Annotated in this window: 43 protein-coding genes (1 of these 43 running past the window's edge); 17 read left to right on the forward strand and 26 right to left on the reverse strand. The window is 44.8% G+C overall.

Features of this window, described 5'->3' with window-relative positions; translation table 11 throughout:
* Positions 1 to 577 precede the first annotated feature (577 nt).
* The 6 genes from J2T16_RS24885 to J2T16_RS24910 form a co-directional block, all read right to left on the reverse strand.
* On the reverse strand, positions 578 to 745 hold the full coding sequence (locus tag J2T16_RS24885) for a DUF3934 family protein (protein ID WP_154891696.1): 168 nt from the start codon (positions 743 to 745) through the stop codon (positions 578 to 580).
* Between the two features lie 140 nt (positions 746 to 885).
* Entirely contained in the window at positions 886 to 2,106 is a 1,221-nt protein-coding gene (locus J2T16_RS24890) for an MFS transporter (protein WP_499019448.1), read from the reverse strand.
* A 21-nt stretch (positions 2,107 to 2,127) separates the two neighbouring features.
* Positions 2,128 to 2,733: a TetR/AcrR family transcriptional regulator gene (locus J2T16_RS24895; protein WP_154985244.1), complete on the reverse strand. Its 606-nt coding sequence runs from the start codon at positions 2,731 to 2,733 to the stop codon at positions 2,128 to 2,130.
* A 129-nt stretch (positions 2,734 to 2,862) separates the two neighbouring features.
* Positions 2,863 to 4,014 (reverse strand): S1C family serine protease, encoded by a 1,152-nt coding sequence (locus J2T16_RS24900; protein WP_221788491.1) that lies wholly within the window; start codon positions 4,012 to 4,014, stop codon positions 2,863 to 2,865.
* Between the two features lie 12 nt (positions 4,015 to 4,026).
* Complete coding sequence (locus J2T16_RS24905; protein WP_499019449.1) at positions 4,027 to 5,166, reverse strand: hypothetical protein; 1,140 nt, start codon at positions 5,164 to 5,166, stop codon at positions 4,027 to 4,029.
* Positions 5,167 to 5,583: 417 nt separating this feature from the next.
* A complete protein-coding gene (locus tag J2T16_RS24910; protein WP_145414606.1) occupies positions 5,584 to 6,009 on the reverse strand; it encodes a VOC family protein in 426 nt (141 codons plus the stop codon).
* Between the two features lie 275 nt (positions 6,010 to 6,284).
* Between J2T16_RS24910 and J2T16_RS24915 the strand changes: the two genes are divergently transcribed.
* On the forward strand, positions 6,285 to 7,040 hold the full coding sequence (locus J2T16_RS24915) for a class I SAM-dependent methyltransferase (RefSeq protein ID WP_221788487.1): 756 nt from the start codon (positions 6,285 to 6,287) through the stop codon (positions 7,038 to 7,040).
* Positions 7,041 to 7,162: 122 nt separating this feature from the next.
* Here the strand turns inward: J2T16_RS24915 and J2T16_RS24920 are convergent, their stop codons facing one another.
* Positions 7,163 to 9,328 carry a penicillin-binding transpeptidase domain-containing protein gene (locus tag J2T16_RS24920; RefSeq protein WP_221788485.1) on the reverse strand — a complete coding sequence of 722 codons (2,166 nt, stop codon included), beginning with the start codon at positions 9,326 to 9,328 and terminating at the stop codon, positions 7,163 to 7,165.
* A gap of 175 nt (positions 9,329 to 9,503) precedes the next feature.
* On the opposite strand from J2T16_RS24920, the gene J2T16_RS24925 reads away from it, so the two are divergent.
* The 5 genes from J2T16_RS24925 (at position 9,504) to J2T16_RS24945 (ending at position 16,501) form a co-directional block, all read left to right on the forward strand.
* Positions 9,504 to 9,908 (forward strand): CBS domain-containing protein, encoded by a 405-nt coding sequence (locus J2T16_RS24925; RefSeq protein ID WP_090923108.1) that lies wholly within the window; start codon positions 9,504 to 9,506, stop codon positions 9,906 to 9,908.
* Positions 9,909 to 10,293: 385 nt separating this feature from the next.
* On the forward strand, positions 10,294 to 12,570 hold the full coding sequence (locus J2T16_RS24930; RefSeq protein WP_154891690.1) for a glycosyltransferase: 2,277 nt from the start codon (positions 10,294 to 10,296) through the stop codon (positions 12,568 to 12,570).
* 18 nt (positions 12,571 to 12,588) lie between these two features.
* The gene (locus tag J2T16_RS24935; RefSeq protein WP_221788484.1) at positions 12,589 to 13,785 is read left to right on the forward strand and encodes a carbohydrate binding domain-containing protein; all 1,197 of its coding nucleotides are present in this window, start codon (positions 12,589 to 12,591) and stop codon (positions 13,783 to 13,785) included.
* A gap of 41 nt (positions 13,786 to 13,826) precedes the next feature.
* A complete protein-coding gene (locus J2T16_RS24940; RefSeq protein ID WP_221788482.1) occupies positions 13,827 to 15,248 on the forward strand; it encodes an MBOAT family O-acyltransferase in 1,422 nt (473 codons plus the stop codon).
* A gap of 14 nt (positions 15,249 to 15,262) precedes the next feature.
* Complete coding sequence (locus J2T16_RS24945; protein ID WP_336121093.1) at positions 15,263 to 16,501, forward strand: alginate O-acetyltransferase AlgX-related protein; 1,239 nt, start codon at positions 15,263 to 15,265, stop codon at positions 16,499 to 16,501.
* A gap of 76 nt (positions 16,502 to 16,577) precedes the next feature.
* Here the strand turns inward: J2T16_RS24945 and J2T16_RS24950 are convergent, their stop codons facing one another.
* Positions 16,578 to 17,027: a hypothetical protein gene (locus J2T16_RS24950; RefSeq protein WP_154891686.1), complete on the reverse strand. Its 450-nt coding sequence runs from the start codon at positions 17,025 to 17,027 to the stop codon at positions 16,578 to 16,580.
* Positions 17,028 to 17,227: 200 nt separating this feature from the next.
* Between J2T16_RS24950 and J2T16_RS24955 the strand changes: the two genes are divergently transcribed.
* The 3 genes from J2T16_RS24955 to J2T16_RS24965 all read left to right on the forward strand — a co-directional run bounded on the left by J2T16_RS24955 (position 17,228) and on the right by J2T16_RS24965 (position 22,008).
* Entirely contained in the window at positions 17,228 to 17,830 is a 603-nt protein-coding gene (locus J2T16_RS24955) for a hypothetical protein (RefSeq protein ID WP_499019450.1), read from the forward strand.
* Between the two features lie 214 nt (positions 17,831 to 18,044).
* The gene (locus tag J2T16_RS24960) at positions 18,045 to 20,276 is read left to right on the forward strand and encodes an S-layer homology domain-containing protein (protein WP_221788476.1); all 2,232 of its coding nucleotides are present in this window, start codon (positions 18,045 to 18,047) and stop codon (positions 20,274 to 20,276) included.
* Positions 20,277 to 20,556: 280 nt separating this feature from the next.
* Positions 20,557 to 22,008 carry a CAP domain-containing protein gene (locus J2T16_RS24965; RefSeq protein ID WP_221788474.1) on the forward strand — a complete coding sequence of 484 codons (1,452 nt, stop codon included), beginning with the start codon at positions 20,557 to 20,559 and terminating at the stop codon, positions 22,006 to 22,008.
* 111 nt (positions 22,009 to 22,119) lie between these two features.
* Here J2T16_RS24965 and J2T16_RS24970 read toward each other — a convergent pair whose 3' ends face one another.
* The 3 genes from J2T16_RS24970 to J2T16_RS24980 all read right to left on the reverse strand — a co-directional run bounded on the left by J2T16_RS24970 (position 22,120) and on the right by J2T16_RS24980 (position 24,249).
* On the reverse strand, positions 22,120 to 22,665 hold the full coding sequence (locus J2T16_RS24970; RefSeq protein WP_221788472.1) for a cysteine hydrolase family protein: 546 nt from the start codon (positions 22,663 to 22,665) through the stop codon (positions 22,120 to 22,122).
* Positions 22,662 to 23,033: an iron chaperone gene (locus tag J2T16_RS24975; RefSeq protein WP_221788470.1), complete on the reverse strand. Its 372-nt coding sequence runs from the start codon at positions 23,031 to 23,033 to the stop codon at positions 22,662 to 22,664. The genes J2T16_RS24970 and J2T16_RS24975 overlap by 4 nt, the downstream gene beginning before the upstream one ends.
* A gap of 556 nt (positions 23,034 to 23,589) precedes the next feature.
* The gene (locus J2T16_RS24980) at positions 23,590 to 24,249 is read right to left on the reverse strand and encodes a M48 family metallopeptidase (RefSeq protein WP_418792769.1); all 660 of its coding nucleotides are present in this window, start codon (positions 24,247 to 24,249) and stop codon (positions 23,590 to 23,592) included.
* Positions 24,250 to 24,412: 163 nt separating this feature from the next.
* Between J2T16_RS24980 and J2T16_RS24985 the strand changes: the two genes are divergently transcribed.
* Positions 24,413 to 25,171 (forward strand): GNAT family N-acetyltransferase, encoded by a 759-nt coding sequence (locus tag J2T16_RS24985; RefSeq protein ID WP_221788468.1) that lies wholly within the window; start codon positions 24,413 to 24,415, stop codon positions 25,169 to 25,171.
* Between the two features lie 320 nt (positions 25,172 to 25,491).
* Entirely contained in the window at positions 25,492 to 27,906 is a 2,415-nt protein-coding gene (locus tag J2T16_RS24990; protein WP_499019451.1) for a transglutaminase domain-containing protein, read from the forward strand.
* 181 nt (positions 27,907 to 28,087) lie between these two features.
* On the opposite strand, the gene J2T16_RS24995 is transcribed toward J2T16_RS24990, so the two are convergent.
* Together J2T16_RS24995 and J2T16_RS25000 are read right to left on the reverse strand one after the other, a co-directional pair.
* Positions 28,088 to 28,990: an SDR family oxidoreductase gene (locus J2T16_RS24995; protein WP_221788464.1), complete on the reverse strand. Its 903-nt coding sequence runs from the start codon at positions 28,988 to 28,990 to the stop codon at positions 28,088 to 28,090.
* 179 nt (positions 28,991 to 29,169) lie between these two features.
* Complete coding sequence (locus tag J2T16_RS25000; RefSeq protein WP_221788462.1) at positions 29,170 to 30,546, reverse strand: amino acid permease; 1,377 nt, start codon at positions 30,544 to 30,546, stop codon at positions 29,170 to 29,172.
* A gap of 303 nt (positions 30,547 to 30,849) precedes the next feature.
* Between J2T16_RS25000 and J2T16_RS25005 the strand changes: the two genes are divergently transcribed.
* Positions 30,850 to 31,218 (forward strand): DUF6713 family protein, encoded by a 369-nt coding sequence (locus J2T16_RS25005; RefSeq protein WP_154891677.1) that lies wholly within the window; start codon positions 30,850 to 30,852, stop codon positions 31,216 to 31,218.
* Between the two features lie 28 nt (positions 31,219 to 31,246).
* Positions 31,247 to 32,239: a DUF4003 family protein gene (locus J2T16_RS25010; RefSeq protein ID WP_499019452.1), complete on the forward strand. Its 993-nt coding sequence runs from the start codon at positions 31,247 to 31,249 to the stop codon at positions 32,237 to 32,239.
* 144 nt (positions 32,240 to 32,383) lie between these two features.
* Here J2T16_RS25010 and J2T16_RS25015 read toward each other — a convergent pair whose 3' ends face one another.
* The 3 genes from J2T16_RS25015 to J2T16_RS25025 form a co-directional block, all read right to left on the reverse strand.
* Positions 32,384 to 33,424 (reverse strand): phosphotransferase, encoded by a 1,041-nt coding sequence (locus J2T16_RS25015; RefSeq protein ID WP_499019516.1) that lies wholly within the window; start codon positions 33,422 to 33,424, stop codon positions 32,384 to 32,386.
* A gap of 75 nt (positions 33,425 to 33,499) precedes the next feature.
* Positions 33,500 to 35,272, reverse strand: coding sequence for a SulP family inorganic anion transporter (locus J2T16_RS25020; protein WP_499019453.1), 1,773 nt, complete (start codon positions 35,270 to 35,272; stop codon positions 33,500 to 33,502).
* Positions 35,273 to 35,456: 184 nt separating this feature from the next.
* The gene (locus J2T16_RS25025; protein WP_154891673.1) at positions 35,457 to 35,786 is read right to left on the reverse strand and encodes an ArsR/SmtB family transcription factor; all 330 of its coding nucleotides are present in this window, start codon (positions 35,784 to 35,786) and stop codon (positions 35,457 to 35,459) included.
* A gap of 132 nt (positions 35,787 to 35,918) precedes the next feature.
* Here J2T16_RS25025 and J2T16_RS25030 point away from each other — a divergent pair, with 132 nt between their 5' ends.
* Positions 35,919 to 36,647 carry a suppressor of fused domain protein gene (locus J2T16_RS25030; protein WP_499019454.1) on the forward strand — a complete coding sequence of 243 codons (729 nt, stop codon included), beginning with the start codon at positions 35,919 to 35,921 and terminating at the stop codon, positions 36,645 to 36,647.
* A gap of 103 nt (positions 36,648 to 36,750) precedes the next feature.
* Here the strand turns inward: J2T16_RS25030 and J2T16_RS25035 are convergent, their stop codons facing one another.
* The 6 genes from J2T16_RS25035 to J2T16_RS25060 form a co-directional block, all read right to left on the reverse strand.
* Entirely contained in the window at positions 36,751 to 38,328 is a 1,578-nt protein-coding gene (locus tag J2T16_RS25035; protein ID WP_499019455.1) for a glycoside hydrolase family 43 protein, read from the reverse strand.
* Entirely contained in the window at positions 38,325 to 39,224 is a 900-nt protein-coding gene (locus J2T16_RS25040; RefSeq protein ID WP_186375587.1) for a carbohydrate ABC transporter permease, read from the reverse strand. The genes J2T16_RS25035 and J2T16_RS25040 overlap by 4 nt, the downstream gene beginning before the upstream one ends.
* A 15-nt stretch (positions 39,225 to 39,239) precedes the next feature.
* Entirely contained in the window at positions 39,240 to 40,214 is a 975-nt protein-coding gene (locus J2T16_RS25045; RefSeq protein WP_186811797.1) for an ABC transporter permease, read from the reverse strand.
* Positions 40,215 to 40,535: 321 nt separating this feature from the next.
* On the reverse strand, positions 40,536 to 42,206 hold the full coding sequence (locus J2T16_RS25050) for an extracellular solute-binding protein (protein ID WP_499019456.1): 1,671 nt from the start codon (positions 42,204 to 42,206) through the stop codon (positions 40,536 to 40,538).
* Positions 42,207 to 42,361: 155 nt separating this feature from the next.
* Positions 42,362 to 43,966, reverse strand: coding sequence for a response regulator transcription factor (locus tag J2T16_RS25055; protein ID WP_499019457.1), 1,605 nt, complete (start codon positions 43,964 to 43,966; stop codon positions 42,362 to 42,364).
* Positions 43,967 to 43,977: 11 nt separating this feature from the next.
* The gene (locus J2T16_RS25060; RefSeq protein WP_221788454.1) at positions 43,978 to 45,780 is read right to left on the reverse strand and encodes a sensor histidine kinase; all 1,803 of its coding nucleotides are present in this window, start codon (positions 45,778 to 45,780) and stop codon (positions 43,978 to 43,980) included.
* A gap of 638 nt (positions 45,781 to 46,418) precedes the next feature.
* Between J2T16_RS25060 and J2T16_RS25065 the strand changes: the two genes are divergently transcribed.
* On the forward strand, positions 46,419 to 47,063 hold the full coding sequence (locus J2T16_RS25065; RefSeq protein ID WP_221788452.1) for a hypothetical protein: 645 nt from the start codon (positions 46,419 to 46,421) through the stop codon (positions 47,061 to 47,063).
* 548 nt (positions 47,064 to 47,611) lie between these two features.
* On the opposite strand, the gene J2T16_RS25070 is transcribed toward J2T16_RS25065, so the two are convergent.
* The 3 genes from J2T16_RS25070 to J2T16_RS25080 all read right to left on the reverse strand — a co-directional run bounded on the left by J2T16_RS25070 (position 47,612) and on the right by J2T16_RS25080 (position 51,734).
* Positions 47,612 to 48,319 carry a DNA alkylation repair protein gene (locus J2T16_RS25070; RefSeq protein ID WP_221788451.1) on the reverse strand — a complete coding sequence of 236 codons (708 nt, stop codon included), beginning with the start codon at positions 48,317 to 48,319 and terminating at the stop codon, positions 47,612 to 47,614.
* 206 nt (positions 48,320 to 48,525) lie between these two features.
* Positions 48,526 to 50,703 carry a 1,3-beta-galactosyl-N-acetylhexosamine phosphorylase gene (gene gnpA / locus J2T16_RS25075; RefSeq protein ID WP_260510832.1) on the reverse strand — a complete coding sequence of 726 codons (2,178 nt, stop codon included), beginning with the start codon at positions 50,701 to 50,703 and terminating at the stop codon, positions 48,526 to 48,528.
* Between the two features lie 2 nt (positions 50,704 to 50,705).
* A complete protein-coding gene (locus tag J2T16_RS25080) occupies positions 50,706 to 51,734 on the reverse strand; it encodes a glycoside hydrolase family 88/105 protein (RefSeq protein ID WP_221788450.1) in 1,029 nt (342 codons plus the stop codon).
* A gap of 177 nt (positions 51,735 to 51,911) precedes the next feature.
* On the opposite strand from J2T16_RS25080, the gene J2T16_RS25085 reads away from it, so the two are divergent.
* A complete protein-coding gene (locus J2T16_RS25085) occupies positions 51,912 to 52,886 on the forward strand; it encodes an AraC family transcriptional regulator (RefSeq protein ID WP_090923168.1) in 975 nt (324 codons plus the stop codon).
* 101 nt (positions 52,887 to 52,987) lie between these two features.
* On the opposite strand, the gene J2T16_RS25090 is transcribed toward J2T16_RS25085, so the two are convergent.
* Positions 52,988 to 56,869 (reverse strand): S-layer homology domain-containing protein, encoded by a 3,882-nt coding sequence (locus J2T16_RS25090; RefSeq protein WP_221788449.1) that lies wholly within the window; start codon positions 56,867 to 56,869, stop codon positions 52,988 to 52,990.
* A 405-nt stretch (positions 56,870 to 57,274) separates the two neighbouring features.
* Here J2T16_RS25090 and J2T16_RS25095 point away from each other — a divergent pair, with 405 nt between their 5' ends.
* On the forward strand, positions 57,275 to 57,671 hold the beginning of the coding sequence (locus J2T16_RS25095; RefSeq protein WP_499019458.1) for an ATP-binding protein. The gene runs 2,741 nt beyond the window's last position; only the first 397 of its 3,138 coding nucleotides appear in the window; the start codon lies at positions 57,275 to 57,277; its stop codon lies beyond the right edge, outside the window.

Below are 57,671 nucleotides of genomic sequence, written 5' to 3' on the forward strand. Positions count from 1 at the left end.
CCAAAAACCTTCACGTCATTCTGCAAGCAGAATGTTTACTCACTCGTTGTTCAGTTTTCAAAGATCAAACTTGTTCTCGCTACCGAAACCAGTTCATTTCAGCAACTCTTATATAATATCATGTCCGAACCAACTTTGCAAGTTCTTTTTTTAAGTTTCTTTCGAAGCTTGTTTTCAATGGCTTGCCGCACCGTGTAAGCTGTGTTTTCTTGGCCGGAATAAGAATATACCATGTATCGATCCCTCTTGTAAAGTGTTATTTATGAATTTATTAATTCCATATTACGAAATTACTTTTTGATGGTGGATATACTCCATATAAATACACTATGTCTTAAAGTCACATTGTCTTATGATACCTGCCGCTTACCTTAAGACCTAAACGAAATAGTGTACCTTTATATTCACATCTCTCTATATAGTAGAAACTTCTTAAATGTCTGATCCTATAAATGCCCCTTCCCCTATGCCTGCATAAAAAAACAACAGTTCTTCAGATATGAATACCACATCCAAAAACTGCTGTTTCTCTGAAAAACTACACACTTGATTCCACTCCGCCTCTTCCCCTGTCCATTTAGTTGGACTTATCCGTAGCAGACTCAGCGTTTTCCTTATTCTTGGTTCCCTTGCTTTTATAAGGCTTAGGAGCACTCTTCGCTCGGTTGGCACTGGCTTGCCAGCGATTCCAGCCTTTCTTGCCTGTTCCGCGGCCTGTGCCGCCCTTACCTTTTGCTTTGCTCATGTTATCACTCCATTAATCCTGTCTATGTCTAAAAATGATCTTCCTCGGTAATGTTCCAATGTAACTCAGCCCATGTGGTTCACTTCCAGCATTTCTTATTATACCAAACTTGAAGTGTTCACGTTTTATATTTAGAAGAATTACACTTGAACCTTAGGTTCTTGCACCGATTTAACACTTCTTAGCACACGTAAGGATAATAAGAAACAGATGCCAAGTACCGCCGCAGCCGATACATACGGATAGTTAATATTCACATCAAACAACGCTCCAGCTACGATGGGTCCAGCGATGTTGCCCAGACTTGTATACGCAGAATTCAGCCCAGCCACAAACCCCTGTTGTTCTTCAGCTAGCTTGGACATCTGCGTACTGATTGCAGGGCGTAAAATATCCATTCCCAAGAAGACGATAAACGTTACAACAACAATCAACCAATACGTGTGAACGAACAAGGTTAGTAGTACAAATACGGATACAAACAGCAAACATACCGTGATAACCTTCTTTTCCCCAAATGTGTTCAGCAACCAGCCAATCAGGGATACTTGCACAACTGCTCCAGCAATGGAACCAAATGTAATGATAAACGCGATATCTTTGGTCGTGAAACCAAACTTGTGATCCACAAACAGGGAGAATACCGTCTCGTAGTTAGCCAAACCAAAAGCCATAACAAATACGATGATTAGACTGAAAAAGTAAGGTTCCCGGTAAGAGTTGATAAGCTGAGATACCATACCTGGTGCTTTTACTTTTGCCCCGCTAGTTTCAGGTGTAGTCTGCTCACTCGCGCTACGCTCGGATTCAGGCAAGATAATCAGTGTAATGATTGCAGCGAGCAAACCCGCAACCCCTGCCGCATAAAAAGGAACCCGTATGCCAAACTCGGCAATATAACCGCCAATTCCTGGCCCGATGATAAAACCTGTTGTAATGGCCGCATTAATAAGCCCCATGCCTTTACCGCGTTCTTCTTCCGTTGTGATATCAGCCGTATAAGCCATAACCGCAGGAAAGATCAACGCCGCGCCAATACCGCCCAGCATTCGGGCTGCGAAGAGCAGATAAGGCGTATTCACCGCACCGAACATAAATTCTGATACCGCAAAGATCAGCATCCCGAATACGATAATCTTTTTGCGTCCCCACTGGTCTGACCAACGACCTGCTGCTGGAGAGAACAAAAACTGTGTGAAAGAGAACGCCGCGAACAGAAGTCCCATCGTAAAGCCCGTAATATGAAGCAAGTTCATGTAAGCAGGCATGATCGGCACAACCAGACCAATACCCATAAATACGAGAAAAATATTCAACATCAACAGCAGCAACGCGCCCCTGTTACGTGTCAGTAAAGCCATGATTCCATCCTCCATCGTTGTCTAATTATGCTGTTTATCCTTGGCAATCCCGTGCAGAAATACACTGGCGGCCTGACGATACAACGCAAGAGCCTCGCCCGGTTCCAGCTTACGCGACATTTGACTAAGCCCTATAATGGTACTTTCCAAAATCAACGCAAGATGCTCTACATTCTGATCATTGAACTCCCCGCTGTCTATTCCTTCTTGAATCAGCTGCTTATTGAATTGGATGTGCCGCTCAAACAATACTGCGATTCGTTCTTCAATATCATTCTCTTTTTTCTCTCCAGTGAAGAACTCATCAGCCGCTTTTGTTAAAGGATGGTTGATATCATCCATAATGAGCTGTTCCGCCAGGCCATAGATTTTCTCGGTGGAAGTGTGATACAGATGCACTTTTGACTTCCAGCTCGCTTCCCACTCCCGATCCCATTCATCAATGAGATAGAGGAAGAGCCCTTCTTTGCTTTTGAAATGATAATATATATTTCCCTTGCTACTTCCAGTCGCCGCGACGATGTCCTCAATAGACGTTGCTTTATATCCTTTTTGTACAAAAAGGGCTTTGGATGCATCCGCAAGTTTTTTCTTGGTCTGCTCGGACTGGAGCTGCTTTTTATTCAAACTCACTCACTTCACTCCATTCTTATATACTGAACATTCGTTCTGTATTCTAGCAAATATATGTCTAATCCGCAATATAAAAAGGAGAACCCACCATGTGGCAAGCCCTCCTTTTATTCACGAATCCATTTATTTCTTCTTTTTACCCTGTCCATGTAATATCTTTAATTGGCCATTCTCGTATCCGACCTGATATGTCACGTTATATTGAGTCGTTACGTATTCCCCATCCTTGCGCTCCTCGGCAGCGATCACACCGCTCACTTCCATCTCTTCCTTACTCGTAGTCGCAGACGAAATTTTCTCCACACTAACATAGCTCGTATACGTATAGCCTTCACGAAATTTAGCGTAACTTGTGCCCTTCTGCCAATCACTTCCGAGCAACGCATAGGCAGATACATAATCACTCATGTTCAGGTAGTTGTAAAAATCAGCAACCAGTGCTTCCGCTTCAGATAAAGCAGCGGACGACGTCTGCGAAGATGAGTCCCTTACCGTTTGTGCCCCTTTGGTATCAGGTGAGCGCTCTGACCATTGTTGCACCTGCTTCAACACACTGATGATAGGAATGCTGAACCCCAGTCCACCTTCCTGTTTAACCACCGTCGAATTAATCCCCAGCACTTCTCCCGTTTCGGCGTTGATCAGCGGACCGCCGCTGTTACCATTAGTAATCGGAGCAGATATCTGATACAAGTTGGTATAAATATAAGGCGGGATTTCAAAACTGCGGTCAAGTCCGCTAATAATACCGGTAGTCACCGTATTCTCAAAACCAAGCGGACTACCGAGTGCCAGAATTTCATCACCAACCTCCGCTTTGGCTGACGCAATAGGCAGAGGTTCCATTTTCACAAGATCAGGGACTCTGACAACAGCAACATCCGTCTCTTCGCCAAAACCAATCACTGTACCCCGATATTCCTGATGATCCAAGGTGCGAATCGTCACTTCTTTGGAACCCTCGACGACATGCGCATTAGTGATGACATCGCCCTTGTTATTATATAAGAAGCCTGAGCCCAGACCATCGCTACTTTCAATCGTAACTACTTTTCGCTGACTATCTTCAATAATCTGTTTACGCGTTTTCTTTTCTGTGGTTTTAGATGTTGTTTTTGCTTTGGGTTGATCCGCCTGTTTCGAGGAAGCCACAGCCAGTTTGGGAGCTAGCGCCATCTCAACTGCTGTATGCTGGTGAATCCAGAATACGCCTCCAGCACCAGCACCAATAATTATTGCACTGGAAATGATCGTTCCCCATACACGTTTGCTCATTTTGTCGTCCTCCTACTCCACATACCATGATGCATTCGTAACTGTCACATTCGCGGCTTCATATACCCCATAATAGTAGGTTTCAAAATATCCTTCTTCGCCTACATCCAATATAGCTGGGTATACATAAACATCTGTCTCACCGATGTAATCGCCGTTGGAGGCATTGATGCTAACGATAAGCGCCACGGATGATATAGGGCGTGTTCCCTGATTAAACACCGCCCCGCTGATATACAAGTCTCCATACTCATCCAGCTTAGCAGACAGATCCGTTACGTATACAGCCCCTGTACGATTGCGAAGTTCCTCTTCAGCTGCTTGCTGTTCTGCAAGTCGAATACGTTCTTCCTCCGCTTTCTCAAACGCTTTTTTCTCACGCAATACTTCATCCCGGTATTTCGTCAGCTTCTGATCCTCGGGCGCATAAGATAATCCGTTGTCCACGGTTTGCAGCGCTGCTGTAAAATCATGCTTCTTCACCTGCTGCTCGGCCTGCTTGTAACTGATACCTGCCAGCTTATCCGTAATCTGTTTCTTCACAACTTCGGCTTCCTTACCGTTCAGCTTGGAGATCGTTTTGAGTTTTTCAGCGAGTGCCTCGACGGTTGTTAACTGATCAATTTCCTTTTTCACTTTCAAAACAGCCAGGGTTACCTTCCGATTGTTCAAGGCTGACCTTACCTTATCAAACACCGGCTCTTGGCGTTCGTTTAATGTTTTAGTCGCGGTTTGAATCATTTTGTCCGCTTCCGACAGCTTACCTGTTTTGAGCAGATTCGCGGCTTCGTCCATTTGTTTTAGTAAATTATTTGCTTGCTCTGTAATTTTACGATCCTGAACGAGTGCTCCTACATTAGGTCTTTGAGCGAGGGCTTTGTCCAGCAAATCCAGAGCTTCTGAATATTTCCCGTCCAGTGCAGCCTTCTCTGCCTCAAGATGCAGTGTCTTCACATGAGCGTTAATCAGATTCTCCTGATTATAATAATACGCTAACAACGCCCCCATAATTGCTGCAAGTAGCAGTGGGATAATCCATACAAATGGACTGCTCTTGCGCTTGCTCACCGTTCCGGTTGCAGATGCATTACGTGGCTCCAGTCCTGACGGCTCCGACCAGATTTGCTTCTCTGTGGAGCTATCTTGTTTCAATCGGGTTCCACACTTCTGACAGTGGTCCTCCCCAGAACTATTTTTCGTGCCGCATATGTGACAATACATCCTGATCCCTCCAGCCTAAACGTATGTAAATTTAGATATATGTTATCTTTTGTTTTTTCTGTTGTCGTTCTGTTACTTGATATCACTCCAGAATATGTGTTGCCTAATCTCGGGGTGAATCGACATTTATCATATAGCAAAAAGGTAAAATGCACCATATATTCTGAAGGAAAAATAAGATATGTAGTAAGGATTCATGCTGATCACTCATTTTGTAGCCTAAAAAAAGACCTTCCTGTTTTCAAGGAAGGCCTTCATGTATATTCCGCAAATCCATCTGATGCCGATCTATTTAGTTTCATTCATTTATCCATTCAGCGATAGTTAGAGGGCACAATTCATGCTGATCTATTCGGGCTGGTTCGAAGGGAACGCGCTCAAATTGATATAAGAGACTTCCCATAGATGGTTGTCCAGGTCTTGAAAACTCCGTCCATACATGAATCCATGATCTTGAGGTTCGTTATATTGCTTCGCTCCAGCATCAAGGGCAGCTTGTACAATCGCATCCACTTCTTCACGGGAAGCAACAGATAAAGCGACGATCACTTCTGTTGTCTCAGCCGCGTTCGCGATTTTTTTCGTGATAAAGGATTGAAAACGTTCCTCCACCAGAAGCATGGCAAAGATATTTTCTCCGACAATCATACAGGTAGCCTTATCGTCCGTAAACTGGGCATTGAATTCAAACCCCACTTTCGTAAAGAAATCAACCGATCTCTTCAAATCCTGAACTGGCAAGTTAACAAAAATCTGATTAGCACGAACAGCCACCATTGATCACCTCGGATTCCTGGAATAGATTCCACCCCAAAATATCACCTCGCGTATGCGCTGTCAATTATGTATAATGGGGCTATTCCAACATGTGAGGTGAAAGGGATGTTGTTTCCAATCGTTCGAAGTAATTAAATGTCGGGCTGGATCAAAACGCGTACCAGCTACCAAGGGGTAGGTCTGTCCTTTTGAGCCTGTTCGATGTGTAGATGAACGATGGTTGAAAACAACAAATCCTAAATAACACATCACATACTGGAGGAAGAATTAATATGACAAAACAGTGGGATTACAACACATTTTATGAACGTGTCGGTCAACAAAATGGATGGGATTTCAGCACGATGAAGGTGATCTCTGAACCCACCGACTGGGAATTCTATGATGAGGTGACTCGTTGCACCCAAACATCAGATCTGCTGCTGGACATCGGCACAGGTGGAGGCGAAGCCGTGCTCTCCATTGCTGAACATGCTCATCTGCTTGTCGGCATCGATTTGGCTCATGGAATGATCGAGACAGCTCAGCGAAATTTAAAGCGAACTAAAAAATGCTCCAATGTGCGATTCACTCAGATGGATGCGGACAACTTACAGTTTCCAAAGTCATTCTTCAATATTGTTTCTTGCAGACATTCCGCATTCTCCGCGTCAGAAGTGTACAACGTTCTCGCAGAGGATGGTGTATTCCTGACCCAGCAGGTCAGCGAGCACGATAAATTGAATGTAAAGCAAGCATTTGGACGTGGACAACATCTCGGCATAGAGCCCGGAACACTCTTGGAAAAATACAAACAAGAGCTGCAACATGCAGGTTTCCGGCACATCGAGGTCCGTGAATATAATGTAACCGAGTATTACGCTACACCTGAGGATCTCTTGTTCCTGCTGACACACACGCCTATCGTTCCTCAATTCGGAGAACTCGCGTCCGACCTGGATATCTTTGAACAATTTGTTCAAGATCACCGCGACGAGCAAGGGATTCGCACCAACTCGGCGCGGTTCATGATTACAGCCAGAAAATGATCTGAAATCCATTATGAAATTTTAGTATATAAAGTAAAATGAAAAACGCGTCTTGGCGACCATTATGGTTCAAGCCAAGAACGCGTTTTTTGGTTATTTCTTATCGTTGCCAGATTTCATAGTCACGGCTCAAGCTGAAGTTTCTCCAAGAATGGCTTCAAGCGATCCACCACATAATGGCTGCCACCCCGCCCGTTCACCTCTTCGATTACGGCTGCCAACAGGAACGACGGCGATTCGGTATCAAAGGTAACGAAAAATCCGTTCTCCTGACCTTGCTCACCCTTCTTCGCTTTCAGTTCGGCCGTTCCTGTCTTGCCTGCAAGACCGCCAGCAATCGAGCTGAGGGCATGTGCCGTTCCGCCTTGACGAGACACCACCTGTTTCAGTGCGTCAGTAACGGTATTGGCTACATCCGGTGTGATAATCACCTCAGGATCGGGGGTCTCTTTTCCAACAATCAATACAGGCTTCACCAGCTTGCCTTCGTTCACAAACGGCGTAAACGCAGTAGCAAGATGAATCGGCGACATTAACATCTCACCTTGACCATACGAAGTGTCGGCTAGCAGTACCTCGGAAGAAAGATCCCTGTGCGCCTCATTTGCATACTGACTAGGTTTCAAATAGAGTTCATCCAGCCCGAAATTGTCACCAAACCCGAACTTTTGAATGCCCTCGATAAACTTGGCGCTCCCCATCTCAGTCGCTTCCATTGCAAAATAAATATTGTCGGAGTATACGAGGGCATCCACCATATTTACAGGACTCAGGCTTTTCACCCGCTTGACGTAATATCCACCCCAGCTATCATTCTTCCGCCATTGCAAACCAGAAATTTCATGGGTTTTGTCCGGTGTGGTCACCTTCTCCATCAACCCCGCAGCCGCAGTAATCGCCTTGAAGGTTGAGCCGGGAGCATATCGTGTCGTTACTCGGTTGATAAAAGGAAGCTTCTCGTTCGCCGAATAGGCATCCCACTCGGCCTGCGTCAGACCGGTAACCATTTTATTCGGATTGTAGGAAGGCGCACTCACCATAGCAAGCATATTTCCGTCCTTCGGATTCATCATCACCATCGCTCCGGCATCGCCGCCACCCGCCAGCGTCTGATACAATCTTTGTTGCTGTGCGGAGCTGATGGATAGTTGCACATCCTTACCGTCGACTGCATCTTTGCGGATCAATTCGGAACGCGTGTTGCCCGCTTCATCCGTAATTTCAATTAAACCGCCACGCTCTCCGCGTAGCTGCTTCTCCATAGACTGTTCCAGTCCGGCTTTGCCGATCCAATCTTCCGCACGGTAATACCCTTTGGTATCTTTGTCCAAGTCTTCCTTCGTGGCCTTACGCACATATCCGATCAGATGTGCCGCTGCTTCACCAAGCGGGTAATACCGAATTTCCTTACTTTGCAGAGCAACTCCGCTAAGAGAAGAAGGTACATCAAATTCCTCTGTCGAGCCCATTGGCACAAAAAATTCCGGTTTCACCCATGTCTGACCAAGTGTCTTCTGAATGGCTTCTACGGACACCTTGTAATGTTCCGCGATGCGTGCAATCATCTGATCCGAGTTCTCTCCGAGCTTCTCGGGTACGATGCCCCACTCATTCATTGTGCCCTGGGTCGCAAGCGGCAACCCGTCACGATCTACAATATCCCCTCGATTCGGGAATAACGTCTTCACCCGAACTTTGCTACCTTTCACCATGTCACTGAGGATCAGGGACGGCTTCCAGTTAATCTGCCAGACTTTGCTCCCGTCCTCCAGCTCCTGTCGAACTAAATTAAGCGTATGTGTCTCGTTGACTTCGCCTAAAAACGTGGTCAGTTGTATATCATAATCGGTTTGATAAAGATCAGGATTACTAGCCCCTTGTTCTGCCTGATTCGTTCCCTCTTTGTCCGTTGTTGCTTGTGATTCAACTTTAGTCTCGGTTCCACTTTCAGTCCCTGTTGTTTGAGCGCCAGAGTCAGCTTCCGTTCCTGTCGTATTCGCTGCTGTCAGCTCAGCTTTAACAGCAGAGACCTGCATACCCGAGTAGATTGCATTGTATTTCTCAATAAACTGTTCCTTAGACATGCCTGCCTCTGTCAACGAAGCAGGTGACATCAACGAATACAGCTGGCCGAACTCTTTCTTTTGTAAATGCTCTATGTACTGATTCACAGTTGTCTGCGGTTTCGGTTCCTCCGGTTTGCTATTCTGCATATAAAGATACATTCCAATACCGCCTGCAAATAGAATCGGCAAGAGTCCATATAATAATTTACGTTTCGATTTCATGTCACATCACCTCTACTCTATACTATAAATTTCCTGCGCCGATTAAACAATGTGACAAATCTGATGAATTTGTCATTAAAAATAGCCTTAAGCTCACATAATATGTTTAAATAAGAATAGTGAATTACATACTAAAGCTTTTTTGCGATGCAAAAGGCTGAAAAGGAGCCCGATGATGGAAATCAGCTATTTTTTACTCCCAAAAGCCGAAGTGGCCTATATCGAGTCTACCGCTTCCATGAAAGATGCTATTGAGCAGTTGGAATCGCACCACTACACCGCCATTCCCGTAATTGATCCGGATGGAAAATATGTTGCTACTCTGTCCGAAGGTGATCTGTTATGGAAAATGCGTAATACGCCTGGATTAACATTTGATAATATGGACCAAGTGCAGGTCGATGAGATTAGCCATCGTGTCTATAATGAGTGCGTGTACATCGAAGCAGAGATGGAGGATATGCTGACTCTTGCGGCAGACCAAAACTTTGTGCCCGTGGTGGATATAGATCGGGTCTTTCTTGGAATCATTCGTCGTAAGGATATCATTGAATATTACACCCGCAACATATCCGATTAATAAATCTCGGGTAGCATGGAAGTGCTACAGTGAGATTACGGTATCTGCAAAAGATCAACCAAAAAAGGCGAGCCCATAGGCTCGTCTTTTTATATGTAATCATTCCACCAACGCAATATTTTCCATATTATGGACTTAAAATAAAAATGTTGCTAATTTCGCATGAAATAAATACAGTAATCTTCATGATTCGACATATTTCGTCATTAAAAGACTGTATTTAAACACCAAAACATGTCGTTCCCATCACATATAATGGATCAATTCACATTCTCATTTATTTCTTTTGTTCAGAATTCGTTCAGAATGCTATTGTACGATAGACATATGGTTAGACTTGATGAACGTTGATTACTTTCACCAATTATAGAGAGAGGTATGCACCTTGAATCGTTTAAGCACACGCAAAAAAATGCTGGTTACCGCAACGGTGATCATGTCTTGTATTTACGTCATATGGCGTACCTTCTTCACCATTCCTTTCGGCCATGGCCCGCTTGCCGTGACCGCCGGTCTTGCCCTCCTGATTGTCGAACTCATTGGTATGTTTGAACTCGCTGTGCATTTTTATAACATGACCCGGCTTGAATATCCTGAACTTCCTGTCGTTGATGAGTCATTGTATCCTGACGTTGATGTTTTTATAGCTACATATAACGAACCTGCATCCTTGCTTTTCAAAACGATTAACGGCTGTCTCAATATGGATTATCCGGACCGCTCCAAAGTACATATCTACCTGTGTGACGACTCCAATCGTCCCGAGATGCGAAAACTGGCTGATCATATGGGGATTAACTATCTGACCCGGACAGAGCACATCCACGCCAAAGCTGGAAACTTGAACAACGCCATGAAACATACTTCCTCCCCTCTAATCGCCACGTTTGATGCCGATATGATTCCGAAGCATGATTTTCTGACGTCCTGCGTGCCTTATTTTCTGACAGGAGAAAAGATTGGCTTCGTGCAAACTCCGCAAAGCTTCTATAATCCCGATCAGTTTCAATATAATCTGTATTCCGAAGCTCGAATTCCGAATGAACAGGACTACTTCTATCGCGATGTGCAGGTCGGGCGGAACAAGTCCAACTCCGTTATATACGGCGGAACCAACACGGTACTTTCGAGGCAGGCACTCGAAGATGTGGGTGGTTTCTATACTGGTTCCATTACAGAGGATTTTGCCACTGGCATTGAAATGCAGAGCAAAGGGTATCGCTGTTTTGCCACCAATAAAGTACTTGCTTCCGGACTTGCTCCCGGTGATCTGAAAAGCCTGATCAAACAGCGCCAACGCTGGGCACGCGGATGTATTCAAACGGGCAGAAAAATGAATATCTTGTTCAAGCGCGGACTTACGTTTGCCCAAAGACTGAATTATATCTCTTCTATAACCTATTGGTATTCCGGTCTTAAACGAGTGCTGTATATCATGTCACCCATTCTGTTTGCTGTGTTCGGTGTGCTCGTGGTGAAGTGTACCATTTTGGAAATTCTCGTGTTCTGGCTGCCGATGTATCTATTAACGAATATGTGTCTGCGCATGTTGTCAGGTAATATTCGAACTACGAAATGGACGAATGTATACGAAACTATTCTTTTTCCTTCACTGCTACCTGCGGTCATTCTGGAAACACTGGGCATCACCATGAATAAATTTGCAGTGACTCGTAAAGACGGTGCTCATAACGATCGTAGCTACCAGCTCAAACAGATCATTCCGCATCTGATCTTGGCTGTGCTCTCTATAATCGGCATCGTCAACTGCATTCACTGGACATTTAGTCAGGGCACCATTGGATTTCTCGTTGTTCTATACTGGCTGTTGATTAATTTCTACAACATTATGATGTCGATCTTTTTCCTCAGCGGACGTAAAGTGTTCCGCAACTATGAGCGTATTCTGGCTGCTGTGGACTGTACACTAACGACTGAAGGTGAAACGCTGTCCACGGTTACGCATGATATTTCGGAAGGCGGGATCGCCATCGTACTGGATACACCGAGATACATCCCGAGCGAAGCCGAATTTGCTGTACGTCTGGTAACGGATCATTATTCAAGCGAGTTTACAGCCAAGGTAACTCACGTAACTTCATTCGGTAATAAGTGGAAGTATGCATTTAAAGTGCACGAGATTACAGAACAGGATAAGCGTCAGTTGTTACATATTGTGTATGACCGCGAGCCTACGCTTCCGCAGAAGCTGGATAAAGATATCAGTACATTTGAGGACATCCGTCTGAATTTTGTAAAACGCGGACAAGTAGGCCTCATGTCCAACCGCAAGCTGGCACGCATTCCGCTGAACCATGAACTGGACACACCCGAATATGGAACCGTTATGCTGATGGACTTTAACTATGAATTTTTGCTTTTGAACATATCAAGGCAGGAATTGGTCTATGAGCTTCGTTTGCCGCTTGCCGAGGGACTCGTTCTTGACTGTATGTGGGTAAAGTCGATGCGAAGCAAACATGGCATTCTGTACCGGATCAGAAATATTCAGGACATTGCCCGAAATGGACAAATGCCTGAACTGGAAGCTCTTTTGAAACAATGGAATGTGGCGTATACCGAGGCAGACAAACCGAAACGCCCAGTACAGAATAAAAGCTTCATCTCGAGTGATGAACTCGACGAGATGGCCTATTTATAACATGGAGGCACAGAACGCATGAGTACGAAATGGCAGCAATGGCTGCTTGTCGCAATCCTCACAGGTTTATCAGGTTTATCAAGCTTATACCTCATCACTTCTACTGCTTTGGCTCAGCCGGATCAGTTGCAGTGGAGCGAGAGTTCTATAAAGGTATGGAATAATGGAGCCAAAGTGCAGTCCAAGCTGAATCGTAACGGCAGCTTACAGATTAACACCTCGACAGAGGAACTACAAAAGGGCTATTACTCCGCCTATGTGTATGAGCTGCAGAACAGGGACTGGTCAGGCTACAGCGAATTAAGGTTCTCGATTCGCAGTGATTCCGATCAGACGCTGCCACTAAACGTTGTCATTACACGAACGGATCAATCGGCACTAACAGTAGCGGATCAACGCAATGTCATCCTCATTCCCAAAGCAACCAAAGAACCGAAGCTGGTTCATCCCGTAGATGGGTTGATAAGACTGGAGCCCGGGTTTGAGGGGGAGGTTCGTGTTCCCTTTTCCAGCCTCATGGTTCGAAATCATGCAGCTACGGTTGGCCGTGTCACACCAGAGAAAATGCTGAGCTGGGGCATCACAATGACCACGACTGAGAACGCACAGCTGAATTACCGCGTTGGAAATATCAAACTGGTACCTAGGAAAGAAGCTGTTGCAGAAAACCAATTATCTTCTGTAATGATCAAAGGTGATGAACGAGTCGTGAAACCGGTGGCCGGTGAATCGGTTGCAACGTATACCGTTAGTGGCCTACAGGCGAGAGCATCGAAAGCTTTGGAAACGCCAGAAGTAGAAGTGAATTTCCAGCTTGCTCATCCTGTACAGGGTGTAACAATCACAACGGGTGGCCTACTAACCATTGGAACGGACGCCGCAAAAACCGATTCGGTGACTATTCGAGCGCTGGTGGATCAAAAGTGGAATCTCGATTATAACGTTAAACTTGATCGTTCCACGGCGATGCAGATGAAGGAAGCGGATGGAACGCCGCGTTTCATTCCCTCACCTGATCAGGTTCCCAAAGTCCTTGAACCTTCCACCGTATGGTTACAACCATGGATGGAATGGATGATCCGAATCGGCCTTCTTCTGATTGGACTCGCGGTGGTTATTCCATATTGGCTCTGGCGCAAACTTCAGCACGGCTCACAAGCGGGGAAGCAACGTTCGATGAATCATCGCAGGTCCAAGCGGATATTTAAAATGTAGCTTTTTTATTTCATCATTAACATCATCAAGGAGGAAAGGCAGTGCTCTTTTCCAGTGTAGTCTTCTTATTTTATTTCTTGCCGCTTGTGCTCGGGCTGTATTATATATTGCGGTTTTCTGTGACGCTGAAAAATATGTTGTTGCTTGTGGCAAGCCTGTTCTTCTACGCATGGGGTGAACCACGCTTTGTGCTGGTTATGCTGGTCTCCATCGCACTGAATTACGTTTTCGCACTGCTCGTGGACAAGTACCGGGATCGGCGCACTGCCGCTTATACCGTTATCACCGTGATGCTAGTTGCCAATCTGGGTATGCTGTTTGTTTATAAATACCTGGCGTTTGCCCTGCGCATTGTCAATGAAAGTACAGGCTTTGGCTTCAGCATTCCGCATATTGCGTTGCCGCTCGGCATTTCCTTTTTCACCTTCCATGCGATCTCCTACGTCATTGACGTGTACCGCGGACATGGAAATGTGCAGAAAAATCCGTTTTATGTCGCCCTCTATATTTCCTTCTTCCCTCAGCTTGTAGCTGGGCCCATTCTGCGTTACAACATGATTGCGGATCAGATGATGCATCGGAAGGAAAGCTGGGACAAGTTCGCGGTCGGCTGTTGCCGGTTTATTGTGGGTTTGAGTAAAAAAGTGCTGTTATCTAACAGCATGGCCATTGTGGCCGATCATGCATTCAGCATGGGCGGAACAGGCGATATCGCTTCAAGTCTGGCTTGGCTGGGAGCGATTGCCTATACATTGCAGATTTATTTCGACTTCTCGGGTTATTCGGATATGGCGATTGGACTCGCACTTATGTTTGGTTTCAAGTTTGAAGAAAACTTCCGGTATCCGTATATCTCACGCTCCATCACCGAATTTTGGCGCCGCTGGCACATCTCGCTCGGCACCTGGTTCAAGGAATATGTCTACTTCCCGCTGGGAGGATCACGCGTTAGCAACAAGGATAAAATGATCCGCAATCTGCTGATTGTCTGGGGACTGACGGGCATCTGGCACGGTGCGGAATGGACATTTGTGATCTGGGGATTAATCAACTTCGCGTTCATTGCACTCGAGAAAATTTTCAACCTGGATAAGAGCACACGGTATGCTCCGCTCCGACATTTCTATGCCATGTTTATCGTAGTTATTGGATGGGTGATTTTCCGTTCACCGGACTTGTTACAGGCTGGCAACTACCTTGGCAATATGTTCGGACTGTATGGTAACGGGTTCTGGAGTAATACGACCTGGATGTTCATGAAGGAATATGCCCTTTTCTTCATTCTAGGCATTCTGTTCTCCACACCACTTGCCTTACGGATGAACAAATGGATGGTGGATGGTGTACGCTTCGGTAAACCGCTTGAACTGCTTTACCCGGTGACCATTATTGCTCTGTTCCTTGTATGTGTATCCTATTTGGTCAAAGGAACATACAACCCGTTCATATATTTTAATTTCTGAGAGAAGGATTTCATATGCATAACTTTTTTGCCAAAAAGAGAATGACCGCCTTCCTCTTCATTCTTGCGCTCGCCACGTTCTCGATCTTGAATATGATTCATTCTTTCGAGCCTTTGAAAAAAACACTGGCGTCAGCGGACTACCGCTTCTCCAATGCCAAAGGTATCATCAACGAACTGGATGCAGATATCAATGAGCACGTTTTTGAAAAGTTTGGATTCGTGGAAGCCTACGGATACTTGCAGTCACTCATGTGGAAGAACGAAGAGAACAACTTCGAGGTCGTCAAAGATACGGAGGGTAAGCTTCACTATACGTATTTCGCCACGGGGCCAACGGATACGAAAGAACTTTCTGATCGGGTTGCCGAGCTAGGGGCACAATTGGGGTCAAAAACCAAGCTTACGTATGTTATGACACCTGACAAATATGTACGTGGCTATACAACATTTCCGGAAGGCATTCCTTATAACTACAATAACGAAACGGCCGATGGTTTTCTGGATCATCTGAAGCAGAGCGGAATCGACACGTTGGATCTGCGCGAAGGATTATTGGAGAGCGGCATACCGGCGAAGGATTTGTTTTTCACAACCGATCATCACTGGAAAATCAAAACGGCCTTCTGGGCCTTCGGCCAGCTGGTTCAACATCTGGACGGGCTGTACCATAAGCCGCTCGATCCCGAGCATTATTTTACAGACATGAATAACTACAATGTAATCCCTTATAAGGATTTCTTTATCGGCTCACAAGGCCGCAAAACCGGGAAATTGTACGCCGGTGATGATGATTTTGACCTGATTTATCCGAAATTCAAAACCAACTATTCTTTTTATTTTAAAACAGGTGAGACGGAAGCTACCTTAAATGGTCGATTTGAGGATGCGTTGCTTACGACATATCCCCTGAATGTGAAGGGTGCTCCCTACGACCTGACAGCGGACAAATACTTTACGTATCTGTATGGCAATCAGGGAATCGTACATGTGACGAATAAAGACAATCCAAACGGACTCAAGGTCATGTTTATCAAGGACTCCCTCGCCGTACCTATGATTTCTTTTCTCTCGACGGTTGTCTCGGATGTGTATCTGATTGATCCAAGGTATTATCCGGGTGACATTATAGATTTTGCGAAAAAGACCGACCTGGATCATGTCTTCGTATCGATCTCACCTCAAGATCTCGTCGATGAGTTTTTCCCTTACGGGAAGAACAACGTAGAAGGTCCATTCACCAGCTCTAAGTAAAATATCGTTCATCAAGTTGGAACATGCAAAAGGGTACTGCCTTGGCCTTCATAGCCACGGGAGTACCCTTTTACTGTTACAGTGTGGTCACTTCCGCCAAACCGAAATACCACTCCAGAAAGGCATTGAAATCCGCCCATTGCGGCTTGCTCTCTCCATTCAGGAAACGTTCGATGGACTCCCCCAGTTCAACCAGCACAACCTCGTCGGTCTGGCGATTATAGAAAAATCCACCTTCCCCTTCAAAGCTGTCCAGCGGAATATATGCCTCTGGTAACCCCAGTGTAAGTTGCGATATATGCATATCCTGCAGGTATACGGTATTCTCGATCACCCAGCAGATCTGGTAGAGCTCCTGATGCCGACTATAGAATGTCGGTCCATCCTCTGCATGAAGGTAGAATTGTGCAAAATCCGAGTTCAGATCCATGTCCAGCTTACGCAATGCTTCCTCATATTCAGCCGGCACGTCTTCATGCCACCAGCCTTTTACGCGGCAATGTTCAATGACTTTAGTGGATAACATGTCTAGCCCTCCCGTTCATGAAGCCATACCTCATGTATATGTCATTGATAATGTAGAATACCCTCTACACTATATCCTCTGAAATCTCCCGCTTCAAGTTAACTGATGAATTTGTATCTTGATATTCCTTCCATATTAAGGTGCAACTTTCTCCCGTAAACTTCGTCCAACTAGATGACTATAATTCAAAGGAGATGACTATGCGAATAAGTTGCAACCCCGGTTTTCCCGGAAGCATGATCGGTTCCATTGATCTGAGACCAACCAAGCATAACCAGCCACCGTCCACGACAAGTCAAATTTCACAGTATGTTGATTCTGAACTGATTTCTATTCCCTATGTGACCGATCCGGAATTTGGATCACACTTTAATACGATGAAGATCATGAAAGGTACATATCAGGAAGAATTCAACGAAAGCTATGACGTCGAATTTACGATCGATGTAGATCAGAAAGGTTATATCACGCAGTTTGAGCATACCTTCCCACTGGAACGTTACATTGATCTGATTCGAACCCAGTCGTACCGGGTCATTCAGACGAACTGGCGCGGCCAGTCCTTTCATGTGATGACCTACAGTTATATGGATGAAGTTATTAATCCGAACAATGTTATTTTCCGCTGTACGAATGCAGAGGATGTCTTCGTTGTGGCTGAGCTGGTTCGTTTTCGTGAAGGTAAAGACATTGAACTGAAAGGGCCTCCCTCCCTTCACTTCCGTGCATTGATCTCGGCCAGGGACGACCTGTATCCCATTGACTATATGTGCCAGCCCGATTACGATTTAAATCTGGAATGAACGAGTTGGATATGAGCGATATGAAAGAGGAGCATACGTTATCCTGCATCTAAGGATAGCCTGTGTTCTTTTTTTAATCCTTTCATTCTGGATTCACCCTAAGCAAAATCAACGAAACAGACGATAACATATATACATAAAGTTACTATACATAAAGTTACATTTGCGTATCCCTTTGGGTGTGCACTGAAGATGAGAGGAGTTTTAAAGATTTATGATGGGTACAAAAATGAAAATCAGTTCGTTGCTTGCACTGCCACTCGCTGGCCTGTTATTGCTTCTGGGCGGAACGCAGACCGCTCATGCAGAACAGATCGATAGCTTGCTTCCCGAGCGTAGTCAGCAAGAAATCGACCAAAAGTGGAATGAGTGGATGAGGGTTGATCAAACACTCCCTATGTTTACCGAAACACCTTCCACCGTTTTCCCTTATTCTGCCGGACTGCTCAATGAGAGATATCTGGAGCAAGGTCTGAATGCTGCCAACTTCTATCGCTTTATCGCAGGCATGTCTGGAGACCTGGTACTCGATCCGGCTTTGAATATGCAAGCCCAGCACGGAGCTGTTGTTGTCTCCACCGGAGGGCAGCTTAGCCATTCCCCTGAACAACCGGCAGATATGCCGAAGGATTTTTTTGATAAAGGCTATACCTCAGCTTCCTCGTCTAACCTGCATGTCACCAGCAATGGCAAATCCAATGTACTGGCCGGAAGCATCAAGGGCTACATGAATGACTCGGATGCATCCAATATTGATCGGGTGGGGCATCGCCGCTGGATATTAAGCCCGAAGTTGCAACGAATCGGATTCGGACTGGCTGCCCATCAAGAGGAAGAACAAACTCGTTATTATAGTGCCATGCAGGTCTTTGACCAAAGCAGAACTCAAGTTGCACCTTATAACTACAGCCTGTTTCCCAACCAAGGCGACTTTCCCATTGAAGCCTTCGGCGCGCTTCAAGCCTGGTCCGTTCAATTAAACCAGAATGTGTTCGCAGAACCTGAATTGGAAAAGGTTCAAGTTGAGATGATCCGAACCTCTGATCAACGGAAGTGGACGTTCCATCAACCAAAAAAGTCTGAGTTTCCTTTGGAATACTACAATGTAGACCCTTCCAATAGACGCTGGTTTGAGCAGGCCTATTTTAATGTCGAGACATCCAATTTCGGCGATAACAGCGCTATTATTTTTCGTCCTGACGATGTGCAGTTGTTGAAAAACGGTGATACCTTCCAAGTACATATTACAGGTCTGCAAAAGAAAGACGGCTCTCCCGCTGAAATCTCCTATACGACACGTTTCTTCCATGTAGACGGCGGGCAGGATCCGACTTTAACCAAGATTACACCTGCAAAATCAAATCTAACTTTGCGAGTAGGAGACACTGTAGACACCCCCTCCGTAACAGCGATTCTTGGGGATGGAACGTTATACTCTCCATTTTCCAACCTGACCTACACAACATCTTCGGATAAGATCGCGATCCAGAATGGCAAAATTGTCGGAACAAAGGTCGGTAAAACCGATTTACGAATCCGTTTTGCCGGGAAAGAAACGGTTGTCACGGTCATAGTCAAAAAAATGCTCCATTATACAGATATTCAGGCTCACTGGGCTAAAAATGATATACTGTGGGCTATTCAGCAAAATATGGTTACCGGGTATGAAAACGACACCTTCAGGCCCAATGCTCAGGTGAGCGAAGCCGAGTTTCTTTCCATGCTGTTTAATATGTATGCCGACTCCAAATACCTGCGGTATATGGATAAGACCGATGCTCCGGGTGCGAACTGGAGTGATCGTTACTATACCTATGCATCCAGACTCAATCTTCCTCTAGAGGCCAGCATTCGAAACCCTAAGCTACGCAATCATGCGCTGAATAGAACAGAGGTTGCTATTATTGTAGCCAGTCTTGGCGGTAGAAACTATGTTAAAGATGAGGACAATATTCAGTATTTGCTGAACATGGGATACTCCTCTGGCAAAACATCAGCTACAGTCGAAGGTTATGCTGGCAAGGAATTATTTACACGCGCAGAAGCTGTTGTATTTCTGAGGAACTTGAAGGGAAAAGGATTTCAGCCTTGGGGTAGACCTGAACAAGTCACCGCAACAGGCGACAATGAGAAACAAGGGAACCTCCCGGATGGTACAGTTCAGGCCGAATATACGGTGGATCACATCTTGACTTTGCGAGGTACGTTTAAAGCCTATGCCGGTCACACCATTCCGATTGATATCAACGGACCAGCACCAGAGGTACTGCCTATTCAGACCGAAAACGTAACGCTGGATGCAGACGGAAGCTTCAAACTAACGGTCAAGGTAAATGAACAAAACACCAAACATCTTAACCTGTACTTGAATGTAAAAGAAGATTACTCCTACTTTATTCGTGTAGAAGAAGGAAAAATGGCCATTAACGAATACACTGAGAATTAAGAACGTTAAGAACAGCATCGTTAAAATAGCATTAGACTTCGGGTTCCGGTTAAACTGAAACAGCACCTTACGAACAAGCAAGCATGGGAGATCGTTATCCGGCTTGTACGTTTCGAGAGGTGCTTTTTTCATGGAATCAACTGCTCATTTACGCATAACTTCATCCAATGGTACAAAAGGTTCATTTTATTAGAATCAACTAACTAATACATCCTCTACTGTCGATAAAACACAATGAAAGTATATTATTTACATTTTAGAAGTAGAAGGAGATTAGAAGATGTTTATTCGGAAAAAGGTTATTCGCACACTGCTTACGCTTCCTCTAGCTGGTCTAATGTTCGTACTACTCGGTGCACAGCAGACCTTAGCTGCCCCCGTCGACAGCTTGTTGCCTGAGCGAAGTCAGCAAGAAATTAATCAAAAATGGACGCAATGGATGTCGAACAAGGATCAACCCGCTACATATATCCAAACCCCTTCCACCACAGCACCTTATGTTGCTGGCGTATTAAGTGAATCGTCTCTGCAACAGGCACTAAATGCGGCCAACTTCTATCGTTTCCTTTCGGGACTGGAAGGCGATCTTGTGCTGGATGCTACGCTTAACGTTCAGGCTCAACACGGTGCAGTTCTTGTCTCTACCGGTCCTCTAAGCCATTTTCCGGCTCGACCTGCCGATATGCCAAAAGATTTTTTTGACTTGGGTGCCAAATCAGCCTCCAGTTCCAATTTATATGCTTCCTATGGCGCTGCCGGCAATCTGGCTGTTAAAAGTGTGGAAGCGTATATGGACGACTCCGACGCAAGTAACATTGCTGCACTAGGTCACCGTCGCTGGATTCTGAGTCCGCAGTTGAAAAAAGTTGGCTTCGGAATCGCATCCCGGGACAACAAAAATTATGCAAGTCATTTTAGCACCATGCAGGTGATGGATACCAGTCGGGCAGGAAAGCTGCGCTACAATTACAACCTGTATCCAAACAAAGGTGCGTTTCCGATTGAAGCTTTCAATGTGTCGCAGGCCTGGTCTGCACAGTTGAACCCGGATGTGTTTGCAAAACCTTCAGATTCGGAGGTTCAGGTAGAACTTACACGAACATCGGATCAGAAAACCTGGAATTTCGGTGGGAAAGCTCCTGCCAGCAGTGATCCTGCCAAAGCGTTTTTCAACGTAAATACCGATGGATATGGATATAGCTATGCTATCATCTTCCGTCCGGATAACTTAAACGCATTGAAGGATGGAGATACGTTTACCGTTCGAATTACCGGATTGAAGAAAAAAGATGGTTCCAACGCAGACATCGTTTATCAAACTCAATTTTTCACGATTAGCCCGTCCGCAGAGGAACCTGTGACCGATCCAGAGAATCCTGGAACGCAGCCCCAAGATCCCGGAACACAGCCTGAAGAACCGGATACCGGTAATGAGGTAATTCTTGATGATCGTCATGTACAATTCGAATATACAGCGGAGCGCACCTTGAACGTACGAGGAACACTTACAGCATATGCGGGTCAAACGTTCTCCTTTCAGATTCATGGACCGTCACCAGAAGAAAAACATATTCGTACGGAAACCGTCACAGTGGGTGCAGATGGCCGTTTCAATCTAACGGTTCGCAGTCTCAGTGTGTCTGATCTGAACATCTACCTACAGGTGAGTCCCTACTTTATGTATCTGATCCCTGCGGCCAGCAACTCCGATGTTACCTATTACTTTGAGTAGAAACAGTGAGAGATCAGCAAGAAACATAAAAAAATCCGGATGAGTCTTCATCCGGATTTTTTTATGTTTTGTTAACCAGAAATGAAGTGGCATCCATATTATAGAGAAATACTACTTTTCAACTCCTTGGGAGTACACTTCACTAAATTCATCTGTATATAAAACTTCTATGCAACCCGACCAATTGAGAATCGAACCAATAAAATCAGGTATATCCAGTCCCTCCATGTCATACGTCTCTTCTGTATTCACCGTACCGGATGCATCTTCAATCAGCGTTACTTTAAATCCCTCATGTTCAGCAGTAATTGCTGTAAAAAGACAACAATACTCCATGTTAAAGCCCACAATGAATACGTGCTCAACCTGCTGATCGCATAGCCATTTTTCCAATTCGCTATTACTGAAAGCACTCGGCTTGTTCTTTTCCAAAACCAGATGTTGCTTCGTATCCACAACAATCTCCAGATGATCTGCTTTCCCACGGTAGAGTGAGGATTCTTCATCCTGCTCATCCACATGTTTAGTAAAAACAATGGGCCAATTCTTCCTCTCAAAAGTGGCCATGACCGATTCGATCTTTGATACGGTTGCCGATACATCTCGTTGAATGGTAAGTCCTCGCTGGACATCAAGTACAATTAGGCATTTTTTCATTTCTGACTCCTCTCTACATTCTCCTTCACTCTGAATTCAACAATCTGGCGAATTAGTTCCTCCGGCAATGGCTCATCAAGTGGGAACTGAACGGAACCCTTCGCGCCCTTAAACCTGGAGAGTTGTTCCTTGAAGGCCAGAATACCACTGGGTGCAGGATAGAACCCGATATGTTTCGTGTATGCGGCAAAATGAACCAGATTCCCGTGCTGCGCATATGTAGGCATTTTGTAACTAATCTTTTCTTCAGCGAGCGGAGCCGCTTCCTGAATGATCTGCCGTAACCTCTGTAATTTTAGTTGCACATCCGCTGGAAATGCAGCAATATATTCATTCACCAGTTCCGAGTGCTGTCCGTTTTGATCCATCTTGTGCTCCTTCCACCACGTATGTTTCAGTGTCGTTCGCGGCGAGTAATATTGGCTCTATTGTACTACATCAGACCATATTCTTCTGCTGAAGTTGAAAAGATTCTAACAAAAAAAGACGCTCGTCTGAGTGCCTTTATACTGGTATAATTTAAATTGTACAGCCAATTTGTGGTGGGTATTGATCATCTCCTGAGAAAGGAGGTGATCATATGAACTTCACTTTCAACGACGTACTCGTGTTCGCAATGTTCATTCTTGCATTGTTAACTTATATTGATCGTAGAAAGAAGTGACCCGCCACAGGTTGCTCGCCAGGTTGCGGGTCACTTCGGTCATATATGCACCACTCTGAGGTGATCACACCACAAAATGCTGTGCAGGAGTAGCCATTGGCGTGGCTACTCTTATTTTTTCTTACTTTCATTTTATTAAACATCTGTAGAACTTACAACCACATTAATGTTGAATGTTTGATAATATTTTATGTGGATTAGGAGTACTTTATGTCTAATGACAGCAACCTCAGCCTGTTTTGTTTCAAATTAATTGGACTCTACAACGTCATGGCCCTTCCATTACGCATCAGATAATCTTCTTTGTCCTTGTAATCCGGCATAATACTACCTACCCGCCGCCAGAACGAGCGATCATGATTCATATGATGAATATGGCACAGCTCATGGATGATAACGTAATCAATGACCTCTGGTGGCGCCATGGCAAGGCGGTAATTAAACGTCAACTTTTTGTCCCAGCTACAGCTCCCCCATTTCGTAGGAGAATCTACGATATCAATAGACTTCGGCTTCACCTTCAGTTCCTGCTGATAACGTATAATTCGCTGCCCAATCATGCGTTTGCATTCTGCAAAATAAAACTTTTTCAAATTCGCACGCAGTTCTTCTTCTGTTAACCCCTCCACCGGAATTAATTGATGCAAGGCATGGGCTTTGCCAAAGAGCAAAAATGCCCCCTTACCCTCATTCTCATATTCCTTAGCTTGGGGACCATCCAGGACTTGCTGCATGCGAGCTGATTTTTGTACAATCTCAGTTCCATGATGCATAACCAGTTGCCGGATCACTTCCTCACTCGTGCCATTCGGAGCCTTAATGGTGACCATGTAGGGCAGTTCCATGGTAATCGAGGCTTTTTTTCGTTTACCGAATTCGATATGACATGTAATCATGTGTCCCTGAATCTCTATGTTAATCATGTTTATTTGTACTCCATTCCACAAATTGATCTCTTTATCGATTATACCATTCAGAGGAATAACATCCGAACAATCTATATTGAATTTTTATACATTATTATGTATTATTATTTAATTCGATATTATATCGTCTATATCCTATGTGAGGAGGATAAGCCACATGTATGCAACAGAAAACAAACTTCGTCTGATTGAAGAACTAACGCTCAACCACTGGCAACCTTTATCAACCTCATTGTATGACGGTTGGGTGCTACGTTTTGCCGAAGGATATTCCAAACGCGCCAACTCCGTTCAACCGCTCTACCCTTCTACTCTGGATGTGCATGAAAAGATCAAGGCATGTGAGAATATCTACAGCTCGAACCAATTAAATACCATTTTTAAAATGACACCGTTCGTTCAACCCGAAGAATTGGATCAACTTTTACAAGATAAAGGTTATGTCGTTGTAGATAAAACGCTTGTACAACTTCGAGATCTGAAGGATCTGAAAGTTCCTGAACATTTGGAGGCACACATCAATGAGCAGTTAACGAAGGAATGGTTAGATCATTTTTGCCGTTTAAATGCGGTCAGTGAAGAGTTTCGGGCAACCATGACACAGATGTTATTCAATGTCCGCGCAATGACGGGATTCATCACACTGTCTGTTGACGGCTGTATAGTGGCCTGTGGGCTAGGTGTGGTTGAACGTGGATTCATTGGACTGCATGACATCATTACAGATCCGGACTACCGTAACCGCGGTCTGGCAGAGCAGATGATTTTGCATTTGTTGCATTGGGGAAAAAGCCATGGTGCTACTTCAAGTTATCTGCAAGTGGTCGAGGGCAATGCAGCGGCACGGCGACTATATGCAAAATTGGGATATACCGACGCCTATTCGTATTGGTACCGGGTTAAGAATTATACATAGAAATGTATCCAGCATGTGGGGTAATTTATAAAAAGCCAAATTAGGCCTCTCTTATATATTAAGAAAGGCTATTTCTATTTCTATTTTCTCCTCCTCTGCTCAATTGTTGAGATTTATAATTTTACCTTCTATCATCGTTATGCATAAAAAAACATTGGTATATTCTTCCTATTTACAAGTCTATGCCCCCCCTACACCCACCTTGACAATAAGTAGATATGACCATAAACTATCAAAAGTATTAGGAAATTAATAGGAGGTTCGCATTGTAAGAGGATTGAAAATAAGTTATACCCAGAATAAGTAGAAAGCGGTGTACCATGAAACGACTATTTTTTATAATGTTCGCCCTCACCCTGCTTCTGGCTGGTTGCCAGAGTAATAATCAGGAAAGTAGCCCCACGGATAACAAATCAACCGAATCCAAGCAAGGCTCCAGCATTTTAAGTTTGAAAGAAAAGTATGGCACAGCCTCGGAAAAAGCAATTATGCCTATGTATAATGTGGCGCAGGATGAAGAATTTACATTTAAGTTTAAAGGTGATCTTAGAAAATTAAACTTATCTTCAGACGATGTTATCTCCGTACATACCGATATTAAAGCACTAAAAGCAAGTAAGGTATATGCTCTTCCAGAAATTAATGATGGCAGCGTATCGATTAAACCCTTGAGCTGGGGCGTGTTAAGCTCTGAAGCAATGGAAACCAAAGGAAGTAGCGGTTGGGGCGGAGCTCCAATCTATTATATTCGCCTAAACTATGATCCGGATGCCGAGAATCCCACCTTGCTTGATCAACCACTTATCATTCCGTTTACAGTAAAATCGGAGTTGCCCGTACCTAAATTGAGGTATGTAATCGACAAAGACAGACGTTTAACGCTTACATGGGACAAAGTTGAAGGTGCCACCCAATATAAAATTTATAAACGTATCGATCGAAATCGAATTTTCGATCCTAATAATCTTGCTCTTCAAGGTGCCGAGAACGCTTATAGTGAAAGTACACCTTTGGTTATTGCAACCACAACCGAGACGACCTTTAATGATTTTATGAAAGACGGCAGAGGCGGCCTCGGTATTTATAATGACATCGTTACAACACATCAGAATTCCGGTATTCAGGGAGAATATTATGTTACTGCGCTCGGGGAAGGCAAAGAATCGAACTTTAGTAACGGAATCGCCACGGCCCCACTAGCCTCCCAGTTACCATCCGCACTAAAAGAAGAACTCTATCGAGACAAATTGAAAAGCGTTAACGACCTGCCACAGAAAATAACGGTAGAGTACAATGACGGCTCCTTGGCACGTGAAACGCTTGTTTATGATACGGCGAATGTTGAAATTTCACCTTTCAATGAAACCGTCATTCCTTTTCACGTCAAAGGAACAGCACTTAAAAATTATGTCCGCGTAGAGAATGTCACTCAGGAAGATCTAGATAAGCTTACACAGCAACGTGTGGCAGACTCCAGTAATGGATTCGTTGAGCCTAAAAATAATACACCTTATGTACCTGCACCGGATGTACCAACGATTATTAACAACAATGAAACTACCAGCAAAGAAGCTACCGATCAAACGGCAAGCGAATCTGGCGGTGATCCTTCGGAAGAGACATCTACTCTGGATACAGAATCCCAGCAGAACCTTGTCGACGAGCAGAAGTCCAATACCGAGCAAAATGTAGAACAAGGTAATCAGGAGATCGTGCCCGAGCCAGCTACTGGTAATGATTTTATGAATGCAGATTCTGCGCTGGAAGAAGTTCTGGCTAAAAATATGATTGCTGCTCAGGACAGTATCTCCCTGAAAGCTTTTCCTGAAGCTCAGAATTTCACAACACTCTCGGATGTTGTCTTGAAAGTCATGTACCAGAATCCACTAATTCTTGGGGTAGAAGGCTTCGAATATAACTATGGCACACTGACCCTTTCAATTCATTACAACGAAACGGCCGCAGATATCCAGAAGAAACAAAATGAGATTATTGCCAAAGGCAAAGATGTCGTTGCTTCAATCATCAAACAAGGCATGAGCGATGATGAGAAACGCAAAGCCATCTACGATTATTTGAATGATAATGCGAAATATGATGATGCTGCGCTTGAAAATGCAGAGCAAAATAACTTTAAGCACGTGGATGCACAGTTTAACGATTCATTCACCACATACGGTATTCTTGTTAAAGGAGTAGGTGTATGTGCAAGTTATGCTTCGGTATACAAGCTGCTTTCGGATCTGTCCGGCTTGGAGAGCATTGTGGTTACAGGAACCTCTAGCGGTGTACCGCATGCATGGAACAAGGTGAAAATCGGAAACGAGTGGTTAAATGTGGATGCAACCAATAACCTGACGAACTCTGGTATTCCTTATTTCTTGTACAATGCCAATGATGAGACGGCTGCAAGTCAGAAGACGGTAGCAGACAAGGACTACTGGCTCGATTCCGAACTCGGGTTGTTCAAAGGCGAAAGTGACGCAAACGATTATTATGTGCAGAACGACCTTGAAGTCGATTCCATTAGTGAATACAAAAGCAAGGCCGAAACACATCTGAAAAAAGGCGAGACCTCTGTCATTCTTCGTTTTGCCTCACCGGTTGACTCCGATGAACTGATGACAGCAGCAGGTGAAGCATTGACTGCCGTAAATGAAGCCCTGTTGGATAACGCGCAGCTTGCCACCTTGGGTAGCTATGTATTATTGGAAACGAAGTCAGAACAGAAATAATACGCATTCATTGCTTCATGAATATCATTAATGTCTGGAGTTTACCTCGGGACATGCAAAAGGGAGAAAGCAGCTGAACGACTGCTTTCTCCCTTTTTAATGACAATATAACGTAACAATTGAAACAAGTGATGTGGCTGCCAATAGACAACCTCTATTCATAATCCCGTGAATGAATCGATTACGGACTAACCGTACCACCATTGGCATTCAATGTCTCTCCGCTCACATAACTGGATTCCTGACTCGCCAGGAATACGTATGCTGGAGCCATCTCGGCAGGCTGCCCTGCCCGGCCTAGCGGTGTATTGTTACCGAATTCAGCCAGTTTCTCTACAGGTTGCCCACCAACAATCTGTAATGGTGTCCACACCGGCCCTGGCGCGACAACATTCACACGAATACCTTTGCTGCCGACTTGCTGGGCGAGCGCTTTACTAAAGGTATTAATGGATGCTTTTGTTGTTGCATAATCCAATAGAATCGGTGATGGCTTGTACGCCTGAATGGATGACGTGTTGATGATAGAGCCGCCTGCCTTCATATGTTTGACCGCTGCTTTGTTAAGCCAGAACATGGAATACACATTCGTTTTGAACGTAGCATCAAATTGTTCTGTCGTTAGATCTCCGATCTGCTCGACAAACTGCTGTTTGCCCGCCACATTCGCCAGAATATCGATGCCGCCTAGTTCTTTGACTGCCGTTTCAATCAGTTGTTCACAGTATTTCTCATCCTTCAGATCGCCTGGAACTGCAATGGCTCTTCGACCCGCTTCCTCGATCAGTTGCACCACTTCCTTGGCGTCCGCTTCCTCTTCGGGCAGATAGGAGAGTACAACGTCCGCTCCTTCACGTGCATAAGCAATGGCCGCCGCCCGGCCAATCCCGCTATCCGCACCGGTAACAACCGCTTTACGCCCGGTTAGACGGCCGCTGCCTTTATACGTTTTTTCACCGCAATCCGGAACAGGAGTCATCTCACGCTGCAATCCCGGCTCATCCTGCTGTTGCTTCCACTCTTTCGTTGCCTTCGGATATTGTGTCGTTGGATCTTGAATCGAATGCTGATCTTGCGTAGCCATGTTTGGTTCCTCCTCGGTTCAATGTATGTGTTGTGTTGTGAATTTCATCTGTGTAAAGGTTCACTCTTTCCTTTGTAACCGAGTTGCCCGGTATTTAAACTGAAAAAAGCACTTCTTGAACATACAGACTCTTTGCGAGTCACAGGTATGTTCAAGAAATGCATCATCATTGTTGCCTTTTATTTGGGATCGTTAGCTTTGTTCTGACGGCCGCCGATGCCAAATACATAATAACCAACCACTACAATCGCCATAAACGTTGCACCCACAATCAGCGGAAGACGTGTATCCGGATTGAAGGCCATACCGATAATGACCAGAATCAGATACACAATAATGATGTAATTACTGATCGGGAACCATTTGGACTTGAAGTTATGCTCCTCGAGTTCCTTACCCCAGCGCTTTCTGAATCTGAACTGACTGAACGCCAGTGCAAACCAAGGCACCATTCCTGGCAATACGCTTGCGCTGTAAATGTACAGGAACAGCTTCGAATCCGGCATCAGATAGTTAAGTACAACCCCGATCAGAAGAAGCGAGATGGTTACCACGATACTGTTGCGGGGAACCCCACCTTTGGACAGCTTTTTGAAAAAAGCCGGTGCTTGTCCGTTCTCTGCCAGTGTGTATAACATCCGTCCTGCGCTGTAGATCCCGCTGTTACATCCCGACATCGCTGCTGTCAGGACCACGAAGTTAATAATTCCTGCCGCTGCAACAATGCCGACTTTGGCAAAGGTGAGCACGAATGGACTTCCGGTCTCTCCTACCTCGTTCCACGGATACAACGTAACGATCACAAATATCGCACCTACGTAGAAAATGAGAATACGCCACACAATATTTTTGATCGCTTTGCGCAGTGTATGTTTCGGATTTTCTGCTTCTCCAGCCGTAATTCCGACCATTTCAACGCCCTGATAAGCAGCTGTTACGATACATAGTGCAAACAGGAATCCTTTGATACCTCCCGGGAAGAAACCTCCATGACTAATCAGATTAGACAAACCGATCGGTTGTCCTCCATTACCCCATCCGAAGAAAATAAGACCTGTTCCGATAACAATCATAGCCACAATTGCGGTTACCTTGATCATCGCAAACCAGAACTCGAATTCGCCATAGAACTTAACTGCTGCCAGATTGGCAGCCGCAATAATGAATACCCCGATGAGCGCAGGAATCCATTGTGGAATATCCGGGAACCAGTACCCCACATAAATCCCGATTGCCGTAACTTCGGCCATGCCCACCGTAACCCATAGGAACCAATAGCTCCAGGCTGTGAGGAACCCGGCAAGCGGACCAATATATTTGTGAGCAAATGTTGCAAACGAACCGGTCACCGGCTCCTGAATCAACATCTCACCCATAATACGCATAACAAAAAAGATAATGATCCCGGCCAGCAAATAGGCCAGTAATACGGACGGACCTGCCCATTTGATCGTGCTTGCCGATCCCATGAACAGCCCCACGCCAATCGTTCCGCCGAGCGCAATCAGCTCAACATGGCGGGGTTTCAACCCTCTCGATAGTTCCTTTGATTCCAAGTGATTCTCCCCTTTTCTCATAAACAGCTTCCAATTATCATTCCATTTCAATCCACTCACATTAACGCAATGCAGAATTACTTCATCAAATTGTACGAGATGTGAAGCAGAAATACAATATGGATTATGAGGAAGTAAGCACTCACAGGTACATATGTCAAAATTTGCTCAAATATCTAATCATTTCTTTGTGATGTGAATAGCGCTTTTGTTCATGTTACCGGAACTTTTCCAGTGTGAGTCACGTATGATTTTTAATGCCTTTGCCAACCGATCCATGAAAATTAAATGAGGAGGATAAAGATGCCAAGCTTGTTATTGATCTTATTTCTGTTTAATCTTTCCCTATTTCTACTACATGAAATGGATGCGATCCGACGATCCGAATGGAAATTGTTTATCGTATTAAAAGATATGGAAGCAGAAAAAGCATATACATATTTCACATGGATTCATCTTCCACTGTATACGATCATCTTCTCACTTCTTTTCAGTTCCTATCAGACCATAACATTCTGGGTACTAGATGTATTTTTTATCATACATACCGTGTTACACTTCTTTTTCGAAAAGCATCCTCAGAACGAATTTAAAAATAGGTTTTCCAGATCGTTGATCTATCCAATGGGATGCATTGCACTGATTCATTTAATATTTCTTATGTTGAAATAAACATTACTAATCATTAGGAGGGTTGCACATGCAACCAAAACTGCTGGAAAAAGCCGAATTATTCGTTTCTAACACCCTGATGCTCAAGAAACCATTCAAATGGCAGAACCCCATCATGCGCCGTTTGGCGGCGTTGCTATATGTAGTGGAGAATAAAAGTATAGATCCAGAAGCCATTCAACAAAGCAACGACTTGATGAAGCAGCACACCAAACGTTTCTCTGCATTTAGGGGCCCTTCTTCCTTTCATTTTGCAGCTATGCTTTCTCTGACAACGGATCAACTTACAAGACTGCAACATACGATTCAAGTCCATGACTTGATGAAACAAATCAAGTTCCGCAACTCCGATTACCTGGTGATGGCTGCCTATCAGATCGCTGCTCAAGTGCCGCCTGATCAATATCAGCATACCGTGGAACGTGCCAAAGCATTCTATGACCGTATGAAACAAGAGCATCCCTTCCTCACAGGACATGATGACTATATTTTCACAGCGATGTTAGCCCTCTCGAATCTGGATGTGGACACTGCTGTCGCGCATATGGAGCAGCTCTATCGGGAGTTAAAACCTCATTTTTCCGCGAAAAACAGCGTGCAGACCTTAACACACATTCTCGTTATCGGGGATGGCGGATCTCAGGTCAGTGAACGTTTGCTGGCTTTAGGCGAGGCTTTCCGTTCAAGGAATCTTCGGATGGATAAAACGTACACATTGCCTTCACTCGCACTCTTTGCGCTATTGCCAGCAGAGATCGACTTGCTGGTGGATCAGGTTATTGAGACATATGACTGGTTAAGAACTCAAAATGGTTTTGGGGCGTGGTCTATAAACAAACAGGAGTTGCTGCTGTTCTCATCTGCATTGACTGCACTTCAACATGTGGAGAGTCTACAGAATGAGATCCTCACTTCTTCTATGTCTACAACGATTACTAACATTATCGTCGCTCAGCAAGCCGCCATGTCGGCAGCAGCCGCTGCGGCAGCCGCGACTGCTGCCTCTTCCACACAATCATAGTTGATATCGGTAGCGCAAAATTGAATATTGCTATATTAATTGATCATATTAAGCACCAACAAGTAAAAAAAACGATTATGCGAGTAAACCTGCATAATCGTTTTTTAAGGACAGTTACTTTTTTATTTCATATGAATTAGTTCCCTATACAATACCTGTATCACGAAACTCCTCAATAAAGTCATTCAACCAATCCTCCCCATAATCCAGCGCGCCCATATCACTATCAATAAAGGCCACATCCAGACCCATCACCCAGAACCTGCGAACGATAATAAACAAGTCGACCGCCTGTACATCTGCATCTGTAAAGTCCCGAACGGATCGGTATCCTTTCATCAACGCATCCCATAACTGCTGCTTCTTCTCCGCATCACCCGACTGGCGTTTCCGAATCTTCACTTGAGCCAGATCATACGCACGCCATCCCATAGCAGCCCATTCGAAATCATAATGGATGAAGCGTTCTTGCTGCTCAAACACATTGTTGTTTCCATGCATATCGCCATGACACAAACCATAATCCAGCCCGGTACTAGAGACGGTAAAAATCTTTTCTTTTAATACGTTAGCAAACGTTTGCAGAAATGTTGCTTCCTCAGAACCCTCTCCGATGTAACGCAGAATTCGTTCAAGCGGCTCATCGATGAGAAATTTCGTATCCAGCTTAAACCTTGCATATACTGACTCCAACTCCGTTACTGATGCTGAAGCAAGTTCTTGCCCCTGTTCCACCTTAATCCCATCCATAGCTTGGTGCAGTTCAGCAGCAGACCGGCCAAAAGAGTAGCAGGAATCCTCATCCCCAAGATTATTTTCTGTCCCCTCAATATAGTGAAAGATCACAGCTGCCCGCTTTCCTTCAGCCGCATCCAGCATTGTATACCCGGTCTGATCTTTCGTTGGGATAAAGTCTCCCACCTCCGTATGCTCACTTGAACTTAGACCTTCTTTTAGTGCAGTCAGAACACTCAGTTCATAACGAACATCTGCTTCCGCCACCTCGGTACGATATATACGCAATATATAAGTTCCTGTGCTTGTGCGTACGCGGTAAGTATCATTCAAACCTCGCAGCCAAAATCTACATTCTTTCCAAGTACCGATATCATAATGTGCTTGTAATGCCCACTTCAGATATGCCGGGCTGAGCACCGAACGCAAAGCTGTTGGATGATTAAACATAGTCAAGTTCCTTCCTGTCTGATATATCATTAATATACTTAATATATATCATAAAGGGATTTATTGGAACATTTATTAAGGAGCCGCTTTAGCGGTCACAACTTTCCACTTTTGCTGCTGCTCAGGCTTAGACTCCAACCCACAACCAGACAAAGCCGCACACTCCCGGAACGCAAAATGTTTGCATCCCTTACACTTCTCTTGGTTCAGATGCCTTAATGCATAGGTTATAGCTTCTCCCGTATGTTCAAACCGATGTGCCGAATCTAACCGTTCCAACAAACCTGTTCGTTTCAGCATTTCCAGCGGTTGCTCCTGAAGTCCCGACAACAGTACGATCCCACCAGAACGTTCAAAATGCTTGATTAAACTAGCCAGGTTAGCCTCTCCTGTTGTATCTATAAATGGAACTTTCCCCATGCGCAACAAGAGCATGCCTGGACGCTCCGGAAGTGAATCCATAACCGATTTTTCAAACATATCCGCTGCACCAAAAAATAACGGTCCTTCGATCGTATACAAGCTGATCTGTGGACAATCATGTCCCTCCCGTACCATATGAGCCATAACCTTCTCATGTTTATGATCCGGATCAGGCAGCACCTTGGCTACTTTCAGCATCTCGCTCATTCGTTTCACAAATAGAATGACCGCCAGAATCAATCCCACCTCCACCGCAGTCGTAAGGCTCGTGAATATAGTAAGAAGAAAGGTCAAAAGTAACACAAGTGAATCCCCCGTTTTGGTTCGTAGTACATAAGCAAAGGATTTTCGTTCGCTCATATTCCAGGCCACCAACATCAGAACCGGCGCCATACTGGCAAGCGGTATATGGGATGCATACGGTGCAAATAAAATCAGAACAAGCAAAACAACAACACCATGAATTACGCCCGATAATGGAGACACTGCACCCGATTTAATATTTGTTGCTGTACGAGCAATGGCTCCTGTCGCTGGAATTCCACCGAACAATGGTGTGACAAGGTTGGCAATCCCCTGCCCAATCAGTTCCCGGTTGCTGTTATGGCGGCTGCCCGTCATACCATCAGCGACAACAGCGGACAACAGCGATTCAATACCACCGAGCATAGCAATGACAAAAGCAGGTTGCAGCAGATTCACGATACGCTCCCATGTGATCTCCGGCAAGCGGAATCCAGGTAAAGTTCCAGGAATAGTACCGAAAGATGAGCCAATCGTAGCCACCTGATCTTTGAAAAAGACGGCTGCAACAACGGTCGAGCATATCAGACCCAGCAGGGAAGCAGGCACTTTGGGTGCAAACTTCGGCACAAGCAGAAGAACAGCCAGGCACACCCCCGCTGTCAGCAAACTGTATATATTAATCGTCCCGATGTGCATCCCGATCTCTTTCATATTGGAGTAAAAATCTTCATGTTTCGTGACACCCTTAAGTCCCAGCACATTAACGATCTGTCCACTAAAAATCAAAACAGCGATGCCTGCTGTAAAGCCAATCGTCACGGGTCTTGGAATGAATTTAATTAATGCTCCGAGTTTGAATACCCCCATAACAATGAGCATCAGTCCAGCCATCATGCCAGCAATGAGCAAATTTTCATAACCATACTGCATGACTATAGCAAAAAGAATCGGAATAAATGCCCCTGTCGGCCCACCGATCTGAAATTTGGAACCGCCCAGCAGTGAAATCAAAATACCTGCAATAATGGTGGTATACAATCCATATTCCGGCTTGACTCCAGAGGCGATGGCAAAAGCCATACCCAGAGGAATCGCAATAATACCTACAATCAGCCCCGATATCAGATCCTTGCGAAAATCAGCTATTCGATACCCCGCATATCTCCCGATGCCTCTCATGCTCCATGACCTTCTTTTCTTCATATATTTGAATATTTGAATATAAAGTGAACACTACTCCTTGATATATGCTCTGTCAATCGCAAATATCACAATCCTATAAAATTGTGCTTCCGCTACCTGATCTTGCAAACATCAAAACAAGAGCTCCCGTTCAAACTTCCGGTTGCTCTTGTTTCCTGTGTCAGCTGTCTTTACGCATATCCTCAAGCATCGAAATCGCATCGACTAGATGGTTATCAAAAATCTGCTTGGCAACGGCAAGCAGTTCCTTAATCAGCGGATCACGAAGGGAGTATGTGACTGTAGTACCTTCTTTCATGCCCTGTACCACATTTTTGCTACGCAACACAGCCAGCTGCTGGGATACCGCAGAACCTTCCGTTCCAAGAATGCTTTGCAGTTCATTGACGCTTTTATCTCCTTCACTCAGCAGTTCCAGAATGCGAATTCGCATCGGATGTGCCAGTGCTTTGAAGAAATCGGCTTTGAACTGTTGTACGTTCTGATTCATACCCTTTTGCTCCTTCAATCGAACTCATCAACCTGACCCTATCATACCATAGAACGAAGTGAGGGCTTCCATTCACACGATATGATATGATGAAAAAGCGAATACATTATTTGGTGCAAAGGAGCAGTAAACATGTCTAATTCATCTGAATATTCGCCTTCTGGCGTTCCTATTATTCGTCATAAAGATTTGGATCGCGAGTGGCAATCTACTTCTTATGCAACAACCGAATGGCTGCAGCGGATTGAGAAACACGCGGATACATATCTTGGCGAAGCCGACTCTGTGTTCCATGAGCTGGTGTCCGATAGAGTTCATATCGATGTCCATATCATTCGTCCAACACCAGAACGTAATTATTATACGTTGTATACCACAGGTATGAGTGCCTTGCCAATGAATACGCCTGAAGATGCAGAGGACTATGAGTATGCAGAACTGATGATATGTTTACCTCCGGATTGGCCTCTATTAGAAGAAGAATTAGAAGAATCCGATAATTACTGGCCGATCCGATGGTTGAAAACGATGGCTCGACTGCCACATGACTATGATACCTGGCTGAGTTGGGGTCATACAGTACCCAATGGCGACCCGGCAACGCCATTTTCTAACAATACAGATATGTGCGCCTTAATCGTGTTGCCTCCGCTTGAGGTTGAAGAGGATTTCCTCACACTGGACATGGGGGGTGGGCAAACTGTGCACTTCTATGCGATCCTTCCCATTTATCTGGAGGAGCTTGAACACAAGCTGGAGTATGGCTTGGACGCTCTGCTTGATCAATTTGAAGCACATGACGTGAACGAAATTTTGGATGTAAACCGGGTCAATACCTGCGGGGGAAACGTAGCATCCTAATCCAGATATGTTCACAACGAACATCAAAAAAGCTCAATCCTGTGCGCATCTGCTACTGGACTGAGCTTTCTTGGATGGATATTTTGTTATTCGCCGTTACATATCAGTACGAACCATATTCGAACCAGTCAAAGTCCGCCACCTGATCGGAAGACTCACCATTGCTGCTACTAAACATGCCGATACAGCACCCAACAAAACCACCAGCCACTTCCGTGCTCAAGCCGGTCGTATTCACTTGTCCTGCAACCAAATGATACTTACTTCCATCTGTACTGTAGTAGAAGCTGAGTTGTTGTCCTAGCGCCACGAGTTTAATGTAAACACGCGGAGTTTTTCCATCCAGCACAACTTGGCCAACCTGTGATTCCTCACCACCAAGCCACGTCATTACCCGCAGCACCTGCTGCTCACCTTCACATGCCAGTTCAATTCGCACGTGATACTGGTCATTCTGGATAACCACCAGACCCGCCGTCTCATATTCATGCTGCGGCACAAATTCCATCGCAGTCGCTGCAACATAATCCATATGCCGCTGCCGTACACAGACAAAGCTGGAATTCTCAAGTTCCTTCAATGTTTGCGGTTTCAGCTTCAAGCGCAGGTAACCTTTGCGTTCAGTCAACGAGTACAGGTTCTCCTGAGGATTACGCAGGAACATCCACTGCAGGCCCAATTCATCATTGTCAAAATTTTCACAGCGGAGATCTGGTTCCACAGGTACTGCTGGCAGATTCAATACCCCCTGCTCCTCCAGTTTGCCCAGCCCTTGATTGACGACAGGCCAGCCATCTTCCCATTCCACTGAAGCAATGAATGTCTCACGACCAAGATTACTGAAAGCCCCACCATATGGTCTGGAAGCCAACATCACCATGAACCATTGACCGTTAGGTGCCTGTACCAGGTCAGCATGTCCAACATTAATAACCGGATAATGCTTGCCCATATGACGATGCGTAATAATCGGATTATTCGGATTACCGACATAACCGCCGGTCAAACTGCTGCTGCGTGCAATGGTAACCGCATGGTTCAGACCTGTGCCACCTTCGGCAATCATCAGGTAATAATACTCACCCATTTTGTACAGATGCGGTCCTTCCGGCCAAATCACATCTACCATCGCCCCACGCCACAGAACATAGCTGTCTCCGACCAGCTTCATGCTACCCAAATCCAGTTCACGAAGCCACACTTCCCAGTTTCCGTTGTAACGGACGCCTTCCGAGCAAGGCCGTGTACCTAAATAGTATGCTTTGCCGTCTTCATCGAAGAATATGGTTGGATCGATACCTTCTGCACCTTCAATAAAATAAGGATCAGACCATGGCCCAGCTGGATCGGTAGCGGTTACAACAAAGTTCCCACCATGAGATACATTCGTTGTGATCATATAAAAGAGTCCATCATGATGCCGAAGCGTCGGTGCAAAGATCCCCTGCGAATGCCCTGCGCCCTCCAGATTAAGCTGAGACTCACGATCCAGCACATTGCCGATCTGTTTCCAATGAACCAGATCACGGCTGTGAAAGATCGGAACGCCAGGAAAATAAGCAAACGTGGATGTGACCAGATAAAAATCTTCCCCCACCCGGCAGACAGATGGGTCTGGATAAAATCCTGGCATGATCGGATTGTTAAACGTGCATTGCTCGCCTTGATTAACATTGTTCATTCTTTTACCCCTCCAATGGTGAGTCCAGTGACAAAGTATTTTTGCAAGAATGGATAAAGCACAACAATAGGCATGGCTGTCACAATGGTGATGGCTGCCCGAATGGATACGGGGGTGACCATATTCGTCACATTTTTGTATTGATCCACATTGACCGTTCCCCCTTGTGACGTTGCCGAAGATAACAGCTTCATCAGTTCATATTGCAAGGTGGTCAAATTGCGGTTACCTGCCGTATAGAGCATGGAGTCAAACCAGGAGTTCCACTGACCTACAGCAATAAAGAGAGCCACCGTAGCCAGCACCGGCTTAGAGAGCGGAAGCACAATGCGCATAAAGATGCGGAAATCTCCTGCACCATCCATTTTCGCCGATTCAATCAGCCCTTCGGATAACCCCTGAATATAGGTACGGATGACAATCATGTTGAATACCCCGATGAGTCCGGGAATAATGTAAACCCAGAAGCTGTTCAGTAGCCCCACTTGTTTGATCAGCATGTATCCAGGAATCAAGCCGCCGCTGAAATACATCGTAATCACAAAGAGTGTCGTTACAAACTTGTTGAACATGTATTCCTTACGGCTTAGTACATAAGCCAGCATGGCTGTACAGAAGAGCTGTACCACGGTTCCAATGACCGTTCTGGCAACTGAAATAAATGCCGCTTGGGTCAAATGTGGATTTTGGAACACAGAAACATAGTTTTGCAGCGTCCACTCTCTCGGCCAGAGATAGATTCCCCCGCGAATCGTATCCAGACCGTTATTGAAAGATACGGCAATGGTGTTTAAAAAAGGATATAACGTAACAACCATAACAAGCAACATAAATATGCCATTGGTGATAGAGAAAATTGAGTCACCCAGGCTTCGTTTTCCGCTAATTCGATTCACAGCGCTGCCCCCTTATCATATCAACCGCTCTTCACCAAGAGATTTGGCAATCCCGTTGGCGATAAAGATGAGCACTAGACTGACCACACTTTTGAAGATTCCTGCCGCGGTGGCAAGTGAGTAGTTTCCAAGATTAATCCCGTATTTTAGAACAAAGATATCAATCGTCTCGGATACATCCTGCACCAGTCCGTTCCCCAGCAAATATTGAATCTCAAAGCCTGCATTCAGTACGTTACCGACGTTGATAATCAGCAGGATAATAATTGTTGGTTTGATACTCGGAAGTGTGACATTCCACATTTTACGGAAACGACCTGCTCCATCAATGGAGGCTGCCTCATACAGGCTTGGATTAATGGAAGCCATGGATGCCAGATAGATAATCGTGCCCCATCCGATCTCTTTCCACATGCTCGACAGACCAACGATGCCCCAGAAGTATTTGGGTTCGGCAAAGAAATTAATCGGCGCATCAATCAGCCCCAGCTTGGTCATCAGCACATTCACAATCCCGTTTTCCGTAGACAATACATTCGCAACAATGCCTGTCACAATGATCCACGATAGAAAGTGCGGAAGATAAGAAACGGTCTGCACGACACGTTTAAATAAAACCAGCCGTAGTTCGTTGAGCAAGAGTGCCAGACCAATTGAACCGACAAATCCAAGAAACAGACTGATCAGACTCATCGCCAGTGTATTGCGAATGACACGCAAGAAAGTCGGGTCTGTAAATAACGTTCTGAAATGATCCAGTCCTGCCCAATCCTGCTCCATAAAACCAAGGCCTGGTCTATAGTTTTGAAAAGCCATGAGCCAGCCCCATAAAGGCCCATACGCAAAAATAGCAATAAACGCAATGAAGGGGAATGACATCCACATCAATTGGCGCTGACTTTTCATTCTGGACAAGTTATACCCGATCCAGCTCTTCCCCGAAGGAATATGACTTGTGTTGACCGAGGACTGTAGCTCCTTTTTAGCCATGCTTTTCTCTCTCCTTGATTACGAGTTTTATCTATATCATCCGAACCGGGATTCGGATGATTTCGAATCCATTCCTGTCCAATGGTTACACGTTTATGTGTGGATTAAGAAAGGCTACAGGATATCCCATAGCCTCTCTGCCTTAAACCTAGCTATTGATTACTGATATTGATTTCTTACTAGTCGTATTACTCCTCACACCACTTATCATGCTATTTGTCATATTTCTCTTACCGCAGTACTTTTCGTAAGGCTTATCGTATTGCTTATTTTGCTTCTTATCGTATAGCCTGTCTCACTACTTGCATCTGTTTCACCTATTTAACCCCACAGCTCTACACGTCTGCGCACCTCTTCGGTCAGTGCATCCTCATAGGCTTTGATATCTGCACTTTCTTTCAGTGTGGATTGATATTCTTCCCACGCCTGATCAAACTCTGCTGGTGAGGTCATGATCACTTTAGGCAACCATTTGCGTTTCACATCGTCCATCTTCTGTCTGGCAATCGTTTCTGGTTTATTCGGTTCAAAATTGAACGTGTAGATCGGGAACCATGGTTCATTCTCTTCTGCTGGTTCCAGGAAATCCGTGAATTTAGTGTATCCGTAAGCTTTGAGCACTTTTTTATCAATGTCATTCAATGTAGCAAGGTATTCTTCAGGCTGTTCTTTCGGGTCCATCGCGTTTTTACCGTCTGCTGTCATGCCTTCATGGTGAGGGAAATATACCAGCGGGCTTCCAGTGTTGGCGAGTACCCAATCCGGATCTTTCGAATTGGCACGTTGCTCCTCGTTACGGGAGAATACACCTTTGTCATCCACCTGATAATCTACATCTTTCTGTCCCCACGTTCTCAGAACTTCCGTCTTCGGATCAAGCAGGTCGTTAATGTATTGAAGCGCTCCTTCAACATCTTTACAGCTCTTCGTGATCGCTAGTCCGCCGTTGACGTTCAGAATCGGCTTATGCTGATAACGTCCTTTTACATCTTCGGACAACGTAATGGACAGTGGTACATAGGTTCTTTCATACAGCTTTTGTTTGACCAGAGAAGCCTCTGCATCGAGGAACTGCCATCCCTGATCGACCATTCCCAGTACACGTCCCGTTGAAATTTTGGAAATGTACTGATCGTAGTTGGCGGTGAACGTTTCATTGTCGACGAGCCCTTTGTTGTAGACCTCATTGATCTTTTTAAAATAAGCCTTGGCTTCCGGAATCGTATTGTAGTTTTTCGCTGTTAACGTAGCCTTATCAACAATTGCGGCTCCTTCATTCGGATAGCCGGCCAGGAACAGCGGCGGGTTCTCCAAGGCGAAGTAACGCCAGTCGTAAGAAATGATCTCGAATCCGATGGTCGGCTGGCCGTTAATCGTTGGATTCGCTGCTTTGTACTTTTCGATCAAGTCAAAGTACTGATCCAGCGTTTTGATTGTTGGATAATTCGCCCACTCCAGCACCGCTTTTTGAATCCAGAACGCTTCCCCGTCATGGGATACTTTCATAGACTCGCCTTGTAAATTCCCGAATTGCGGAATGAAGTAGATATGACCATCCGTTGAATTCTTCATTTTCTTCCAATTGTCACCGAGATAGTTTTTGATATTCGGATATTTGTCGATGTAGTCTTCGAGTGGCACAAGCGCACCGGCAGATACTAATTGCTGTGTACCATCACTGCCATCAATAAAATCCGGATACTCCCCGCCTGCAATCATTACTCCAATTCGTTCTTTGGCGGTCTGGCCTGTGAGCCAATCCATCGTGACACGCACGCCTGTTTTTTCCTCAATAGCCTTCATTACGCGGTTATCATCAGGTGCGAGCTTGCCTGGTACAGCAAAAAATGCGGAAAACTGCTTCAGTTCTTTGCCGTCTGCCGTTTTCTCCTCCGATTTGGAAGCCCCTGGCGTACAACCGGCAAGCACAACCGTAAACATCAACGTGAGTAGAACGAGTTGCCTTAATCTTTTTCTGACATCCTTTTTCATCATGACCCCTCCAGCGAAGTATGTTGAGAGACACTCTTTAGAAAGCGCTTTCCAAAGGTTGATTTAAAATTATCATTGTTACCTGTCCTGCTCAACGGGACAAATTATAGACCTCATCCCAATAATTCCAGATATACAAAAAATCCTGCTCCCCCTCAAGGCGCGCAGGATGATGAATCCGAGTTATGCATCGTTTGTGCCCTTTTTCGATACTGGGCAGGCGTCTCTCCCCTGATTTTCTCAAACCGGTTAATGAAATAATCGGAGTCCCGATACCCAACCTTCGTTGCAATCTCATAGACTCTATAATCCGTTCTGCGTAACAATCGAATGGCCTCGTCAATACGAATCTGATTCAGGTAATCACTGAAACTCACGCCATAATGCTTTTTGAAAATCTGGCCCAGATAGGCGCTATTCATGAAAAAATGCTCTCCAAGCAGCTTCAAGCTGACATTTTCCATATAGTGCTCATGAATGTAAGCCTCGACTCGCGCCAGTACACCCATTGCATTCCACTTCTGACGCTCTTTCAGCTTCTCCGCACATGTGTATGAAAAGTCGCAGAGATTCTCGATATTCTCTTCCATGGACAGCATGGCATAGTTCGTCTGCAGAAATGTGGACTGCATCCATTCCTCATCTGAATTCAGATCAGTATCGTCCCTGTTCACCAATCCAAGCAACGTGTACGCCAAATAATGAAGATGAATGCCCACGATGCCCGGCTCAATGCGTTGCTCCAGAAAAAATTGAAAAATGGCCTGCGCATGACCGCGTATATCTTCAGTCTGTTGCTCCTCGATCGCTTTAATCAGTCCGTCAAAGAGCTGTTTTTCCCGTCCGGCTGGTTGATTGGTAAATACACTTGTGTCCATATGTTCAAAATAATAAATCGGCCCGTACGCACTAAAGAAACGCAAACTTTTAATCTTACCGCAAGAATAATAGGACTCGTGCAGTTCCTCCAGCCTGTGCACTTCCTTGCCGACATAGATGGCTATGGCTGCACCCTGTATCTGACTTAGCTCTGTATACAGCCTTGTAACGTATTGTTCCAGTGATAATGCCTCACGCTTCAGCAACAGGTCGGTCACAATATGCAGCACTCGGTTTTTCTCACCTGTAAAAGATTTCAGGACATAGCCTACATGATTCTGATTGATATGGGCTTCCACGAGCAGACTCCCATCGTTCTGCTGTTGTTCTCGCTCCGATTCCGTTTCAATCATCAAGCATCGCAACTTCGTCATTACATCCCCATATGAGACCTGGATACTGGCGAGTGTATCTTCATCTGCCGTTCCAATCAAAATCGATTGCACCTGTTGAGTCATAACGATATGTTCCTGTTTTTCCTGATGCCGCTTTTCTTCCGTTCTTTCCATGAAAGCCTTGCGGAAGGCCTCCAGCACTTGCAACAACTCATCCTTCACAATCGGTTTAAGTATATAATCGTTCACCTGATATTTGATCGCTTGTTTGGCGTACTCAAACTCATAGAAACCGCTAAGTAACACCATCTTCATCTCGCCGCCGTATTGTTCATAGATGATTTTGGCAAGTTGCATGCCATCCATTTCCGGCATTTTAATGTCGGATATGACGAGGTCAGGCCGCATTGTTCGGATACATTCGAGTGCCTGTACCCCATTAGAAGCCTGACCACAAACTTGAAACCCAAGTGAATTCCAATCGATCAGCAAAAGCAGTCCTTGGCGAATAAATGGCTCATCGTCCACAATCAGCACGTTGATCATATTCTCGCTCCTTATCCCTGAGATGCTTGTACAAGCGGAATTTGTATGCGAATCGTAGTCCCCTTGTACCTTTCACTGTCAATGCTTACTTGCACACGTTCATCGAAATACATTCGAAGCCGAATATATGCATTCATCACTCCAATGCTGCTCAGTTCGCTAAGCCGTTCCAGACTCGGATCAAGCAACATCGTTCGAATGAGTTCCAGTTTGTCCTTCTCCATGCCAACTCCAGTATCTTGGATCACAATATGTAGTTGCTCGTTATACTTCTGGAATCTGACTTCCACGACTCCATCATTTAAGCCACCTTCAATACCATGGATACAAGCGTTTTCGACAAACGTTAACACGGTCAGCTTCGGAATCTTCATCTCCAATATCTCAGCATCGGTAACGTCAATAACGAACTGTAACTTCTCGCCAAACCGATATTGCTGGATCACCAGATAACTTTCGACAAAACGAATTTCATCTTGAATGCTTACGAGATCATTGCCCCAATTAATCGTTTGCCTGAGCAGCAACGCCAGCTTCTGAATGATATCAGAGGTCTCATGTTCATCCTTGATCAGACTCCGCATGCGAATGGTTTCTAGTGTATTAAACATAAAGTGTGGATTGACCTGACTCTGTAGCGCCTTTAATTCAGCCTGTTTCTTGGAAAGTTCAAGCGCCTGCCGTTCGACCTGCCCTTTAAATACGATCTCGATCAGATTCCTGATTTTGATGACCATCATATTGTAACTATGGGTTAAGCTACCGATCTCATCCTTGCCTGCAGGTTCTACAATCACTTCAAATTTTTCCTGTTTAACTTGATCCAAATGCGTTGCAATTCGGCCTACCCTGTGAACAAGGGATCTGGAAATAAGCCAGATAAGCAGTGTTGGTACCAGCAGATTAACAATAATCAGCAGAAGCAGATTGAATCTGGAATCCACGATCTCCGTCAGAAAATCCAGCTTCTCTCCACGCACAATAATCTGCCAATTTTCCGATACGACAGGAATCAATTCTGTGGACTGTCCCTCATCCTTCGACATGCCAGACATGAGATGGAACGGCTTCCTTGCCTGATTCATCTGTGCATCATTGGAGAAAATAATCCGATCATTCGAAACGATATAGATTTTGCCGCCCGCTCCCTCATTTTTGAACGATTTGTTAATGAAGGCGTAGTCGAGATCTACCTTCAATACTTTTTCCACCTGTTGTTTCCCGAAATAATTGAGTTTGCGTATAATGCTAACCTTACGGCCGCCTTGAGTTTGCGACATCTCTGCCTGCTGCTTGTCAAAATAGGAATAAATCATCATCTGGTCGTCTGTGTTCATGAGCGCCTGATACCATTCACTTTTCCTTATGTCATCATTCAGCTTGATAAAGTTGCCGCCATTTACAAACGTATCGTTATCTACATAAAACGTCACCTGATTCACTTGCTGATAACTGTAATAATACCGAACCAGATTGTTGCCGCTCAGCATATCATAATATGCAAAATAATAGTCTTCCTGATTGTTGTATTTGGACTCCATAAACCGATTTAGCGTAGCATCCGTATATAAAAAATTGGATACGTACAGGCTGTTATCCAAGCTGTTCCGCAGATTAAAGCGAATCCGTTGCTGCATTTCGTTGATCCGGCCCTGTTCTTTGGCTTCAATCTGTCCTTTGATGCTTTGATAAAACACGGCATTAGTTGCCACCACAGGTACAAGCACACAAAAAATAAACATTATGTATAACTTCGTTCTAAGACTCCAATCATCCAGTAACTGAATACGCTTACACTTTAACTTGCGTTTCATGTCGTTGTTGTCTCCCCCACCCGTGTCATCCATTACCACCATTATAACGAGCCATGGTGATAATGTCTCATTTGAAGTCTACAACATTCGTGTGCCTATAATTACAACCCTTTTCAGTCTTATTTTAATAATTTCATTCGTACAAATCCGCTGAGATTGTGAATTTTTATGTGATTTTCATTCACATCCAATTTTCTTAAAACAGATACGAAACTTGTTTGGTATGAAAGGATTATATCAAAGTAGTTGTTGTTGATATCAAATTCTCAGGTGTGTTGTACACATTTTGGTATAACACCGATAATTATCGTCACAAATATTTATTTTTGGGTGAAAATGTTATTAATTGTTATCTTGTGATTCCAAAGGAAAGCTAAGAAAAGAGACCGACTAATTGATCGGTCTTTCCATATGTATGTCAGCGTGCTCCTTAAAGTATAAACTAATCGTAATCACCTCTGTATATATGAACTATTCGTAGAAACCACAAAACCCTTAAAAAGTAAAATTTATTTTCAATTTTTTTACATAATGAGTGTATACATTTTTTTCAAAAAAAGTATAATGAGAGAAGATTTAAGTTGGCCAACTCCAATACTACTATTACACTACTAAAAGGAGCTTTAAGGAGCTTTCAAATGAGAAGAATTTTCACTGTTTTTCTTACAATTTGTTTATTGGTATCAAGTGTTCCCCTAGCAGCATCTGCAGAAAACAACGAGAAGGTTTCTCCTGTTATTGATGAACGAGTAATCAATATTTTAGAACAAAATAATATTGACTATCAAATTCAAGATGGTACTCTTAAGTTAAGTGAAATTACACCTGAAGCTATTGCTACTGTAAACAAATTACTTAATTCAGAGTTCAAAACAGAGTCCAAAAATAGCCTCGCTGCTACTTACCCAACTCCATATACACATATGAAAAATTATGATATTTATACTTCAGAAAAGTTCCAAGCAGCAACAAAAACTGCTTTAGGAGCAGCCGTCGTTGAATGGGCTAAAGGGAAATTTATTCCTGATCCATGGAAAATAAGTATTGCGGCAATTGGAGGCTTTGGGGTTTACTATTTCGTTACATCCAACAAAGAGAACTTATTTATTTCTATTAAATACTATTACAGAGCATTAGGGCCAGGATTTTTCACTGAAAATGGTAATTTTATTGGGGACTATGAAATTTTGAAAGAAATCAGAGTTACAGCTAATTCTAATCATACTGGCGGTAACATTGAACACGACGCAAGAAAGTCTAGTGTAGTTGAACCTTGGTTCTGAAATGAGATGATACTATTTTAGGGTACTTAATTACTTTTATATTAAACTTTATACTCGCTTACTTTATCTACAATGACCCAAGTTACATTAAGCCTGTTGTTCATTCTATTCTTATAACAATTGTAATTTTTTCAATTGATATAATTAGAAAGAAACACAAAAAACATCTAGATAAAGAATAGAAAATTAGCCCCAGACAGCGATCCGAGTCTGGGGCTAATCACATTTAATATTCTGTGCATCAAAATATGCTTAATGAACTTTTTGACAAAGGATACTCTCAAAGTACTATAACTGAGGTGGATTTAAAGATAATCATGGAAAGAGTAGGTCATGATGATGCAAAGACCACACTCAAAATATATACTCACGTTAAAAAATCACAAAGCATTTCTCAGACATCATAAAAATATGAGTTTTTCAGGAAATGTGATTCTTATGTGATTTTCAGTATTATTTTGATATGTAGACAGCCATAAAATACTTGAAATTATGGCTGTTTTCAATAATTTTTCGTTCCATGGTGATAATGGAATACACGTTTCGGACTAACATCTTACATATTTACGTTTGAATCCAAGCTGATTGCGATTCAGTGCCTTTTGAATATTGTCGGAAGCACTGATTAGCTTGCTTTTCGGCTTGTCCAGACCCACTTCAAGTGGGCCAACCCTTTTGGCCGTTTCCACCGCTAGCTCATGCAACGGAACGTAGGACATGCTAACCGTATAGATAAACAGATTCATGGCTATTTTGGCACGTTCAGGCGCACTGTGAATCGTTTGTTCGACTTGCTCAAGCATCTGTCTGATTTTATCCTCCTCGAACTCGTTATCTTTACGGCTACCTAGAAGCCAGCAGTAACAACTCCATCCGCCGGACATTCGCAGCTCTTCTCCGCTCGCAATCCAGGTGTCTGCAACCTCCTGGGCAATATCCGTCTCCGCTAAAGTTACAGCAACGATATAATCGGACACCATATAGAAATACGCCGCATCCATCCAGCGATCAAAATCGGCGTGGGTCATCACTTTCGGGTCAGCAATCACACCTGCAAAATACATGGCATCATAGTTGCCTGTTGCATACAATTGCTCAGCAAGCGGCTGATTTTTCTTGATCTGCTTCGCCATCGGTTTCATCGCCCCTGTCGCAACTCCAAACAAGGGTTCATGCGCACCATTAGAGAGATATATTTTTTTCGTGCGTTCTTTGCCCAGAGCCTCAAGCTCTTGCATAACCTCGTTTACATTCATGTGAGCAGCTCCTTTGTTTTTCAATAGTCTAGCACATCAGGTCGTATGTCCATACATGTAACGTATGACATCATTATAAATTTATTTGCGCCACAAAAAGCCCAAGACTTATAGCGTATGTGCTACAGGTCATGAGCTTTTTTGTGTGGGAACTAATCATTTCCAAGGTCGATTCGATAACAGTACAATATGGAAAGTAGCTGATATTATACCGAAGCCTGCGCTCCAATCTGGGTAATCATTGTATCAAATGGTGCGATATCAAACCTCTGCATCCCCTGTTCCGTGTCAATCGTCGTCGTCTGCGCCTGATCACTGTTGTTGATTACAACCAGCTTGCCGCTCTCGGGATAATACGCACACTCGGTATACACATTATCCGTAATATACTTGGTATTGTGTTGCTCATTACCGGCGAAGCGGATCAGATTCAGCAGCAGTCTGGCATTCACCCAGTTGAATTCGAACGAAGGCAGATAGATTCCCTTTCCTTTGCCAAAAACATGTACAGACAGTGCAATGTTCCCTTCCGTTTCCAGCACCACCTCGGCCGTTCCATCGGTCAGATAACGATGCGGCTTGCCTTTCACTGTTGCACCTTCTGGCACAAGCTCATGCCGATCCTGCACGTCATAGGCCCATTTTCCATGCACTACACGCGCACCTGTATCCTCATCCACCCCAAGCACATGAGCCATTCGGAAAAAGGTATCATAACCTTCCACAGCCGACGGCTGGTTGATGCCAATAAATGTGCCTCCTTCGTGCACCCAACGGGTGAGCTGATCCACACAAGCCGTGTCATTCCAGTGCTCGCCACCGCTCCATGCAGAACCGGCTCTTCCAGCATTAATGACGACATCCACCTCGTTCAGCACGCCTTGGCGAATATCTTCAAAATCGATAAAGCGTACATCAACCGGCAACCCGGCTAACGCCTCATTCACATGAATCAAGTCATGCATGTAAGTCTCATGAAAATGTCCCGACAACGTCCAGGATCTTAATTGGCCCCAGCTATGGAGCACCGCCACACGAGTTTGAAGCTGCGCAGGTTTGCCTGCCTGGTGCAATGCTTTGATCTCCCTGAATTCATCTGCGACCTTCTCGATATATTCCACAAAATCAGGATAAGGCTCTACCAAATGCAGGTATCCGCCCAGGCCAATCCGGTCGATTTTCTCGCGCAATAACGCGCGCCGGATGTTAATCCAGTAGTTTTTGGCATCAAGCGTTGGGTTCCCTCCCTCCTTGAAGGTAGGTAATCCACCTAACCCGACAGGGAACAGATAAGGATGCAAGCGAATTTCATGTGTTTCAGCCTTGACGCCTGAACACATTCTGGCCTCATAGCCAGAGAACACACATTTGATCATGCCATCGAAGCCAAACTCTTCAAAGCGGTCATTGTAAGGCTCCATGCCCACCCAGCTATCGTCATAGAATACATAAGCCAGCTTGCCATGGCGATGAACGATATCAATCAACTTTCTGCCAAAATCAATGACAAAATCATTGATAAATGCCATCCAGTCCAGCTTGCGCTGCCCCGCAGGCATATGGCTGACCTGGTACTTTCCGCCATTCACAAAATCCTCTGCGGTGAGTGCATAGCCATATTTTTCGACAAATAAATCAAGCCCTCTTGAACTCACCGTAAAATCGTAGGAACCCCAATCCGAGAAGAGATGGCGGTTGCGCTCATCACTACCCCAAATCCAGGCAAAATTATAGAAGAGCGACGTGAATCGAACAACCGTTGTTTCGGGGTGAGCAAGGCACCATTTTTCCATCCAATCCAATAGATACGTTTGCGTGTCTGCATAGATGGGGTCGATCTGCATCAGGTGTTCTTTGTCCCAGTTGTTGGTTGTGTGATTATACATAGATATTTCTTCCCAGATACGATAGACCATGAAACTTACCGTGTATTTATGCCAAGGGGTGATGCCAGTAATGACCACGTTGCCGGATTCTCTTTCGTAATTCCACTGTGTTCTCGGTACTTCCTGTCCGGTCGTCCGGTCGTACACCTGCCAATACTTCAACGCTTCCTTCGAATCGTTCACCTTGAATTGTTCGGCAAAAAAGTCCTCCATCAGATAGATGGAGATATAATCCTGAACGGCTACCTTCGGCTGAGTAATAAGAAAACATTGCTGGAGCTTATCCTTATTCCTTGATGCCCACTCATTATGATCCCGAATGATACAGATCGTCGAATAAATGCCGTATCCGGCCTGAATGATCTCAGCCGACAACTTTGTCCCGTCACTATCTCTGATCACATCGGCTCCCCACCGCTCAGCCAGCTCCAGCGTCAGTGCTTCATAACCGGATTCTCCTGGTAACGTGAAAGAGCCTTTGGTTGATTTCGGCAACATGTTCACTCTCCTTGTCGTAACATATCCGACAGAAATGCCAGTGCCAGTCCCTGACCCCATCCTTGAATCCAGTCTTTCGGAATGTTGCGGTACCCATCGCGATCCTTCATCACAGCTGTTCCGCCGGAGACCCCGAGTACACGTCCATCCTCGCTGATATGGTGCAAAATGCCGCTAAGGGCCTTTTGTACATATTTCGTATGCAATGGGTTGCCGTTATTAATCATAGCCGCTGCAATACCGCATGATGCGGAAACTTCCTCATAAGATTCCGCATCATCCAGAACGGTACGCCATAAGCCATCTTCCGTCTGCAGCAACTTGATAGCCGCAAGCTGATCACGCAAGGAACATTCAACGTCCATACATTGCGGATACAAGTACCACTCTTTGAGTTGCGGTTTGACCTGTGACATCGTATAAGCTCCCCATGCATTCGCTCGTCCCCAGTAAAAGCCGGACATGTGATCCTTGTTCACGTTGTTATAACCGTGATACCACAGGCCGGTGCTCGGATCTTGCAGGTATTTGATATGCCAGTAATACTGATTCAGCGCATCCTGAATCATCGCTTCGTCCTTCAGCTTGCTACCCACTCGGAGCAGGAAAAAAGCCGCCATAAACAGCGTATCTGCCCAGGCCTGTTCAGGAAAATCATTCGCTGTTGATACTGTGTGCTGTAACACCCGATCGCCAAAGCGGAGCGCATGATTTTGCAAATAATCCACTTTACTCATGACGGTATCCCAATACTTCTGATCGCCTGTCTCTTCGTATAACGTGATCAATACATGTCCCATTGCACATGTATTCACCGTCCAGCTTGGCAAGCCTAGCTCTATATATTCATCCGCCCACTTCACCAGCCTGTCCAAAATCTCCTGATCACCTGTCGTTTGGTAAGCTCTCGCTACTCCGTAATAGGCTACGCCGCAGGGCCAATCCCAAGTCAAATCCATATCCAGTGTTTTTCTCGTTACGTTCTGAATAACGTTTAAAATTTGTTCACGGTCGTATTTCACTTGCAGCATTGAAATTCCCCTCTCCTGCGCACACTCCTTAAATTGAGTTTAAGAAGTGACCGTCCTGTGATGTAAACGCTTTACTTATTTCATTGTACGCAGTAAAATAGTTTGCATCTAAGCATATTCGTAACAAAACTGCGCAATTTCGATCATTTATAATCCGACGAATAGGAGCAGCCGGACATGCCCAAACCGAAAAAACCTGTCATTGAATACCGCCATTACAGCCTGCCCATAGACTTTCCTGTTCTGCTACTCAGCGGGGAACGCTGGAAAATCTCTGATATGAAGAGTGAGCACCTACATTTCCATAATCATATGGAGATTGGCATCTGTTACTCCGATGGAGGTGTAATGGAGATCAAGGGAGAAAACGTTCCTTTTCGAGCCGGAGATGTTACATTCCTACCTCGTTACCTGCCCCATACGACATACAGTTCACCTAATACGGCAAGCAGGTGGGCCTATCTCTTTTTTTCGCCAGAGGAACTGTTCCAGCATTCATTAAAAACACCGCAGAGTAACATGGAACCCAATCTCCGAGCTATTCAAGCAGGCCGTTGTGTGTTACATAAAGATCAATATCCGAAGGTGTATATGCTGGCCACATCGATTGTAGAGGAAATCCAGCGGCAAACCCCATTTTATCGAGAGAGTGCGTATGGATTATTAATGTCGCTGTATATTGAGTTGCTACGAATTCATGCGAGCGATGAGAACGGGCTTAGCCGAGAGCAGAAGCTGGAACTAGAACAGATGCGGGAAACGGAAAGGCAGAGCCGTCAGCCTGATCTGGTTATATCCCCTGCTCTGGAATTTATCACGAGGAATTACATGATGCCGGTGACGATTGATGAGCTTGCAGAACTGTGTCATCTAAGCACCACCCATTTTCGCCGCAAGTTCCATGAGATTATGGGTACGACCCCTCTTGATTTTCTAAACAGTACACGCGTAGAAGAGGCTTGCAAACGATTAAAAAGTACCGATGCCTCGGTGCTCTCGATCTCTGAGCAAGTCGGGTTCAGGTCCATTTCCAGCTTCAACCGTTGCTTCGCCAGATTAATGGGTGAGTCGCCGAAGGCTTGGCGCACAGGTACTCACATGGAAGCCCAATCAGCCAAAGCATCTATTTTGGCATTTACAGGCTGGGTCTAAACTACATAAAAAAATCCCGAAAGTCATTGCAGACTTCCGGGATTTTTTTATTTATTCCTATGACTGACTCCATTTCACAACTCAAATATGCAAACGAATCTTTAGATCAGGTCAGACTGTTGCAATAGTCTTCTCAGGATGGTCGCTGTCTCGGCTCTTGTTATCGACTGCAATGGTGCAATCGTGTTCGAACCGCGACCCGTTACTAGTCCCGTATGGACACTGGCTGCGGCTGCTTCCTTTGCCCAGCTGGCTACTTGTTCTGCATCTGTGAAGCTGGACAACTGTTTCGCAGCATCAGCAGGCACCCGACCTTCCAATCCTGTCACTTTCATGGCTCTTGCGATCAGAGTCATCGCTTCCTGACGGGTAATCTCCTCTTGTGGACGGAATGTGCCGTCTTCATAGCCGCCGATCAAACCATATTTAGAAGCAGTCTTCACGACATCTGCAAACCAGTCTTTATCATTCACATCTCGGAAGCCAGTGCTTCCTTCACCCGGCTTCAGACCCAGTGCACGTACGACGATGGCTGCAAATTCGGCTCGTGTAATGCTACGATCTGGTTCGAAATTGCTGTTTGATACGCCGCTCACGATCATACGTGAGCTCATATCGTTCACTGCTATATTACTCCAGTGGTTAGCCACATCCGTGAAGGATTTAGGAGAGTACACAATGCTATATGCACTGTTGGTCAAGCTGTTAATCTTCGCATAATATGCTCCGTTTATTATTGTAATCTTCGTTGGTACATGACGAACGCTGCCATCTTTATCAATGACGACACCTGTTGTCATTTGGTCTGGAGCAATGTTTGCCGGAAGAGCAATCGTACGCTCTACGTAGCTACTGAATTCATTTACAGGTGTAGTCTTACCGTTATAGCTGGCAATTACGTTGAATTCCACAGGTATTCCGACCAGCGTATATCCAGCTTGCTGTGAAACGGAATTCGCTGCTTGTACCGTAGTTGGATCTACTTGGGCAATCTCTACTTGAAGCTTGATGCTCTCAAGGGAGTCGTTACTATTCAACTTAAGCTGTTCAGCCACGCTGCCAATCCGAATCTGACTTGCTGGCAAAGTGTAGCTTGCTGTATCTGTCTGGAGTACCAACACCGCTTGCTTATCTTCCATAAGCTTCACCGTCTGTCCATTCAGCTCACCGATAATTACACCTGTATTCGCACTACTACTGCCCGTAACTGGAATCGTGATTACGCTGCCAGCGGCTTCGGTATTCAGCTTTTGGGCGATCGCTTCCGCATTCACAGAAATCGTCACGACCTGTTGCCCATTCACTGTCGAAGTCATTAAGGTTCCCGCAGATTGTGCCTGGCCGTTCACCAGTACCTTTACGTTACTGCTGGTATTATTATTGGTCACTGGTGAGGTAACGCCTCCACCTCCGTTACTTGCTCCACCAGTTCCAGTATTGCCAGTACCGTTATCTTCATTACTGCGAGTAATGATTAATGTATAAGTCTTCTTGGTGCTGCCGTTCGGAGCAGTCACCTCGATCGTTACTGTATTTCGTCCGTTAGCGAGCGAAATATCTGCACTTTTTCCACTCGTACCATTGATCTTAACGCTCGCACCCTCCTGAACAGAGGTGACACTAACCACCAAGGAGCGGGTTGAATTGCTCACGCTTGCTGTATAATGCTCCACATCCGGGCTGAAGACCGGAGATAATATACCACTAGTCAATGTCAGACCACCCAGGTCGGCATTGTTACTAGGCTCGCTGAGACGTTTTACGATCAGATTGTAAGTGTTGCTGTTGCCGTCCTCTGCTGTCACCGTAATCTGTACAGGATTCAATCCTGTCATCAGGTTAGAAGCCGTATAGGAATACACATCATCGGTAACGGATTGCTCGGTTGCTCCAGTGACACTGATTGTCTGGCTGGTCTCTGTCTTGGAGAAGGAGAAGTCCAGACTCGTTACTTCGGGAGCTACTTCCACTTGGTAATTTCGCTCTTCTGGCGAGAAGGCTGGAGATAATGTACCGCTATTCAGTGTAAGACCACCCAGTTGGGTGTTGTTACTAGGTTCACCGAGACGTTTCACGCTCAGGTTATAGGTATTGCTGTTGCCATCCTCGGCCGTCACTTTGATCTGTACAGGGTTCAAGCCTGTCATCAGGTTAGAAGCCGTATAGGAATACACATCATCAGTAACGGATTGCTCGGTTGCTCCAGTGACACTGATTGTCTGGCTGGTCTCTGCCTTGGAGAAGGAGAAGTCCAGACTCGTTACTTCGGGAGCTACTTCCACTTGGTAATCCAACTCTGTTGACGAGAAACCTGGCTCCAGAGTGCCTTGACCTACATTCAGGCTGGACAGTGTAGCATTCTCGGACTGCCACTTGGCATATAGAGTCAGATTACTAGTCACAGGTGACTGAAAATCATAAGCTTGTGTCAGCTCGATATCTGTATACCAGCCTAAAAACTTGTATCCAGCTTTACTCGGTGGCGATGGCTCTGTTGCCATAAGATTATGGCCGACTGACTGCGACAAGATTGGGGTGCCTCCGTTCGTGACGAAGGTAACATCCGAATTCCCATTTACCCATTGCGCATAGAGTGTAACGTCAGCGCCGTTAATGTTGAAGGTGTCATTCGGACTGTAGTCCGTGCCTGTTCCGTCTGCTGCAGTATTCCAGTGTGAGAAGATGTAGCCTTCTTTCTCCATATTTCCGGTGTTTTCAGCTACTGTGACAAGGGGCGACAGCGTAGAATAGCCCTGCATGTCTACAGGCACACTACCTGACTCATGACCATTGCCATTGTAGCTGACGTTATACTGGGTAGTAAGAGACTTCACGGTTGTTTTCTTACTAGCGGATTGATCCTGATAAGCGACATATGGAATGTTATCGGATCCCAAGGCAAACGATACATACTGCACTTGATTAAGGGTGTTCGGTCCAGTGAAGTTACTTCCTCCAACAGGTTGCCACTGATTCCCGCTGAGCTTTTTGACAACTCCAAAAGGCCGCTGTCCGAACATGGTTCCATTGTCACTATAAGAAACATATGGAGTTCCTATAGAATCGAAAGCCAGTGTATTTTCTCTGGACGAGCCAACAGAAATGCCACCAATGTTTCCAACGTTCTCCCACTGGGTACCTGTGAATTTTAGTACAGTAGTTTTATAAGAATTGTCTTGATTTGTAAAAGCAACATAAGGAACGTCGCTGGGTGCGATTGCGATCGCATGGTTCGATGATTGACCAGTTGTAAGCTTGGTAGCTCCCACGTAACTCCACGCTGATCCGTCGAACTTCTTAACAGACAACCTATAGTTGTCTGTCCCGTCACTGTAGGCTACATAAGGGGTATCCTTTGAATCCAGGGCGAGAGCCATCTCATTGGCGTCGCCTGAAGTCACCCACGTTCCCACGGTAGACCATACATTATTCGTGAACTTCACAACTTTAGCTCTGTTCTGGTTTGGATAGTCTCTATAGAGAACATATGGATTATCTGCGGAGTCAAAGGCAATCATACCAATCGCTGATCCTGGTGAAATATTGCTCCCCCCCACATACTCCCATTGACCAGCAGTGAACCTCTTTACGCCTAGCCTACCTTCGTTAGCTTCATCCGTGTAAACAAGATATGGTGTACCTTGCTTATCAATGCCAAGGAACAATTCATAGGCTTTTCCTGACGAGATTTCAGGACTTCCTACAGTTTGCCACTGGCCGTTCACAAATTTCATGACCGTCGCCTTACCAGAGTTCCCTTTATCTGCAAAAGCAACATAAGGAGTATTTTGTGGGTCTAAGGCTACGGAATTGTATTCAGCTTCTCCAGTACTAATACCTGGAACTCCTAAAGAAGCCCAAGTCTCGGTGGCTGCGTAAGCATGGTCTCCTCCCCAATTATGAAATCCGGGGATACCGCTCAGGACTAATAAAAAGGTGAGTATCATAGATACAGCTTTTTTGGCATTCAGATTCTTGCTCATGTTCTACTTCCTTTCTAAGTTTGATTTGTAAATCAAAAAGACTTAAAGATTTGCATAGATGGCCACTGAACAAAGCCATCTTATTAACACTGCTTCATAAGTAACTGCACTTTACAACCCCGGCTGCTGTAAGTACACCCAATCATTAAGTTCCGTCAACACCATGTTGTGATTTCCCTCTCCATACTCTCAGACCCATAAGTCCAGAGTTGCGCAAAGATAGGTCTTTGGATACTTTCACTAGATCCTTTCGACATATCACACATTCGAATTATACAAAATCACAATAAACAAAAAATAAACAAAGAATTTTGTCGATATTGAATTGCACCCCTTGGGGATATCCGCTACAATGCCGATAGAATACTAGAGATGATTGGTAATCTCCCAAAGGAGTAGCAGAACGTGTTATTACGAATTTCAGGTGTTGTTCTCACCGTGATACTTGCTGTTACGTTGCTGGTTCTATCCACGGCAAGAGAACCGCAAGCTGCCGCGCTCCATGCCCGTCAAGGCATTCTGGATCTATCGACCTGGAATCCGAAACTTGAGAATCGCATCAGGCTGGACGGTGAATGGGAATTTTATTGGAAGAAGCTACTTCCAGCTCCAGCTCATATCGCGGATCAAAAACAACAAGGAACACTAGCATCCCCTGATGCTTATGCCGAGGTTCCTGGTACTTGGGGACTCGTTTGGGTAGGAGATGAACGATTACCGTCCTACGGTTTTGCTACATACCGGCTTGTCCTAAGAAATACACCCGTTGAAGGCACTCTTGCCATCAAGAAAAGCAACATTC

It is taken from the genome of Paenibacillus intestini, from assembly GCF_030803945.1.
Classification (GTDB): Bacteria; Bacillota; Bacilli; order Paenibacillales; family Paenibacillaceae; genus Paenibacillus; species Paenibacillus polysaccharolyticus.

Bases quoted from the DNA above. Each gene is read 5' to 3' on its own strand.
- J2T16_RS24900 (WP_221788491.1), bottom strand. From the start codon at position 4,014: ATGAGCAAACGTGTATGGGGAACGATCATTTCCAGTGCAATAATTATT.
- J2T16_RS25090 (WP_221788449.1), bottom strand. From the start codon at position 56,869: ATGAGCAAGAATCTGAATGCCAAAAAAGCTGTATCTATGATACTCACC.
- J2T16_RS25055 (WP_499019457.1), bottom strand. From the start codon at position 43,966: ATGATCAACGTGCTGATTGTGGACGATGAGCCATTTATTCGCCAAGGA.
- J2T16_RS24935 (WP_221788484.1), top strand. From the start codon at position 12,589: ATGAGTACGAAATGGCAGCAATGGCTGCTTGTCGCAATCCTCACAGGT.
- J2T16_RS24955 (WP_499019450.1), top strand. From the start codon at position 17,228: ATGCGAATAAGTTGCAACCCCGGTTTTCCCGGAAGCATGATCGGTTCC.
- J2T16_RS24960 (WP_221788476.1), top strand. From the start codon at position 18,045: ATGATGGGTACAAAAATGAAAATCAGTTCGTTGCTTGCACTGCCACTC.
- J2T16_RS25050 (WP_499019456.1), bottom strand. From the start codon at position 42,206: ATGAAAAAGGATGTCAGAAAAAGATTAAGGCAACTCGTTCTACTCACG.
- J2T16_RS24925 (WP_090923108.1), top strand. From the start codon at position 9,504: ATGGAAATCAGCTATTTTTTACTCCCAAAAGCCGAAGTGGCCTATATC.
- J2T16_RS24965 (WP_221788474.1), top strand. From the start codon at position 20,557: ATGTTTATTCGGAAAAAGGTTATTCGCACACTGCTTACGCTTCCTCTA.
- gnpA (WP_260510832.1), bottom strand. From the start codon at position 50,703: ATGTTGCCGAAATCAACCAAAGGCTCTTTCACGTTACCAGGAGAATCC.
- J2T16_RS24950 (WP_154891686.1), bottom strand. From the start codon at position 17,027: ATGTTATCCACTAAAGTCATTGAACATTGCCGCGTAAAAGGCTGGTGG.
- J2T16_RS24975 (WP_221788470.1), bottom strand. From the start codon at position 23,033: ATGGATCAAAACGGACAGCACTCGGAACTGGTGAATGAATATATTGCT.
- J2T16_RS25060 (WP_221788454.1), bottom strand. From the start codon at position 45,780: ATGAAACGCAAGTTAAAGTGTAAGCGTATTCAGTTACTGGATGATTGG.
- J2T16_RS24990 (WP_499019451.1), top strand. From the start codon at position 25,492: ATGAAACGACTATTTTTTATAATGTTCGCCCTCACCCTGCTTCTGGCT.
- J2T16_RS25025 (WP_154891673.1), bottom strand. From the start codon at position 35,786: ATGAATCAGAACGTACAACAGTTCAAAGCCGATTTCTTCAAAGCACTG.
- J2T16_RS25020 (WP_499019453.1), bottom strand. From the start codon at position 35,272: ATGAGAGGCATCGGGAGATATGCGGGGTATCGAATAGCTGATTTTCGC.
- J2T16_RS25065 (WP_221788452.1), top strand. From the start codon at position 46,419: ATGAGAAGAATTTTCACTGTTTTTCTTACAATTTGTTTATTGGTATCA.
- J2T16_RS25085 (WP_090923168.1), top strand. From the start codon at position 51,912: ATGCCCAAACCGAAAAAACCTGTCATTGAATACCGCCATTACAGCCTG.
- J2T16_RS24995 (WP_221788464.1), bottom strand. From the start codon at position 28,990: ATGGCTACGCAAGATCAGCATTCGATTCAAGATCCAACGACACAATAT.
- J2T16_RS24885 (WP_154891696.1), bottom strand. From the start codon at position 745: ATGAGCAAAGCAAAAGGTAAGGGCGGCACAGGCCGCGGAACAGGCAAG.
- J2T16_RS24985 (WP_221788468.1), top strand. From the start codon at position 24,413: ATGTATGCAACAGAAAACAAACTTCGTCTGATTGAAGAACTAACGCTC.
- J2T16_RS24970 (WP_221788472.1), bottom strand. From the start codon at position 22,665: ATGAAAAAATGCCTAATTGTACTTGATGTCCAGCGAGGACTTACCATT.
- J2T16_RS25080 (WP_221788450.1), bottom strand. From the start codon at position 51,734: ATGCTGCAAGTGAAATACGACCGTGAACAAATTTTAAACGTTATTCAG.
- J2T16_RS24915 (WP_221788487.1), top strand. From the start codon at position 6,285: ATGACAAAACAGTGGGATTACAACACATTTTATGAACGTGTCGGTCAA.
- J2T16_RS24920 (WP_221788485.1), bottom strand. From the start codon at position 9,328: ATGAAATCGAAACGTAAATTATTATATGGACTCTTGCCGATTCTATTT.
- J2T16_RS24945 (WP_336121093.1), top strand. From the start codon at position 15,263: ATGCATAACTTTTTTGCCAAAAAGAGAATGACCGCCTTCCTCTTCATT.
- J2T16_RS24890 (WP_499019448.1), bottom strand. From the start codon at position 2,106: ATGGCTTTACTGACACGTAACAGGGGCGCGTTGCTGCTGTTGATGTTG.
- J2T16_RS25045 (WP_186811797.1), bottom strand. From the start codon at position 40,214: ATGGCTAAAAAGGAGCTACAGTCCTCGGTCAACACAAGTCATATTCCT.
- J2T16_RS25070 (WP_221788451.1), bottom strand. From the start codon at position 48,319: ATGAATGTAAACGAGGTTATGCAAGAGCTTGAGGCTCTGGGCAAAGAA.
- J2T16_RS25035 (WP_499019455.1), bottom strand. From the start codon at position 38,328: ATGAACAATGTTAATCAAGGCGAGCAATGCACGTTTAACAATCCGATC.
- J2T16_RS25010 (WP_499019452.1), top strand. From the start codon at position 31,247: ATGCAACCAAAACTGCTGGAAAAAGCCGAATTATTCGTTTCTAACACC.
- J2T16_RS25015 (WP_499019516.1), bottom strand. From the start codon at position 33,424: ATGTTTAATCATCCAACAGCTTTGCGTTCGGTGCTCAGCCCGGCATAT.
- J2T16_RS25005 (WP_154891677.1), top strand. From the start codon at position 30,850: ATGCCAAGCTTGTTATTGATCTTATTTCTGTTTAATCTTTCCCTATTT.
- J2T16_RS25030 (WP_499019454.1), top strand. From the start codon at position 35,919: ATGTCTAATTCATCTGAATATTCGCCTTCTGGCGTTCCTATTATTCGT.